We start from the raw sequence: 57,671 nt of genomic DNA on the forward strand, positions 1-57,671 counted from the left end.
ACGCCCAATCCTGGCTCCCCCCCCCGGGGATCCGCGGACGGGCGGCGCGCACCAGGCGTCGGCGCCGGCGCCGGCGCCGACGCCTGGAGCGGTGAGGCCGGCGGTCAGGAACGCGACCACGGTGGCGAACGCGGGGAACGGCGGCTCGGAGGTGGCGGCCGCGCCGGCGGCGAGCGGCCGGCCGTAGGTCTCCAGGAGCGTGGTGAAGGCCAGCCGCCAGCGGTCGCCGATCTCGCGGATGCCCAGGTCGGGCAGCGCCCGGCCCAGGACGACCTCGAACGGGGCGGTGCCCGCCCACGGCGCGCCGTTGAGCGGACGTTCGGCGGCGAGCATGGTCTGGGCCAGCAGCCGGCACAGCATCCGGCCCCGCTCGGTGCGCACCAGCGTGTCGAACGGTTCGGCGACGGCCGCGACGAGTTCCCGCACCTGCGCCGGCCCGGTGCCGTCGGGGTGGAGGACGGTCGCCTCCAGCCCGCCCCGCCAGAGGGGGAGCAGTTCGCGTTCGAGCAGCGCCGCGACCAGGCCCTCCCGGGAGCCGAAGTGGTAGTGCACCGCGCCCGGGTTCAGACCGGCCTCGGCGTTGACCGCCCGCACCGAGACCTGGTCCGTGCCGCGCTGGAGGAAGAGCCGCTCGGCGGCCGCGAGCAGGCGGTCCCGGGTCGTGGCGGGGTCCGGGGTCGGGTTCTGGGCTGGTCCATCCGGCATGCCGATATTGCACCACAGACCAGGGGGTTAGTATTCAATCAGTGATTGAAATTCGATTGGCGCCATATCCGGACGGGTCACGCGCCAGTCCGTGCGCCGTGCGCGCACCGTGATCGAGAAAGGCCTGCACCATGGGTGTTTACGCTGTCACCGGCTCCGCTTCGGGAATGGGCGCGGCCAGCGCCGCGGTCCTCCGGGAGGCCGGGCACACCGTCATCGGCGTGGACCTCCACGACGCCGACGTCACCGCCGACCTCGGCACCGCCGAGGGCCGCCGGGCCGCCGTCCAGGAGATCCTGGCCGCCGCCGGCGGCGTGCTGGACGGCGTGGCGGCGGTGGCCGGCGTCGGCCCGGCGATGAAGGACGCCGCCGCCGTGGCCTCCATCAACTACTTCGGCCCGGTCGTCCTGCTGGAGGGGCTGCGGCCGGCGCTCGCCCGCTCGGCGGCGGGGCGCGCCGTGGTGATCGGCTCCAACTCCGCCACCACCGTCCCGGTGATCGACGACACGCTGGTCGACCTGCTGCTCGCCGGCGAGGAGGAGGCGGCCCGCGACCGCGCCCGGGCGACCGCCGCGGCGCTCCCCGCCGAGCTGCGGGAGTCGTCGCCGGGCATCTCCGCCTACGCGAGCTCCAAGTTCGCCCTGGCCCGGTGGGTGCGCCGCACGGCGGTCACCCCGGCGTGGGCCCGCGAGGGCGTGCTGCTCAACGCCATCGCGCCCGGCGCGGTGATCACCCCGCTGATGCTCGGGTCCACCGGTGTGGCCGAGGACGCCGACACCGACGGCTTCCCGACGCCCATGCCGCTGGGCGTCTTCGGGCGCCCCGAGGACATCGCCTTCTGGGTGCACCAGTTCCTGCGCCCCGAGGCCCGCTTCACCACCGGGGCCACCCTGTTCGTCGACGGCGGCACCGACGCCGCGATGCGCCCGGACGCCCAGCCGACCGCGCTGACCCGCTGACCGGCGCTCGGCCGGGCACCGGAGGCGGTTCGCCCATGTCGGTCCGCACCGCTACAGTCCGGGCCATGGGTGGGGATCTCGAGAACGACGAACCGGGCGCGGCGGACCGCGAGGTGACGGACCCCCGGTTCCTGGTGACCGCCGATCCGCGCGAGGCGGCGCTGCGGCTGGCGACGGCGACGGGGGCCGCCGGGCGGCTGGCGGCGGCCGTGTACCGGGCGTCTGCGGAGCTGCACCGTGAGGCCGACGCGGCCACCCGCCGGCAGGTGCTGGCACTGGACGCGGCCCGCTTCGGTGACCGGGCGTTCGCCGAGCGGCTGGCCGCGGTGGCCGTGGCACAGGCGCCGGACGCGCGCTGGCGGGTGGACTGGGCCACCGGGTCGGGCGTCCATCCGGCCTTCCTCGGCGACGTCGACGGCGCCTCGCCGCCGCCGGTGGACCTCGACGGCCGGCCGGCCGTGCTCACCCGCGAGGACGGCGCGCTGCTGCTGGGCGACCCGGCCACCGGAGAGCCCCTGCTGCGGCTGCCCGCCGCCGGCTCCGTGCGGCGGGAGGAGTGCACCACACGGCTCGACGGCCGGGCGGTCACCGTCCGGTGCGACGGGCGCGGCGCGCCGCGGCTGCTCGACGCCGCCACGGGCGAGGCGCTGGGCACCCTGGCCGGGCCGGCGCCGTCCACCCTCGGCCCGGTCACGCTCGACGGCCGGCCCCACGTCCTGGGCGAGGACGGCGAGCGGTTCGCGCTCTGGGACCTGACGTCACGTCAACTAGTCCGGGAGATCAAGCCGTTCGAGCGGGCCGACGTCCAGGCCTGGGCGGTCGCGGAGCTGGACGGGCGCCCGCACGTCGTCGCCGGGAGCTTCGACGGCTCGGTCGGGATCTGGGACCTCACCTCCGGCGAGCGGACCGCCGAGGACCGTGCCGAGGACGGCGACCTGTGGCTGATGGCGCCGGTCGTGGTCGGCGGACGGCCGCGGCTGCTCACCGTCGGCAGCAACCCCTACGTGGGCGAGCCGCTGGAGGAGGCCGAGCTGTGGGCCCTCGACCCGCTGCGCCGGGTGGACCGGCTGCCGGTCGGCTGGGGCGAGCTGACGACGGCCGCCGCGAACGGCCGCTGCTGGCTGGTCACCGAGGGCGGCCGGGCCTGGGAACTGTCGGACGCCGCACCGGCCGGCCGCCGGACGCCGGGCCACCGGGCCCGGGTCAGGGCGGTCGCGAGCACGGTGCTCGACGGCCGGCCGGTGGCGGTGAGCGGCGGTGACGACGAGGTGCTGCGGCTGTGGGACCTCGCCACCGGCGAGCCCGTCGGACCGCCGCTGCCCACCGCGCCCCACGAGGACGAGTGGGAGGGGGTCACCGGCCTGCGGACGGCGCTCGTCGACGGCCGGCCGTACGCCGTCGCGACCCACGTCGACGCCTACGAGAACACGGCGGAGCGGGTCTGGGACCTCACGGCGGGTGCGGAGGCCGCGGCCGAGGCCGTGCGGCGGATCGGTGAAGGACCCGTGCCCGCCCCCGAGACGGCGGCCCCGGCCCCCGAGGGGCTGACGGCGGCCGCGACCGGAACCGTCGCCGGCCGCCCCGTCGCCCTGTTCGCCGTCCGCCACCGCGTTCAGGTGTGGGACCTGTCCGGCGATCCGGCGCTGACCGGCGAACTCGCCTTCCCGCAGCCCGTCGCCGCGCTGGCGGTCACCCAGGACGGCCGGGTCCTGGCGGGGTTCGGTGATGATCTCGCCGTTCTGCGGAACGTCTGATCTGCCGTCAAAGTTCCTGGTTTTCCTGCGAACTTGTGTGAAGTCCCTTTAAGCTCCCCTTAACAATGGCGGCTCTCCGCCCACACACGGACTCCCTTCCGGAGTCGGGGCGGCAGGCCCAACTGCATTATGAGAGCAGGGATGACTACGACACGTGATCAGGAAGCCGGTGCCGTGCGCGGCCCGGAGCGGCGGCCGCCGGGTGTGCTCGGCCGCCGCACCGTGGGGGGCGCCGCGGCGCTGCTCCTCGGAATCGGGGCGTGCTCGCTGCTGGCCGCCCCGGCCGCGTTCCCGCAGTCGGCCGACGGCACGGTGACGGTCCGCGTGGTGCGGGCCGTGGACACCGACGGCGTCTGGCAGGCCGCGCTGGAGCCCGGCATGGCCGGCGTCAAGGTGACGCTCACCGACGACGCGGGAGCGGTCGTCGAGGGCACCACGGCGGCCAACGGCACGGTGGCGTTGACGCCCGGCACCAAGCTCACCGGCGGCAAGTACCGCGTCCAGGTGGTGAACCCGAAGCCGGGCACGCTCTACCCGGCGTTCGCCTCCCGGCAGGGGCTGGCGGGCGCGCCCGACCGGCTCAGCAGCAACGAGGAGTTCGTCGACGTCTCCGGCGGCAAGGACGTGGAGCTGACCACCGGGCTCTGGAGCCCCGGTGACTACTGTCAGAAGAACGCCCCGCTGCTGACGACCTGCCAGCCGGCCACGCGCGAGGGCGGGGCGCAGCGCACGCTGGTCTCCTTCCCGTACAGCGCGCGCGGCCAGGAGGGCGAGGACGTCAAGGCGACCAACATCGCCACCAACGCCGACACCGGCACGCTCTACGGCATCGCGTGGAGCAAGGCCGACCGGCGGGCGTTCTCCTCGGCGGTCGCCAAGCGGGCCACGGACTACGGTCCCGGCGGCGCGGGCGGGATCTACGTGACCGACGTGGACGCCAAGAAGACCACGTTGTTCACCACCGTCCCGAACGCCGGTACCACCGGCCACGGCGCGGGCACCGACGACGGCTTCATCGGGGCGCCGGGCAAGGAGAGCCTGGGCGGCATCAAGGTCACCGACGACGGCCAGGACCTGTTCGTCGTCAATCTCAACGACCGCAAGCTCTACCGCTACAACGCCACCGTGGCCACGGCCTCCGCGCCGAAGGCCGTCTACCCGATCCCGGACCCGGGCTGCCCCGCGGCCGTGGACTGGCGCCCGTTCGGCCTCGGCCTCCAGGACGGCACCGGCTACCTCGGCGGCGTCTGCTCGGGCGAGTCGACCGGCAAGGCGTCCGACCTGCGCGCGGTGGTGCTGCCGTTCGACCTGGCCACCGGGGCGTTCGCGGCGCCGATCCTGAACCAGCCGCTGGACTACCCGCGCCAGACGACCGTCGGCGGCGGCCCCTGCGACGGGGCGGCCTGGTTCCCGTGGACCAACACCTGGCCGACCTCGCAGAACGGCAACCCGTGCGGTAACACCACCATCGCCCAGCCCGAACCCGAGCTGGGCGAGATCGCGTTCGAGACCGACGGCTCGATGCTGCTGGCCTTCCGCGACCGCTTCGCCGACCGCGCGCCGTCCGGTGTCCCCTACTCCTCCGTGATGTCGGGCGGTGACCTCAACAAGGCCTGCCCGGCGGGCGGAACCTATGTGATGGACACCAACAACGGCTGCGGACAGACCGTCCGGGGCACCCGCTTCTTCGACACCAGCTGGGGCGGTCACCGCAACACCGCGTTCGCGGGCATGGCGGACTCCAAGGTCGAGAACACCATCGCGACCTCCGCCTTCGACCCGAACCACACCGCCCTCGGCTACGGCACGTCGTTCCTCCAGCGGAACGGCCAGCAGGACCCGAAGTTCGGTTTCCGGCTCACCCCGAAGACCGAGGCCGCCCCGTTCGGCAAGGGCGCCTCGATGGGTGACCTGGAGGTGCTCTGCGACCAGGCCCCGCTCCAGATCGGCAACCGGGTCTGGTACGACCCCGAGCGCAGCGGCATCCAGCGCCCGGGCCAGAAGCCCGTGCCGGGTGCGACGGTCAACCTGTACGACGAGGCGGGGAAGCTCGTCGGCACCACCAGGACCACCGAGCGCGGTGAGTACTACTTCGACGACACCAACGTCAACGGCGGCCTCAAGCCGCGCACGAAGTACACCGTCCGGCTGGACAACCCCGCCGACTACGCCAAGGGCGGCCCCCTCCACCAGTGGGTGCCGACCGACGCGAACGTCGGTGACAACGCCTTCATCGACTCCAAGGGTGTCGTCCCGGCGGGCGGGCAGTACGCCGAACGCGCGCTGACCACCGGCGGACCGGGCGAGAACGACCACACCTACGACTTCGGCTTCCGCCAGCAGGAGGGCGCGCTGCGCCTGGTCAAGCACGACCAGGACGGCAAGCCGCTGGCGGGCGCGAAGTTCCAGCTCTGGAAGGAGACCAACGGCACCGCCGGGCTGCAGAGCACCGGTGACAAGCCCGACACGGCGGTCGGCGACCCCTGCACCACCGGGGCCGACGGCATCTGCAAGGGCAGTGGTGTGACGGGGACGTACTACTGGCAGGAGGTGAGCCCGCCGGAGGGCTACACCGCGCCGGAGCAGTCGGTGTTCGGCCCGCTGGTGCTGACCGCCGACAACCTGGCCGCCGGGGTCGAGGTGACGGCCGTGAACCGGCTGAAGCCGACCCCGACGCCCACTCCGACGGCCACCCCGACGCCGACGCCCACCGAGACGCCGACGCCGACCCCCACGCCCACCCCGACCCCCACCCCGACGCCGACCCAGGCTCCGACGCCGCCGTCCCCGGCCGCGACGCCGCCCGCGCCGGCTCCCGCCCCCGGGCACCTGGCCAACACCGGTGCCAATGAGGGCATCCCGGTGATGGCGGCCGGTGCGGGCACGCTGACCGTGCTCGGTGCGATGCTGGTGCTGCTGGCGCGCCGGCGCCGGGCGCAGCAGCAGTAGCACGAGCAGGAGCCCCACCCCGGTGGCCCCCTCCGGGGCGCCGGAACCAGGGCGGGCCCGGGGACCTCAGGTCCCCGGGCCCGCCCGTCTGTTGTGACCGATCGACGAGAGAAGGCAAGCGCATGGCCCGGAAGACCAAGGCCGAGACCCCCGAGGCGCCCCCCGGGTCGCGTCGCCGGGCCTACCGGCTCAGGAGCCTGGTCGCCCTCGCGGTGTGCGCCGCCGTCGCCGGCGGCCTGGTCGCCTACCGCGCCGTCTCCGACGAGCCGGCGGAGCGGCCGGTGACCGTCGACGAGGCCTCCCGGCTGGCCCTGTCCCGCCTCAACCTGTTCCAGGCCAGCCCGGTCGCGGTGACGCTCGACGCCGCCGAGGGCGGGGGCGTCGCCGTCCGGGTCGAGGGCGTCGTCGACTACCGCACCCGCCGGGGCGCCGGCCGCTACCAGGTCACCGGGGCGAACGGCGCGCTCGACCACGGCCTGGTCGTCTGGGACGCCGGCGGCCTCGGGCTCGCCCCCGAACCGGCCGGCACCGCCGGCCCGGCCTGGCAGCAGGCCGAGCGCGTCCCCCGGCAGGGCTGGTCCCCGCGCACCTACACCGCGGACCCGCTGGACGCCGGGCTCCAGCTGATCGTCCAGCTCGGCGCCGACCGGCCCGACAACCCGCTGCTGCTCGCCCAGTCCGGCGCCCGCTGGCTCGGCCGCGAGCGCCTGGACGGCCGCGACCACGACCGGTTCGCCGGCCCGCGCGCCCAGGGCGCCGCGCCCGACGGCGAGCGGTCGCCGCTGACCTACTGGGTCGACGACGACGGCACGCTGCGGCGGGCGACCATGCGGATGCCGGGCCTGGGCACCCCGAGCACGGTCGAGTTCGGCGGGCGTGACGACTCCGCCAAGCTCCCCGAGGCGCCCTGGCTCACCGGCTGACCGTCACCCCGCGGGCCGTGGCGGCACCGCGCCCGGGTCCGTCGGCAGCGGGTACGCCCCCGGGTCCACCGCGCCGGGCAGACCGGTCGCCGGACGGCCGGGCGCCGCCGGATCGGCCAGCGACGGCTGCGCGGCCGGGGCCGGCACCTGGCTGAAGGGCATGCCGGGCGGCGCCTGGACCGGCGCCGGCCGGCCGGTGGCCAGCGGCCCGCGCCCCGGTCCGCCGCACGCCGCCGCGGCCTCCAGGCCGTCCGGGCTCTGGGTGCCGGGCCGGTTGCCGCTGAAGCAGTTGGCGGGGTCGACCGAGGCGAGCACCAGATCGGCGCCGTTGCCGTCCACCTGGTTGCCCTCGACCCGGTTGCCGCTCGCCGGGTGGCCCGCCGGGTCGGTGACGATCACCCCGGCCGCGCGGTTGCCCCGCACCAGGTTGCGCTCCACCCGGTTCGCCGTGCCCCCGCCGATCCCGATGCCGATGCCGAAGCCGCCGTCCGCCTGCTGCGGCGAGTCGGCGGCATTGTTGTCGACCACCACGTTGCCCGCGATCACCGCGGCGTGCTGCGGGGCCAGCGCCTCCAGGTCGTTGGAGTTCACCGTGACGCCCACCCGGTTGCCCGCCGCGCGGTTGCCCAGGATCGACAGGTTGTCCGAGGCGTTGGTCAGCTCGATGCCGACCGCGTTGCGCTCCACCGTGTTGCCGCGCACCAGGGTGTCGCACGGCTTGCACTGGCCGACGTAGATGCCGGAGTCGGCGTGCCCGGAGGCGTAGGACTCCTCGATCACCCCGGCGCGCGCGTCGAAGGCGTAGATGCCGTACAGGCCGTTGTTGTACGCCGTCACCCTGGTCGCCCGGAACCCCTCCACCGGCGGGAAGCGCTGGGTGTCCAGCGGGTCGTACGCCGAGCCGCCCGCGCCGCGCTGCTGCAGCTTCTCGTCGGTGACGCCGGTGAACAGCACGCCGTTGGCCAGGTAGCCGTGCACGGTGAGGTTCTCCACCACCGTGCCGGGGCCGGTGGCGGTGATGCCGTTGGCCAGCTTCAGCCCGCCGTCGAACACCACGGTGGAGCGGTCCGTGCCGCGCAGCACGAGGTTGCGCTTGGCCACCCGGACGCTCTCGCGGTAGGTGCCGGGGCCGATCAGCACGGTGTCGCCCTCGCGCGCGACGTCCACCGCCTTCTGCACGGTGGGGAAGTCCTCCGGGACGCGGACCACGCTCCCGTCCGGGTGCTTGGCGTCCTCCGCGGCCGGACCGGAGGAGGAGCACCCGGCGGCCGCCAGGACGACCGCGACGGCCAGGGCGGTCGCGGCCGCCACGGCGGTCGGGCGGAGTGACTGACGATCAGGAAACGTGATTTGCATGGAACGTGTTCTATCGTCTCCAATAGGGCGCATGCCCACCGAACCGGAAAACGCGTCACCGTCGAACCCCTCCGCCGGGTCCGGTGTCGGTCGGCGAAGGGCGCTGCTGGCGGCCGGGGCGGCGCTCGCCGCCGGCGTCGGCGCGGCGGTCGGCGCGGCGGTCGGCGAACTGGCGGACCGCGACCGGACCCCGGGCCGCGCCGCCGCCCCCGGTGGCCCGCCGCCCGAGGCGCCGATCCCCTTCCACGGTGCCCGGCAGGCCGGACTGACCGCCCCTCAGCTCCCCGCGACCCGGCTGCTCGCCTTCGACCTCCCGGCGGCCTCCGCCGCCGCGGACCGCGAGGCCCTGCGCACCCTGCTCGCCGCCTGGACCCGCACCCTGGCCGCGGCCGCCGGACCGTCCCCCGACCCGCGCCTGCGCGCCGACGGCGCCGCGCCCCGGTTCACCTCCCTGGTCGGCCTCGGCCCGGCCCTCGCCGCCCGCCTCGCGCTCGCCGTCCCCGCCGGGTTCGCCGAGCTGCCGGCGTTCCCCGGCGACCGCCTCGACCCGGCCCGCGGCGGCGGCGACCTGCTGCTCCAGCTCTGCGCCGCCGACCACTGGACGCTCGCCGTCGTCGCCGAACTCGCCACCACGGCCGCCCTCGGCGCCGGCGCTACGGCCCGCTGGGCGCAGTCCGGCTTCCTGCCCCGGACCGCGCCCGGCGCCACGCCCCGCAACCTGTTCGGCTTCAAGGACGGCACCGCCAACCCCGACGAGGACGCCGCCCGCCAGTGGGTCTGGGGCCCGTCCGGGCCGCACGAGAACGCCACCGTCCTGGTCTACCGGCGGATCCGGATGGACACCGCCGCCTTCGCCGGCCTCCCCGTCGATCAGCAGGACCTCGCCATGGGCCGCCGCCTCGGCGACGGCGCCCCGCTGACCGGCGCCGCCGAACGCGACGAGCCGGACCTCTACGCCAAGCACCCCGACGGCGCCTACGTCATCCCCGCCACCGCCCATGTCCGCCTCACGGGCCCCCGCCTCGACGGCGGCGCCCGGATGCTGCGCCGCGGCTACAGCTACGACGACGCCCCGGGCGACCGCGGCCTGCTCTTCTGCGCCTTCATGCGTGACGCGGGCCAGTTCACCCGCGTCCAGAACCGCCTCGCCGAGCGGGACGCGCTCAACCCCTTCGTGGAGCACACCGCCTCCGCCGTCGCCTACGTCCTCCCCGGCGCCCCGGCGGGCACCGCCCTCGGCGACCACCTCTGGGCCTGACCCGCCTGGTCCGCCTGATCCTCCCTGACCCGCCCGCCCGCTCAGGGGGTGGCGGCTTCGCGCAGGCGCCTCTTGTCCGGCTTGCCGACGGGCGTCAGCGGGATCTCGTCGACGAGGTGGAGCACCTCGGGGGCGTAGATCCGGCCCTTGCGCGCGGTGACGAAGGCGCGCAGCTCCTCCAGCCGCGGCCGCTTCCCCGGGGCGGGGACGACGGCGACGTGGACGTGCTCCGCCTCCTGGTCGTCGCGGACCCCGAAGACCGCGCAGCGGGCGACCGCCGGGTGGGTGAGCAGGAGGTCCTCCACCTCGGACGGGTAGACGTGCCCGCCGACCACGATGATCAGGTCCTTGGCCCGGTCGGAGAGGTAGAGGTAGCCGTCCTCGTCGAAGTAGCCGACGTCGCCGGTGTTCAGCCAGCCGTCCCGCAGCACCTGGGCGGTGAGGTCGGGCCGCTTCCAGTAGCCGGCCATGACGGTGTCGGAGCGCAGGTGGATCTCGCCCTGCTCGCCGGTCGGCAGGTCGGTGCCGTCGAGCGAGCGGACCGCCACCTCGACGCCCGGGACGGGCCGGCCGACGGGGACCTGCCCGCCCTGGCCGATCCGTCCGTGCTCCGGCGGGGTGAACGCGGAGATCAGCTGCGCCTCCGACATCCCGTAGATGCCGACCAGGACCGGCCCGAACACCTTGAGCGCCTCGCGGATCCGGGTCGGCGAGGCGGCGCTGCCGCCGTAGAGGACCTGCCGCAGGCTGGACAGGTCGGTGCGGGCGACCGCCGGGTGGTCGAGCAGCCGGTGGAGCAGCGGCGGCAGCACCCAGAAGTCCGTGACGCGTTCGCGCTCGATGGCCGCCAGGACCGCGCCGGGGTCGAAGGAGCGCTGGAGCACCACCGTGCCGCCGCGCCGGAGCGTCAGGTCGGCGAGGACCCCGGCGAGGTGGGCCAGCGGGGTGGCGGCGAGCAGGCGGGGCGGGCCGTCGGCGCCGGTGCTGCCGATCGGGGCGTCGAAGACGTGGAGGTAGGGCCCGTGCAGGCTGAGGATGCCCTTCGGGATGCCGGTGGTGCCGCCGGTGTGGCGGATGCCGAGGTCGTCCTCGGGGTTGATCCGGACGTCCGGCGGTCCGGCGGGGCGGCCGGCGGAGGCGGCGACGACGTTCTCGCCGATGGCCGGGCCGGCGCCGGCGTCGCTGTTCGGTCCCGGGCCCAGGGTGAGGACGGTGGGCACGTCGATCAGCGGGAGCAGCTCGGCGGCCGAGGCGTGGCGTTCGGCGTCCACCAGCAGGAGGGTCGTGTCCACGCTCGCCGTGATCTCGGCCAGGACCGGCGCGCTCATGCCGTCGTACAGGATCACCACGCGGGCCCCCGCGAGGCCGGCCGCGTACCGGGCGCCGATGGCCTCCGGGGTGTTGCCGGTCAGCAGGGTCACGGTGGTGCCGCGGGCGGCGCCCCGGGCGATCAGCTCGTGGGCGAGGCGGTAGGTGGCGGCGGCGAAGTCGCCGGCGGTGATCCGGGCGCCGTCGGCGGTGACCACGGCCTCCCGGTCGGGGTCGGACGTGAGGGAGCGCAGGATCAGCGCGGGGCCGCTGACGAACTCCGGGTCGCCCATGGCTACTTCTTCCTTGCGGTTTGCCACCATGGGCCCAGGCTAACCCCGCGCTCGCCGCCGCACCGGGGATGTCCGGTGGATGCGTGGCGTGAACGTCCGGACACCGGCGCGCATGTGAGGGTGTGTTGGCCACCGCGCGCCGCTCACGCCGGCGCGAGACGAGGAGTGACCCGTGACGACGTACGTTCTGATCCATGGCGCGGCCACCGACGCCTGGTGCTGGGGGCCGCTGGCGGCCGGGCTGCGTGGCCGGGGCCACCGGGTGGTCGCGCCGGACCTGCCCTGCGACGACGACGCCGCCGGGCTCGCCCAGTACGCGGACACGGTGGTGGCCGCCGTGGCGGGCGCGGCGGGCGGCGACCGGGAGGGCGGACTCGTGGTCGTCGCCCACTCCTTCGGCGGCTTCACCGGCCCCCTGGTGTGCGCGCGGCTGCCGGTGGACCTGCTGGTCATGCTCCAGGCCCAGGTGCCGGCCCCCGGGGAGACACCGGACGCGTGGTGGGAGAACACCGGCTACGGACCGGCCCGCCGTGAGGCCGACCGCGCCAGGGGCGTGCCGGAGGGTGCGGAGGAGGACGAGCGCGCCCTGTTCCTGCACGACACCCCGGCCGCCCTCGCCGGGGAACTCCTCGCGGACCACCAGCGGCGGCAGTCCGCGACCCCGCTCGGGGCACCGTGGCCGCTGAAGGCCTGGCCGGAAGTGCCGACCAGGTTCCTGCTGGCCACCGGCGACCGCTTCTTCCCGCCCGCGTTCCTGCGGCGGCACGTCGAGGACCGGCTCGGCCTCCGGCCCGACGAGATGCCGGGCGACCACCTCCCCATGCTCGGCCACCCCCAGGACCTGGCCGAACGGCTGGAGGCCTACCGGACCGCGCGGTAGCCCGGGTGCGTCCCCGGCGTCGTGCCGACGACCGCTCGGACGCCGAGATGGTGACGATGGTGCTCCCGACACCATCACCGCCCGCCAGGACCTCGCGGACGTCCAGGAGCCCCCGGTGCAGGCCGGGAACGGCGGTGCCGGGTCCGGGCGTTGGGTCGGCATGGTGATGATGTCGGGTCTGCTCCTCATGGCCGTACTGGTGATCGTGCCCTTCACCCTGGCGGCGGTCCGGCACGTCGTGGTGAGAGCCGGCCGGCCGGGGTGGCTGGCCCGCCGGCTGGCCGCGCGGACGCCGGGCGGCGGGGTCGGCCTCGGCGCCACCGCGACCGAGGAGTTGCACGCCTTCCTCAACGCCAACAAGCGCGTGCAGATCGAGCAGCGCCGGACCCAGCTGGTCCTGCGGGACGACGACCACTCCGGCGCCCCGCCGCGGACCCGGCTCGACCTGGACCTCGGCATCGCCGTCATGGAGGAGCAGCGGTAGGGGCGGCCTCCTTCGCCCCCGTGGGTTACAGCGAGGCCCGCAGGGCGGCTCCGGCGGAGGCGACGTCCAGGTCGACGACGACCTCCTCGCCCTCCCGGCGGCCGGACTGCGAGATCTCCAGGCCGATCAGGGCCAGTTCGGCGGCCTGGTCGCGCAGCGCGTACTGCTCGGGGGTCTCCTGCGCGAGTTCGCCCGACTCGTCACGTTCCCAGGCGTTCACGGCGGCCTCGGCCACGGCCTTCGGCAGCCGCACCGTGACGCGGCCGGCCTGGGCGGCGACGTGCCCGCCGATCGCCGCCAGTACCGTGGCGTCGTCCCGGTACCGGTCGTACTGCTCCAGATCCACCACGCGCCGAACCTACCCGGCGTGCCCCAGCGGTCTCCACCGCATTCGGCGCGGCGAGGTCAGGCGGCCAGCACCTCGACCGTGTGGACGGCGTTGCGGGCGCCGGAGGGCGGCTGGACCCGGCCGCGGGCGTCGGTGGCCCGGCAGCGGATGCGGTGCGGGCCGGGGGTGAGCCGGCAGGGGAGGGCGAAGCGCTGCCAGACGGGCTGGGGGCCGCGCGGTTGCAGGAGGGCGGGACGCCAGCCGTCGTCGTCGACGGCGACCTCCACCGCCACGACCGGTTCGTGGCTCCACGCCCGGCCCGTCACCCGGTACGCCCCGGCGGGGACGCGGCCGCCGTCGTGCGGGGCGAGCAGCTTGCTGTTGACGTCGACCTCCCGGACCGGGTGCGGCGCGCCGCCGCCCGGTGGGACGCGGGTGTAGAGGCGGGTGGTGAACAGGTGCTCGGGGCGGTGGTCGGCCAGCACCACGCGGGTCAGCCACTTCACCGAGTTGGTGGCGAACAGCCGCGGCGCCACCGCCCGCAGCGGGAAGCCGTGCCGCCGCGGCAGCGGTTCGCCGTTGACGGTGTCGGCCAGCAGCACCTCGTCGCGGGCCTGCTCCAGCGGAAGGTCCTTGAGGTACGTCAGCCCGCTCTCGCCGGCGAACGCGCCCCGGTCGGCGCCTTCGAACCAGACGTGCCGGGCCTGCGGGCGCGGGGTGGCGAGGGCCAGGACGTCGGCCAGCGCGACGCCGGACCACTCCAGGTTGGCGACCGCGCGGGTCGGGACGTCGGGGCGGGTCGGGCTGCCGTAGCACTCGTGGAAGGCGGTCAGGCCCGTCCGGGGCAGCCCGCGCAGTGCCGCCAGGTCCAGCCAGAGCGGCCGCTCCACCAGGCCCTCGACGGTCAACGTCCAGGAGGAGGCGTCGAGTCCGGGCGGCGGCCCGAGGTGGTTGCGGACGAAGAGGTGCTCGACGGGGGTGAGGAAGGCGTCGGGGGTGCTCGGATCGGCGGGCGTTTCCTGCACGCGGGCTCCGTACGTCGTCGGGCGGCCCAGGAGGGCCGGGGCGGACCGGGGCGGACCGGGGCGGACCGGGGTGGACCGGGGTGGACCGGGGTCGAGCACAGGAAGGATTCCGGACCCGAACGATCCGTGTCCACCCACCCGCCCCGGTGACCTTGCGAACGCCGACGGGGCGCCGACGGGACGCCGACCGCGCGGCGGGTGTGCGGGGAAGTGGTGGATCGTGCGCGACCAACAGGACCGGCGGGCCGAGGAGTTGTCGCTCCACGAGGTGGACTGCCGGGCCGGCGGGCCGTGGCGGATCGCCGAGACCGCGCTGCTGCGGATGCTCCTCGCCGCCCGGGTGGAGATCGACCGGCACGGCATGGTCAGGGTGGTCCGGCCGCCGGCGTGGAGGCCGTGCACCGGCCCCGCCTCACCGCCGCCGTCCGGGGCGGCCATGCAAGGTTCCCGAACGCTTCATCCAGCAAGGGTAGTTGAGTTCCCATCGCACGCCACACTGGAGGGGGTCGCCAGTCGGGGTGAGGAGGGCACGGTGCCGGTCGGTCCGGAAGGCGGAGCGGCGTCCGGCGCGGGCGGTCCCGCACCGGACCCGGGGCACCCGGTCACCACGGCGACCGGCTGGTACCAGCGGCCCGTCGTCCAGTACGCGGTCTTCCCGCTGACCGCGCTCGCCCTGGCCGCGCTGGGCATCGGCATCTCGCTGCTCCAGCACGGCGACGCGGGGCGCGCGGCGCCGCCCGCGTCCCCGACCGCCGCACCCCCGGTCACCTCCCGCTCCTCGCCCGCGACGAGCCGGACCGCCGCCGGCTCGCCGACCCTGGACCCCACGGTCCACGACTTCGACCGCTACCTGAGCGGGATCACGGACATCACCGTGGGCGACGACAACTTCCTGGACCTCGACACCATGGCCGTGGTCCCGGGCGGGACGCGGGGCGCGGACGTCCGGCTCGACTCCGGCCGGCTCTTCCACGGGGTGCGGGAGAGGACCGACGACCAGGGCATGGGCATCATCAACAACGCGGACTCCCGAACTGCTCGACGAGGACCCAGCTCGTCGACACCAAGCTCGACTTCGACGTGCTGCTGCGCGACCAGAGCATCTGCGTGAAGACCAGTCAGGGCCGGTGGGCGCTGCTCCGGATCGCCGCCCGGATGCCCAAGGCCGCGTACACGTTCCACGTCGGCTTCACCGGCGAGACGCCGTAGCGGCGCCGCAGCGGGGCCGGGGCCTGCCGCAGCGGCGCCGCACCGTCGGGCCTCAGGACGGGACGACGCCGAGCTGGCGCAGCTGGGTGAGCAGGTCGACGACGCCCCAGGTCTCGGCGATGAGGCCGTCGGCGAAGCGGAAGACGAAGATCTCGTCGTACCTGACCGCGCGGCCCGTCGGCGGACGGCCCAGGTACTCGCCGAGGTTGGTGCCGGTGACGGAGTTGCGGCTGACCACCTTGTCCTCCTCCGCGATCACGTCCTCGACCGTGACGCGGAGGTCGGGGAAGGCCCGCTGGAGCGTGGTGAACACCTGCTTCAGGGCCTCCACTCCGGTGGTGTCGAGCGGCAGCGGTGTGCGGATCAGCAGGTCCGGTGCGGTGACCTCGTCGATCGTCGCCACGAGCAGCTCCGGGTCGCCGGAGTTGACGGCGTCGTGCAGGCGGCGCAGCGTCGCCACATGCGCCAGGGTGGGGGACGTGGACACGGGTTCCTCCTCTGTTCGGAATGCCATGGAGGAGACGGTTGCGAGCCGCGATCTGTGACACGGCGCGCGATCTGTGACGCGGAGCCCCGGGCGGCCGCCGCGAACCGGCGGACTACGGCGGCCCGCCACCCGCCACCAGGGCGCCGAGCGCCGTCCGCCGATGGGTGACCGAGCGGCCGGTGCGGGTGGTCGTCGCCAGGCCCGCCCGCCGGAGCGCCGCCGCCTGGGACGACGCCGTCGCGTTGCTGACCCGCAGGGCGCGGGCCAGCGAGGTCGTGGTCCGGGGCTCGGCGAGCAGGCGCAGGGTGAGCAGCCGGGTGCGGCCCAGGACGGCGGCCAGGGCCTCACCGGGCTCGGCCGGGCCCGCCGCGGTGGGCGGCAGCCCGGGGCCGGCCGGATAGGTCAGGACCGGGGCACGGCCCGGGACGTCCTGGAGCAGCGGGCCCGCCGGGTGGTGGAAGGTCGGCAGCAGGAGCAGGCCGCGCCCGTCCGGGCGGACGTCCCGGTCCGGCGCCGTGCCGGGCCACTCCCACACCCCGCCGTGCAGCCGGCTGCCCGGGACCAGGCCGGCCAGCGCGGCCGCCACGCCGTGCTCGGCGGCCGCCAGGGCGTAGCGGGCGAACTCCTCCCGGTGCAGGTCCTGGACGACGGGCCAGACCGGCGCGAGGACCGTTTCGTACGCGGCCTGCTGGGCGCGGCGCAGGGTGCGCCAGGCCGTCTCGTCGCCCTCGTGCAGGCCGCGGATCCAGCCCGGAGCGGGTACCGCCCCGTACACCCGCTCCAGCTCGGAGCGGACGACGCCGGGTCCGGTGGCGCGGATCCGCGCGAAGCCGTCGGCCAGGGTGTCGCCGAGGACGTCGAGGAAGGCCGGCGGGCGGCCGGCCGGGACCAGGTCGGCGAGCGGGTCGGCGGCGGCCGGGAGGGAGCGCAGGACCCGGCCGCGCCACCGGGCGAACAGCGGTGGTCCGCCCCGTGGGGCCACGGCGGTCGCCAGGGCGGCGTGCAGCTCCTGGAGCGGCGCCGGGCGGGGTGCGAAGCGGATCAGGGCGAGGTCCGCCGAGGTGAAGTGGAGACGCAGCACTCCCACGGCGCACAAACCCCCGTCCTCGGCCCGCCTTTCGGCCAGGGCCTGAACCTTCGCGCCGCGCCGGCCCCGTCCGGAGGATGGCCGCATGACGTCTCGACGCACTCTTCTCAAGGGCACCCTATGCGGGAGCGCCGCCGCCCTGCTCCCCACGGCCGCTTCGGCCGCCGGCGGCGCCGGCCCGCTGCTGCGGCTGCCCCGGCCCTCCGGCCCGCACCCCGTGGGCCTGCGGACGGTCCATCTGACGGACCCCGCCCGGAGCGACCCGTGGGTGGGCGGTGCGCGGGAGGTGATGCTGACCGTCCTGTACCCGGCCCGGTCGGTGCACGGCTGCTCCCGGGCCCCGCAGCTCACCCCGGCCGAGGCCCGGGAGTTCGCCGACAGCGCGCGGTTCGTCCACCCGGGGCTGCCGGAGCCGGGAGCGGTCGACTGGGGAGCGGTTCTCACCCACGGGTACGCGGGCGCGCCGCCGCTGCCCGGGCGGTGGCCGGTGCTGGTGTACTCACCGGGCGGCGGTGACTCCCGCACGCTCGGCACGAGCCTCGCCGAGGACCTGGCGAGCCACGGCCGGGTGGTCGTCCTCGTGGACCACCCCGGCGACGCCTCCCAGGTGGAGCTGCCGACCGGGATGCGGACGACCGTCCTGACCGGACCGCCGGACCCGGCGACCTTCCGCACCATGCTCGACACCCGGATCGCGGACCTCCGCCTGGTCCTGGACCGGCTCGGCGGCCTGCCGCCCGCCCCGGTCATGGACCTCCGCCGGATCGGGCTGTACGGGCACTCCGCGGGCGGCACGGCGGTGGTGTACGCGGCCCGCGGGGACCACCGGGTCGGCGCGGTGGCCGACCTGGAGGGCTATCTCGACCTGGAGCCGCCACCGGCCGGCCCCGACCGGCCGCCGCTGCTGCTGCTGCGCACCGACGGATTCGAGGGCGCCGCCCGCATCGAGTCCTCCTGGGCGGGCCTCCCCGGCCCCCGCCTGCTGCTCCCCGACGCGAACCACTGGGCGTTCACCGACCTCGGCACCCTGGTCCCGCGGCTCCAGGGGGCCGGTCTCGTCACCGCGACGGCCCGCGCCGCCCTCGTCGGCACCGGCGACCCGGCGGCGACGCTCGCCCGGGTGCGGCGCGGGGTGGGGGCCTTCTTCACCCGCCACCTGGCGTAGCCGGGAGGCGGCCAGGCGGCCCGGCGGTTACCGCGCCCCGGAACCGGATCCGGAACCTGGGTTGTCCGCCGCGAGCCGGGCCCGGACGACCGCCGCCTCCCGTACCGGCGTCCCGCCGGGCCTCCAGTTCGGCGCGCAGCCCGGGGCTGCGGTGGTGGACGACCGAGGAGGTCCCGGCGCGGACGGCTCCCCGGGGCGGGCATCCGGAAGGCTGCCCGGAAGCGGGAGTCCCGGGTGGCCGCCCCGACGGCGGCGGATCCTGCCGAACGAAGCGAGTTCGGGATGGCCGATCCCGTGGGCGGGGCTCACCCGGCCGGGGGCCCTGTGACGGATGCGTTGCGGTGCCGCTCGGTGGCGCCGGCCGCGACCACGGTGTGTACCGGGAGCGGGCCGGGGTAGGCGCGCGAGGTGGAGGCGCCCGGATTCGACGAGGAGGAGGCCGTGACCGCGCTGTTCACCAACCGCAGGGACGCCGGGCAGCGGCTGGCCCGGCGGACCAGTGACTGTCTGCGCGCCCGTCCCGGGTCCGAGCCCGTGGTCGTCGGCCTGGCCCCGGGCGGCGTCGCGGTCGCGGCCGAGGTCGCGCGCGAGCTTGCGGCGCCGCTGGACGTGGTGGTCGCCCGCCCGCTCACCGCGCCCGGCAACGGCACCCCGCTCGGCGCGCTGGCCGACGAGGCCCCGCCGGTGCTGAACCGGCGGGCGATGCGCGGGCTCGGGCTGGGGGAGCGGGACCTGGAGGCCGAGGTGACCCACCAGCGGGTGGAGCTGCACCGGCTGGAGAAGCTGTACCGGGACCGCCGGCCGCCGCTCCCGGTGGACGGCCGCACGGTGGTGCTGGTGACCGACGGCGTGGTGTACGGACCGGTCACCCCGGCCGCCGTGCAGGCGCTGCGCGGCAGGGGGCCGGGCCTGCTGGTGCTGGCCGCGCCGGTGTGCGACGCGCGGTCGGCGGCGGTGCTGCGCCGGGTCGTCGACGTCCTGCTCTGCCTGCGCGAGACCACCTATCTGCACGCGGTGGGTCCCTGGTACGACGACTTCCGGGACGTCACCGACCGTGAGGTGGCCGTCCTGCTGCGACAGCAGCCGGCCCGCCGCCCGGTCTGAGCTGCCCGGTCTGAGCTGCCCGGGCGGGGTCAGATCCCGGTGGCCGGGAGCAGCAGCAGGCGGTCGGGGTCGAACGGCATCCAGGCCGGGGCCTCGCCGCGGCCCATGGTCCGGACGCGGCACCAGGCCTGGGCGCCGGCCGGGCGCCACCAGGCGTTGATCCGCCCCACCGCCCAGCTGCCGTCCGCCCGGGTGATCTGGACCGGGTGGTAGGCCGGTTCGATCTCGTGCTCCGGCGGCTGCCACCCGGATGCGCCGGTCGGCCGGGCCGCGGCGGTGTGCCGGCGCGGATCGTCTGCCATGGGTCCCCTCCTGTGCGGGCCGTCTGGGCTGCCGGGGCAACTCTACAGTCGTGTAGTAGTTCGTGGGGAGTCCGATGGGTGAAATTCGGTCGAGCGGGTGGGGGCCGGGCGCGTACGGTCCGGTGTCGCGTGGACGTCCGGCGGGGGGAGTGCCGTGGATGCGGGGTGGGGTGCCGCGCTGCCGCTCGGCCTGGTGGTCCTGGTGGGCTCGTCGGTGCAGCGGCTGGCGGGCGTCGGCTTCGCGCTGGTCGCGGGACCGGCGCTGGTCCTGCTGCTGGGGCCGGGCGACGGGGTGACGCTGTCCAACTGCGCCGCCGGCGCGATCAGCGCCGTCGGGCTGGCCGACAGCTGGCGGCGGGTGCGGTTGGCCCGGATGCTGCCGCTGATCGGCGCGGCCGCGTGCACCGTCCCGCTGGGCGCCTGGGTCGCCGGCCGGGTGCCGGCGGCCGCCCTGCTGATCGCCATCGGGCTGCTGGTCGGCGCGGCGGCGCTGCTGGTGATCCGGGGGGTGCGGGCCGCCGGGCTGCGCGGCGTGCGGGGCGCCCTGGCGGCGGGCGCGGCCAGCGGGTTCATGAACTCCGCCGCCGGCGTCGGCGGCCCCGCCGTCTCCCTCTACGCGGTGAACACGGGTTGGAGCGCCCGGGAGTTCCTGCCCAACGCGCAGCTCTACGGGGTGGTGGTGAACCTCTTCTCGCTGGCGGCCAAGGGGGTTCCGCAGCTGGCGGCGCCCGCGTGGTGGGCGACGGTGGCCGGGATCGTGCTCGGCGCGGCCGTCGGCAAGGCGCTGGCGGAGCGGGTGGCCGAGCGCCGGGCCCGGACGGTGGTGCTCGCCCTGGCGCTGGCCGGCGGCCTGGTCACCCTCGGCAAGGGGCTGTGGGAACTCTGACCACACTGCGTGTTCCGGGGCCACCGCTCGTGGCAGGCTGTTCCCGTGCAGTTCCGCATCGAAGCCGTCGGCCCTCCGGGCCGCCACTGCCCGGCCGCTCCGGGCTTTCCCGGCTACCGCGACATCCACGTCGCCGTCCAGCGGCGCGAGCGCCCCGGCGAACTCCTCGACCCGTGGCCCGGTGACGCGCCCTCGGCTGTCTGGACCCCGGAGTGCGTGGCGGCTCCCGCCGCCGGCGGCATCGACCTCAAGGGCCCGTACGTCCAGGGCCGGCCCGGGCAGCGCTTCGTCCACCTGGTGTGGGGCACGGTCGACGAGGCCGGCGGCTTCACCATGTTCCGGCGGGCCGAGCTCATGCTCGACGCCGTCGACCGGCAGCCGGCCGCCGACGCGGTGGCAACCGGTCGGCTGGTCGCCCGCCCCGGGCTGACGGACGCCCGGGGGCACCCGCTCTGCGCGGCCGTCCGGCCCCCGCTGGTGGTGTGGACGGCCGAAGCGGGAACGGGGAGTTGAGGCCGGGCCCTGACAGGTTCCACATACCGGGCCCGGGTACAGTGGCCGCCATGTGTCCGGCCGCCGCCCCCGTCTCCCGCGACCCGCGTCGCCGTGGGGCCGCAGCGGCGCTCGTCCTCCTCCTGCTGACCGCCCTCGGGCTGATCGGCCATCACACCCTGCCGGCCGGTGTCACCCCGGCCCCGCACGCCGCCATGGCGATGGCGGCCACCCAGCAGCACGACGCAGGCCACCGGGCCGCGACCGCCGCCCGGCACCCGGTCGCCCAGCATCCCGTCCAGGCCTGCGCCGAGCACCGGGTCTGCTCCTCGACGGCGCCCGCGCGCGGCGTCCTGCTCGACGGCCCGCCGTCGGCCGGCCTCGCCGGCGCGGGCGCCGCCGACCCGGCGCCGCGCCGTCCGGCGACCGCGCCCGGCATCCCGTGGCCGGGCGTACCGCCGCCCGACCTCGACGTCCTCTCGGTCTCGCGCAGATAGGCGCCCCACGGCGGCGGGGAGTGACCCCTCCCGCCGCCGGCCGGCCCTGTCCACCGGCACGGCCGACCAGGCCGGTGCCGACGCGTACTCACCCGAGAGACCTCGATGCCCGAATTCACCGTCACCCGCCGTTCCCTGCTGCTCGCCGGCCTGGGCGCCGCCGGCGCCGGCCTGCTCGCCGCCTGCTCGGACGCGGCGGGCACCCCGCCGCTCGTCGACCCGTCCGGCAGCCCCGTCGCCGCGGCGGAGGCCCGGCGGCGCGGCACCGGCCGGGAGCGCCCGGTGACCGTCACCGCGGCGGCCGAGACCGTCGACCTGGGCGGCGGGACCACCGCCCCGACCTGGACCTTCGGCGGCCTGCCGGGCCCCGCGGTCCGCACCACCGCCGGCGACACCCTGGTCGCCACGCTGAACAACCGCCTGCCCGTGCCGACCTCCCTGCACTGGCACGGCCTGGCGCTGCGCAACGACATGGACGGCGTGCCGCCGGTCACCATGCGTCCGGTCCCGGCCGGCGGCGACTTCACCTACCGCTTCGTCACCGACCGGCCGGGCACCTACTGGTTCCACCCGCACGTCGGCGTCCAGCTCGACCGCGGCCTCCACGCCCCGCTGATCGTCGAGGACCCGGCCGAGCCGCTGGGGTACGACGAGGAGTGGGTGGTCGTCCTGGACGACTGGCTGGACGGGGTCGGCGGCGGCACCCCCGACCAGGCGCTCGCCGAACTCCGCAAGGGCATGGGCGGCGGCAGCGGCGGCCACGACATGAGCGGGATGAGCGGCCACGACATGTCCGGCCACGCCAGGGGGAACACGGGCGCGCCCACCGGCGGGCAGCCGTCGTTCATGCTCATGGGCGCCTCCAGCGACCTGCTCGGCGGCGACGCCGGCGACGTCCGCTACCCGCACCACCTGGTGAACGGCCGGATCGCCGCCGACCCCGAGGTGTACGCCTCCAAGCCCGGCCGGCGGGTGCGGCTGCGGATCCTCAACGCGGGCGGCGACACCGCCTACCGGCTCGCCCTGGGCGGCCACCGGCTGACCGTCACCCACACCGACGGCTACCCGGTGCGCCACGAGGAGGTGGACGCCCTGCTGGTGGGCATGGGCGAGCGCTACGACGTCCTGGTCACCCTCCAGGACGGCGTCTTCCCGCTGACCGCGCTCGCCGAGGGCAAGGACGCCGCCGGCCGGGCGCTGGTGCGCACCGGCGCGGGCGAGGCGCCGGCGGCCACCGTCCGCCCCGCCGAGCTGGACGGCCGGATCCTCGCCGCCTCCGAGCTGCGGGCGGCGGAGGAGGTCCGGCTGCCGGCGCGCACGCCCGACCGCACCCACCGGATCGAGCTCACCGGAGGCATGGACCGCTATGACTGGGCGCTCAACGGACGCCCCTACGACATGGCGAAGCCGACCGCCCACCCGTTCCTGGTCGGCGCGGGGGAGCGGGTCCGCCTGGAGTTCGTCAACCGGACCGCGATGTGGCACCCGATGCACCTGCACGGCCACACCTTCCAGGTCGGTGACCAGGGGCCCCGCAAGGACACCGTGATCGTGCTCCCCGGCCGGACGGTGACCTGCGACTTCGACGCCGACAACCCCGGGCAGTGGATGACGCACTGCCACAACGCCTACCACGGCGAGGTCGGCATGATGGGCCTGGTCGCCTACCGGGCCTGAGCCGTCCGGCCCCCGGGCGGCGGGCCGGTGCGCCCGCCGCCCCGGGCCGGGCCCGGCGGGTTCAGCCCTCCCGCACCACGATCGTGCAGAGCCGCTTGGTGGCCCGGGTGAGCGCGACATAGAGGTCGCGCTCACCGCCGGGGCGGGCGGCGGTGATGCCGTCGGGGTCGACGACGAGGGCCGCGTCGAACTCCAGGCCCCGGGCCTCGGAGGCCGGCACCAGCCGGGCCTGCTCCGCCACCCCGGCGTCCGTCAGCGCGCCGACGGACGCGTCCGGGCAGACCACGCCGATCAGCTCGCCGGGGTGGGCGGCCGCCTGCTCGCGCAGCTCCGCGCGCAGGACGCCGACCAGCGCGGCCGGCGAGGCGTCCAGGGTGCGCGGCGGCTCGCCGTGCCGCACCGAGCGGACCGGCGGCTGGTCCGGGGCGATCGAGGCCAGCAGCTCGCGGGTGGTGGCCAGGATCTCCTCGGTGGTGCGGTAGCTGACGGTCAGCGTGCGCAGGTCGAAGCGGCCGGCCAGATGCGGCGACAGCGCCTCGTGCCAAGTGCGCGCGGTGGTCGCCGGACCGGCCTGGGCGAAGTCGCCGACCAGCGTCATCGACCGGCCGGGGCAGCGCCGCAGGACCATCCGCCACTGCAGCGCGGTGAACTCCTGTGCCTCGTCCACCACCACATGGCCGAAGGCCCGCCGCGGCGGTCCGTCCAGCAGGGCCGCCGCCTCGTCGAGCAGCGGAAGGTCGGCGTCGGTCCACGGCGCGCCCGGGTCGCGCCGCAGCAGCGCGCGCTCCCCGTCGGTGAACTCCGGCAGGCGCGCGGCCAGTTCGCCGGTGTCGCCCAGCAAGGCGTCCACCACCGCGTCGGGCGTCAGATGCGGCCACAGCTGTTCGACGGCGCGCTCGACATGGGCGTCGTCGAGCAGTTCGGCGCGCATCGCGTCGACGTCGAACCCGGGGCCTTCGTCGGCCGGCCCGGGCTCCAGGCCCAGGTGCCGCAGGTCCGCCGCCGCGACCCGGTCCAGGTCGACCCCGGTCAGCTCGGCGACCTCGGCGTCGATCCGCGCCAGCGTCTCGGCGGCGCCCCGGGCCAGTGCGGCGGTCACCGAGTCCACCAGCAGCTCCTTGAACAGCCGGCGGGCCCGGTGATGGGCGAGGCCGCCGGCGCGGGCGGCGTCCCGGACCCGGGCGACCTCCGCCGCGTCCAGCCGGACGTCCTCCTGGCCGACCCGCACCGCCAGGCCCCCGTCCGGCGCCTGCCGCCCGCGCACCACGGCGGCCAGCGCCCCGGCGAGCGCGGCGTCGCCCTTGAGCCGGGCCACCCGCGGCCGGTCGACGGCCGACACGCCCTCGAAAGCGGCGCCGGCCAGTTCGGCACAGGTCGCCAGGACGACGTCGTTCTCGCCGAGCGAGGGCAGCACCTGCGAGATGTAGTCCAGGAACCGGGCGTTCGGCCCCAGCACCAGGACGCCCTGCTCGGCGGCCTTCGGGAAGGCGTAGAGCACATAGGCGGCGCGGTGCAGCGCGACCACGGTCTTGCCGGTGCCGGGACCGCCCTGCACCACGGTGACCCCCCGGTGCGGCGAGCGGACGATCGCGTCCTGCTCGGTCTGCAGCGTGGCCACCGCGGTGCCCATCCGCCCGGTGCGCCGCTCCTGCAGCGCGGCGGCGAGCGGGCCGTCGCCGACCACGTCCTCGGCGGTGGGCTCGGAGCCGTCGAGCAGCTCGTCGCTGACCCCGACGACGTCGCGCCGCGCCAGCCGCAGGTGCCGGCGCCGGCGCAGGCCCATCGGGTGCACCGGCGTCGCCTCGTAGAACGCGCGCGCCGCGTCCGCCCGCCAGTCGACCAGGGCCGGCAGCTCCTCCTCCTCGCGCTGCAGGCCCAGCCGGCCGATCCGCAGCGCCGTCCCGTCCGCCAGGTCGATCCGCCCGAACACCAGGCCGCCCTCGGCGCCTTCGAGCCGCCGCACCTCCCGGGCCAGCCGTTCGGCCGCCGACTGCCGCTCGTACGCCTCGCGGGCGCCGTCCGCCCGGGTCGCGAGCGTCACGGCGAGCTGCGCCCGGGTGTCGGCGAGCCGGTCGTCGAACAGGGCGACGACGGCGGCCACCTCCGCCCGCTCCAACTCGACCTGGCGTACCACGTTCTCCTCGGCCTGCGGCACAGGTAGCGCTCCCCTCTCGGTTACGGCCTGCCACTATGCGAGGTCGCGCGGGGAAAGTAAATGTTGACTTGTAGACCGGAGTTGTGTCCCGGCCGGTGTCCGCACCGGGTCGGCGCCCGGGTCGGCGCCCGGGTCGGCGCCCGGTGTCCTCGCCCGGTGTCCTCGCCCGGAACACGGCCGACCGGACGCCCGGCCGCGCGGCGGCGGCCCGGTGTCCGGTCGGCGGGAGGTGGTACGGGGGTGGTCAGGACTCCTTGACCACCACGGTCCTGGCGGGCTTGTCGTGCAGCGCCTGCTGGAACGGCTTGTCCCAGAGCGGCCACAGGACGTTCAGCAGGACGAACAGCGAGCCCACGCAGTAGACCGCGTTGGGCAGCGTGTACAGCGCCGCGCGGGTCAGCAGCGCGTTCTCGGCGGGCTTGCCGCCGCTCCCGAGGTCGACGACCCGCAGCTTCATGGCCTTCTTGCCGATCGTCTGCCCGCCCTGGGTGAGCAGCATCGCGGCCTCGTAGCCGAAGGAGAGCAGGGACGCCACGACGTAGTACAGGATCGAGGCGCCGAAGACGGCGAAGAGCAGCAGGGAGGGCACCAGCAGCACGGCGCCGTCGATCAGCCGGGCGACCAGGCGCTCGCCGACCGGGGCGAGCGGCCGCCCGCCGGGCACCGGGGAGCCGCCGTGGGCGCCGGGCTGGGGGTGCCCGTGCGGCCAGGAGCCCTCGGGCTGGACGTAGGGCTGCTGCGGGGGAGTGCCGTAGCCGGGCTGCCCGTACGGCTGCTGCTCTCCGTAGGGCTGCCCGTACGGGGCGGCCCCCTGCTGGTACGGCTGCTGCTCCCCGCCGTAGGGGTTCTGGTGCTGCTGACCGTAGGGGTTGGACCCGTCGTACGGGTTCTGGCCGTGCCCCGTGGGACCGTTGGTGCTCATCGTGGCTGGTTCCCTGCCTCGGCGATGATGGTACGGCTGTTCTATCGAGCCCCCCGTCGGCTGGGGAAGACGGATCGGCAAGTCGTTACCGATCAGGGGCACCGTTGTCGCCGAGCCGGGAGACCGGGAGTCCGTTATGTTCGAAAATGCCGGAACAAGCCCGCGCCGCCCGCCGCGGCGGCCCGACCAGGGAGACGGCCATGACCGGTGCACCCGAACCCATCAGCGACGCCGGCCGGTCCGCGCTGGAGCGGGAACTCGCCGACCTGCGCACGGAGCGTGACGCAGTCGCCGCCACCTTGCGCGGCGGCGAGGACGTCGGCGACCGGGCCGATCAGGCCGACGAGTTGCAACGGGCCGACCAGCTCGACAAGTTGGACGACCGGATCACCGAGGTCGAGGGGCGGCTGCGGGAGGCGGCCGCCGCCGGGGCGCCGAGCACCGAGAGTGTCGGCGTCGGCAGCACGGTGACCCTGCGCTTCGCGGACGCCGACGAGATGACCGTGCGGATCGGCGAACTCGCCGAGGAGCTGGACCCGGAGCTGGTCACCGCCGACAGCCCGCTCGGCAAGGTGCTGCTCGGGCGCCGGGCCGGCGAGACCGTCGAGTACGAGGCGCCCGGCGGCCGGACGACCGCGCTCGTCCTGTCGATCGGCACCGGCGGCGGGACGCCCTAGGGGTTCAGGCGGCGAGCTGGTCGGGCCGGCCCGGCACCCAGAGCGGCACCGGGGCGGTGGGCGCCATGTGGCGGGCCGCGTAAGCGTCCAGGACGGCCAGGGCCCGGCCCCGGTCGCCGTCGGTGAGCTCCGCCAGCGCGGCGGCGGCGGAGCGCGCGCAGGCCAGGACCAGGGCCAGCAGGTCCTGACGGCGGCAGCGCTCCCGGACGTGGGCCGCGGACCGTTCCGCGACCTGCGCCGTGTGGGCCGCGCGCTCGGCCTCGGCGGCGGGGCCGTCCCCGGCGGTGGCCGCGCGGACCCCGTGCCAGAGCAGGACCAGCGCGGCGGGCTCGGCCGGGTGGGACACCTCGGCGAGCCGCGCCCAGTCGCGGGCCTCGGCCGACTCCCGGCCCAGCCGCTCCAGGGCGGCCGGGCCGTCCCCGTGGTGGCGGCCCAGCACCAGCTCCGCCGCCCGCCGCACCACGGCCCGCAGCACGGTCTCGGCCGGCACCCGCAGACCGGGCGCCGCCGGATCGGCGAAGGCCAGCCACGCGTCGGCGAACGAGGCCGCCCGCAGCTGTCCCAGCCACGGCGCGGCCGCCGGTGCCAGCCGCTCCTCCACGGCGAGGCGGATCAGCCCGACGCCGATGAGGTCCGGCGCGCCCGCGTCGGGCCCCAGCCCGATCAGTTTGGTCCTCACTGCGTACCCCCCGGTCAGCGGTCGTCACTCGTGGAGGGTCATCCCATCACAGTGCGACGCGGACGAACGGGATCGTGGCGCCGATGAGACGTACGACACGCGGGGGTCCGCCGCTGGTCAGCCCCGGTCGGCGCCCTCGCCGGCCTGCTCGGGCGCGGCGGGCGCCGGCTCGCGGAGCTCGAAGGGCGAGGGCGCCGGGAAGTAGGTCCGCAGGAAGTCCGTGACGGCGCGCTCCTGCTCCTCGGGCGACAGCAGGTCCCGGGTGCCGTCCGCGAGGCAGAAGTAGTCCGCCCAGCGCTCCTCGTGGAGCTGCGCGAGCCGGCCGAGGTCCTCGGTGCTGTCGGTGACGAAGTAGCCGTCGTACAGGTGGCCCTCGACGGTGCGGGCGGTGGCGTGGCCGTAGTGGATGGCCAGGGTGACCGGCGCGAGGTCGCCGGCCGACCGGAACGGCGAGCGCACGGTGTCGTGCAGCTCGGCCGCGAACCGCTCCGCGCTCTCGGCGAGCACGCTGCGCCGCAGCGGGTGCGGGGAGTGCTTGAGGGTGCGCGGGTAGGTCTTGCCGACGGCGGCGGCCAGGGCGCTGCGGGTGTTCTTCTGGGCCGCGACGTACACCGAGTCGCCGGGCTCGTTCCCGCCCGGCGGGATGATCCGGTCGTCGGGGAAGTAGCGGGGCATGCCGTTGCCGAGGAAGAAGTCCTCCGGGACCAGCGGGCGGCCGAGGAAGACGTCGTCGTTGAGGTAGAGGAAGTGCTCGGCGAGGTCCGGGACGAGGTGCAGCCGGGTTTCGATGGCGTGCGAGTTGAACACCGGGCCCGCGCCGGTGCCGGCGAACAGCTCGCGGTGCGGGACGACGGTCAGGCCCGGGTGGGCGGTGTCCAGCCAGTGCGGCGTCTGGTCGTCGGTGACCAGGTGGATCCGGCGGATCCACGGCGCGTGCGCGGCGAGGGCGCGCAGGCAGTAGCGCAGCTCGTCGCGGTTGCGGAAGCGCTGGTCGGCGTCGCCCGCGATGCCGCTCTCGGCGACGCCGTCCTCCTCCGCGATCGGGGCGGCGGTGTGCGCGAGCCGGGCGCGGGCGGCGGCCCGGCGCTCCTGCCAGGCGGGGTCGGCGTCGTCGACCCAGGTGATCACGGCGTCGACCGGGAAGTCGACCTGCTCGGGCAGCGAGGCGGCGAAGATGTCCAGCAGCGGGTAGGAGCGGCCGCCGACGGTCGTGGTGGCGGTGGCCTCCAGCGAGGGCACCCACCAGCCGAACGGCGTCTCGTCGATCGAGGCGATGGCACCCTCCGAGGGTGCGGCGGAGTCCCAGAACTCCACGTCGCAGCCGGTCTCGGGGCCGTACAGCAGGGTGCCGAGCACCGCCGGGCGGTAGATCCGCACGCCCTTGACCCGGTCCGCCGGCCAGATCGGTCCGGCCTGCTCCTGGTCCGCGCCGTCGCCGTCCCGGTCCTGCGCGGGCCCGGCCGCCGCCTCCAGCAGGCCGACTGCGCCGGGCAGTTGCTCGGCGAGCACGGTGGTGAGGGTCCGCCCGTGCTCCAGGAGGTCGGCGTAGACGGCCTGGCCGGTGAACGCCCCGGCCAGCGCCGCCAGCACCGCGGGCCGGTCGCCGGGGCGGATCGCCAGCCGGTGCCGGGGGTGCCGGTCGGGCACGATGCCGTGCGCGAGGCCGGCCTCCCGCAGCGCCTCGCTCACCTCGGCCAGGTTGCCGTCCCGGCGGTCGGCGGGCAGCAGGGTGCGGCGTTCCTCGGCCAGGTGCTCGCGGTGGCGCACCACGCCCGGGAGCGCGGCGAGCAGCTCCTCCTCCCGCGCGGACCGGTCCCCGCCGAGCCGCTCGTACGGCGACACCGGCTCCTCGTGGACGGCTTCCTCGGGCTCCTGGTGCTCCTCAGGTGCCTGGTGCTCCTCGGGTGCCTCGTGCTCCTCGGGCCCGGCCTGGGGCACGACCTCCTCCGGCGCGGCCGCGGAGGGCCCGCCGGGCGTGCCGTCGCCGTCGGAGGGCCGGTTGCGGCGGGCCAGGGCGGTCAGCGGGCGCATTTTGGCCGCGAGGTTGGCCGGGCGGATGGGCAAAGGAAACTCCAGGGGCTCTTGGTTCGGGTGTCGGGCGTTCCACGTGCCCCGGAGAGCGGCCGGGCGCTGCTCCGCTTCTCCGGTTCTTCCTCGCAAGTGGTTCACGGCACCCAACGACGGCGCAGGCATGGGGGCAGGGCTTCCGGTTCGCACGAGATCGTATGCGACCAAGAGAATTTTGTATTGAGTCATGATAACAATCGCGTGTCCTTTTGGCGCCGCGAGGCAATGGCCCCGGGTATTCGCCCGTGGTGAATGGTGTGCGTTCCGACTGAGGGGACGTCATGAATTCACCGATTCACCGGATTTGTCGCAAGCTCAGTTCCCCCGGGGATTCGCGGCCTTGACCTTGCCATGGCCCGGTCATTGCCTGGAGGGCTCCTCGACCGTCCGGCCGGCCGACCGCCCGTCCGACCGCCCGGCCCCGCCCGTGCTCCCGTTCGCCTGCATATGCAGACCATCGACATATGACGAGAGTTGGCCTATGGTGATCGCGAGGCGGGCGGCCGGCTCCGGAGATCGGACGAGCCGTGGGGGTGTGGGCGCCCGCCGCACACGTGTGGTCCGGCGTACGGCCGGACCCTCCGATTGACGTGGGAGGACCGCAGTGCACCACCGTTCCCGTTCACCCAAGCCGCTCGGCGTCGCCATCGCCGCCGTCCTGAGCCTCGGCCTGGGCGTGCCGCCGGCCGTCGCCGCGCCGGCCGCCGACACCGACCCCGTCCCGGGGCTGGTCGCCGGCTCGGACACCGCCGCCCCGCAGCTGGTCACCGGGCTGGCGGAGCGGGCCGCCGGCGCCACGCCCGCCGACGCGGCGCGCGCCCACCTGGCCGCCCACCGGGACCGCTACCGGGTCGACCCCGCGCAGCTCGTCGAGGCCGGCACCGAGCGGGCCGCCGACGGCCGTCACACCGTCAGGTTCGCGCAGCGGCACGGGGGCATCCCGGTCTACGGGGCCGTCTACCTGGTCCACCTGGTCGGCGAGGGCGACGGGCAGCGCGTCGAGTCGGTGGGCGGCAAGTACTTCACCGGGCTCACCGCCCCGACCGCGCAGAGCGTGCCGGACGAGGTGCTGCGCCGCCTCGCGCTCGGCGCGGTCGAGCAGCAGGGCGCGGGGGAGGGGGCCACGGCCGAGGACCACGGCCTGGTGGTGCTGCCCGGCGGCCCCGGCCGGCTCGCCCGGCACTTCACGGTGCGCGGCACCGACGCGGCCGCCTGGGCGACGAAGGCGCGCGAGGTGTTCGTGGACGCGACCACCGGTCAGGTCGCCCTCGCCCACGACGCGCGCGCCCCGTTCCGCGCCGAGGGGGCTGCTGCCGACGGCGCTCCGCAACCCGCCACGGGTACCGCGCCGGACGTCTTCGGCAACCCCGTGCCGGTGAACCTCGGCCGCCTCCCGGACGGCACCTACCAGCTCACCGACCTCACCCGTCCCGCCGTCATCACCACCTACGACGCGGCGGGGCGTGACTACTTCGAGGTCCGCGGAAGGATGCCCGACGGCATCCTTCCGGCGGCCTCGGCGACGCCCGACTTCCCCGCCTCGGCCGCCGCCACCGGCGCCGCCAACGCGCACGTCAACGCCGGCATCGTGGACGACTTCTACCGCGACCGGCTCGGGCGCCAGGGCATCGACGGCAAGAACGGCCCGATCATCGCGATGGTCGACGTCACCATGGACGGCAAGTCGATGCGCAACGCCGCCTGGGACGGCCAGAAGATGATCTACGGCAGCGGGGGTGGCAAGGAGTACCCGTTCGCCGTGGCGCTCGACGTGGCCGGCCACGAGATGACCCACGGCGTGGTCGGGGCGACGGCCAAGCTCGTCCTGGCGGGGCAGTCCGGCGCCCTCGACGAGGCCGTCTCCGACTACTTCGGCAACGCGATCGAGGTGACGACCCGCGGTCTGTCCATGAACGACCCCCGCGCCGCCCTGCTGGGCGAGAGCCTCTGCCGCACCGGCACTCCCGAGGCCTGCGCCGGTCGCCGGCTGGACGACCGCCGCACCACGGTCGACGACTACGTCGGCGTGGCGGCGAACATCGACAGCAGCGGTGCGCACATGAACTCCACCATCATGGGCGGGGCGCTGTGGGACATCCGCCGCGCCCTCGACCCGCTCACCGCCGACCGGTTGGTCTACCGGGCGCTCAGCGAGTACCTCACACCGCTCGACGACTTCGTCGACGCCCGCAACGCGGTGCTCGCCGCCGGCCGGGCGATGGGTCTCAGCCGGGCCCAACTGCGGACCGTGGCCGGCGCGTTCGACGCGCACGGGATCAAGCAGGGCTGGCAGCGGCGGATCGGCGTGGACAGCCGCGTCCTGCTGGGCGACATCCCCAGCGGGCTCGTCGCCCCGGACGTCGCCGGCGGCCGGTGGGTGGCGGGCACCACGGGTCACGGCTTCGGTGGCAGCCTCGGCGTGCTCACCGGCACCGTCGGCGGCTCGGCCGAACCCGTCGCGCTCAGCCCGGTGGACGGCCGCTCGCACGGCTGGCCCGCCACCGACGGCACGACCGCCGCCTGGGTGGCCATGGGAGCGGACGCGAGCGGCGCCTGGGGCTGGGAGGTGCTGGCCCGCCCGCTCGACGGCGGCCCGCTCCGGAGCCTTCGGCGCGCCCCGAACCAGATCCTCTCGGACGTGCGGGCCTCCGGCGGGAACGTCGCCTTCCGGGTGTACGACTTCGCCACCCAGCGCACCCGGCCCGCGCTGTCGCGGAACGGCGCTCCGGCGGAGGAGATCCCCCTGCTCGACGGTCACGACGTGTCCGACCTGACCTTCCGGGGCGATCTGCTCGGCTGGACCGAGACCTGGACCGTCGGCGAGCGGACCGTGTTCGCGCCGACCGTCTACTCGATCGCCGCGGGCAGGGTCGTCACCCAGTACGTGCTGGACGGGGCCGTCGCCACCACGGCCGGCCAGACCCGGCTGGCCGGGGACCGGCTGCTCTGGGTGGAGACGCCCGAGAACGGCGGCACGGGCAGCTCGATCCGCTCCGGCGCCGTGGACGGGTCCGGAGTGACCGACCTCCTGACCGGCACCGCCGCCGACCTGCGCGACATCACCGGCCTCACCGTCTCGGACCGGGCGGTGACCTTCAGTCACCGGTTCGACTGGGAGGGCGGTGCCGTCGAGAACGCCGAGCTGCCGAAGCTCTGGCAGCTCCCGCTCACCGGCGGCGCCCCCCAGCGCCTCTCCTGCAACCGCGGCGGCCAGTACGCGCCGGCGGCCGACCGGGGCACCCGGGTGCTCTGGCTCGACGCCACCGCGGGCCGCACCGACCTGGTCGTGCGCGAACGCGCGGCCGGCACCTGCTGACCGGAGGACGGCTGCCCCGGGGTCCACACCAAGGGCGCCCGACCCCGCGCCCGGACCCCGTCCGCCCCCCGGTCCCCCGCCCGGCCGCTGCCACCCCGCAGCGCCCGGGCGGGCCTTCGCCCTGCCGTCAGACCCGCACCACGCGCCAGGCGGCGACGAGATCGTGGAAGCGCGGGAAACGGGCGCCCGGAACAGTCTCGCCACTGACCTTCTCGCCATGGAGCCAGCAGATGTCGAAGACGTCGGTCTCGGCGTCGAGCAGGCAGCACACGCCCGGCGAGTCCGGCCAGCCGGGTCAGTGCTCTCGCGACGTTGCGAGGGGGCATGACGATCTCGTAGCTGTAGGCCAGTCCCATGCCGCCCGACCTCCCCTGTTTCGAACCGGCATCCTGTCACGGTGGGGGACGGCCGCCCAGCTGATTTCGGCCCGGCGACTCCGTCATGCCGGCTTGCTCGCCAGGGTGCTGCAGGCCAGGGCGATCTCGGCGTGCTCCGTCTTCATGGCGAAGGCGAGGAGCTGGCCCTCGGCGTCCTCGGTGAGGAAGAAGTCGGCTTCGGTCACGGCGGGGGCCATCCCGCGCAGCTCCTCCGGGAGTTCGTCGGGGGAGATGGCGAAGCAGCGGAGCAGGTCGGCGAGCTGGATCGGCTCCGCGGCGGCCAGCGACGCCTTCAGCTCCCAGCCGTCCGCCGTGGTCCTGGTGAAGCCGCCGGTGAGCAGGAGGGGAGTGGCGTCGGGGTCCTTCCGGTCCCGCACGGCGAGCTGGACCCCCACCGCGACCTTGCGGCCCGTCGCCCACTCCAGGGACACGACCGCGTCCGCCGTCGCGCCGGTGACGTCCATCGCCACGCCCAGGCCGACCTTCCACGAGGCCCACTGGTCGCTCACGACCTTCTCCAGGGACGCGTCGCGCAGCTCCAGATCCCGCACCCAGTCCGGGACGTCGACCGTGACCTTCCAGAGGCCGGCCGCCCAGCTCAGGATGTCGGCCATCTTGACCCCGTGGACGCTCGCGCGGTAGCGCGTGCAATCGGAGCCGCCGTCGTTCCACGTGCCGTCGACGACCAGGGTCACCGGGACCGTGCCGATGTTGATGTCCGAGGGTTGGTCGGAGGGGGTTCTGAGTTCCGGGACGGTGGTCTTGTCGACCGGGATCACCGAACGCACCGGGCAGTTCCTGCTGCGGCTCCGCGCCTGCCTCAGGGTGTTCCCGGTCTTGTTCCGGCCGTAGTCGCTCCTGGTGGGGGATCCGTTCCTGCCGATGCTTTTCGTCACGTAGTACCAGTCGGCCGGAATCCTGTCCCAAGCGCTGTCGGAAACCCGCTGCGGATAGCTGACGGCGGCGGATCCGTAGCCGAAGAGCAGGCGGTAGCTCTTGTAGAACTGCTTCAACGCCCACAATTTCTCGGGTCTGAGCGTGTGGGTCTCAGCGTCCTCGCCCGTTGCGAGATGCTCGCGACAGGCCAGGAGCTGCTTGACCGCCGGAGGTCCGGCCTCGTCGGCCAGGAAGGTCTCGGGGCCGTCGTGCGGGTCGTCCACCCGGCCGGGCAGGTTCCCCGCCGCCGATGTCGGCCCGATGATGAGATTGCCGGGGCACCAGGTGAAGATCTGGCGGAACTCCTCCTTCTGCTCCATGTACGCGCCCTGCGCTCCGTCGTGGTGGAGGCTCTTCTCCTTCAGCGCGCCGAGGAATTCCTTCAGCAGGCCCTTGTTGGTGATCGCCGCCAGCGGGGCCGACTCGATGTATTTGATCAGGGCCGAGAGGAATTGCTGAAGCTCTGCGGGAACTTTGGTCTGGTCGTCCTGGTAGTAGTGGTCGACCGTGTAGTTCCAGTAGGTGACGAGATCCTTGTAGGGCAGGAGATGGTGCCTGGCGAGTGTCACCACGGTGCCGTCGTTCTTCGCCTTGTTCAGGTTCAGCTGGTCGCGGTTGGCCATGACTCCGGGATCCGCGGCCTGGACCAGGTACGGATAGGCGGCCCGGTTGCCCGTCGTGGCGAACTTGAGGTCCATGGGCGGCACCCTATGGTCGGCGCCTGTGCCCCGCCGCCGAGGCGCGCGGCCCGCCGTCCGGCCGCTCTCCTGTGTTCGGGTGGTCCTCGCCGCCATTGGGTCGTACACGGCCTTGTGCGGGTGTGGGCGGGCTCGGGCGGTGGATACGGACCAGCGTGGTCCGCACGGACCACCACCGCGGGTCGCAGCGGCGCGGTGTCCTTCACCGGGAGGCCGGGCCGTGGACGAGCAGGACGAGCAGGACGAGCAGGACGAGCGGGCGACCGCGGGGGAGGGCGGGCCGGCGGGCGGCGGCGGTTCGACCCGGGTGTGGGCGGTGCTGGTCCGGGCGGGCCTGGACGCCGGGCTGAGGGCCGTTCCGGTGGTGGGGGAACTCGTCCCCGCGGACGCGGACCTGCGCCTGGAGGCGCTGTCGGCCGTGGCGCTGAGCAAGGCTCCGGTCCCGGACGAGGTCCGCCGCCTGAACGTGGGGCTCGCCCAGGTCGCCGGCGGGGACCTGCTGCTGCGCGAGGACCTGAAGTCGAGCCTGGCCGTGGGGGTGACGGCGTCGTTCGCGGGCAAGCGCGAGGACATCTGGGCGATGCAGGGCGCCTCCGCGAAGAGCGGCACGGTCACCGGCGGCAGGTTCCCCGACGACAAAGGCGCCGGCACGACGGGTGTGATCGGTTGGGTCCCGGTGGGGCGGGGCCTGGGGCCGGTGCGCCTGGAGCGGCTGGGCGTGCAGTACAAGGCGCCGCCGGCCACCGTGTCGGTGCTGGCGGACGCTTCGGTGGAACTCGCCGGACTCACCTTCGCCGCCGACGGCATGGGCCTCGGGATCGACGTCAAGGACCCCTCGAAGGTGACGGCACACCTGGCCGGGCTCGGACTCGCCTGGGACCGGCCGCCGGTGAAGGTGTCGGGCGCGTTCCTGCTGCGCGACGACTCCGGATACAGCGTCCTGATCGAGGGCGCCGCCGCCGTGGAGACCCCGGCGCTGGCGCTGGTGGCGGTGGGCGGCTACGCGCAGAAGAGCGGGCACGGCCCGTCGGTGTTCGTCTTCGGCCGCCTCGCGCTCAAGGACGGCGAAGGGGTGGGGCCGCCGCCGTTCCGCATCACGGGGGCCGCGGCCGGGTTCGGCTTCAACAGCACGGCGCGCATCCCCGAGGTCGAGGAGCTGGGCGACTTCCCGCTGATGCCCCAGGGGGCCGGCGACCTGCTGACCAGCCCGCTGGTGTACCTGGACAAGCTCACCGGCGGCACCGCGCCGTGGATCAGCCCGGCGCCGGGACGGGCCTGGCTGGCCGCCGGCCTCGACTTCGACTCCTTCAAGTTCCTCAAGGGCAGCGCCATGGCGCTGGTCGACTTCGGCACGGGCGCCGACCAGGACTTCACCCTCGCCCTGCTCGGGCACCTGGCCGCGGAGTTCCCCGACAGCGCGAACCCGTTCGCCAAGGTCGGCCTCGACCTGTCCGCCTCCTACTCCTCGCGTACCGACACCCTGGGCGCCTACGCGAGGATCTCGCCCGGCTCGTACGTCGTGCACCCCTCCTGCCAACTGTCCGGCGGGGCCGCGCTGTGCCTCTGGTTCGGCGCCAGCGCCCACCCCGGCGACTTCGTGGCCACCGTCGGCGGCTACCATCCCCGGTTCGCGGGGACCAAACCCGCGCACTACCCCGATGTGGAGCGCCTCCAGCTGTCCTGGTCGGTGTCGGACAACGTGTCGATGCGCGGGGACTGCTACGCCGCCCTGACCCCGTCGGCGTTCATGGTCGGCGCCGACGTGTCGGTCAGCTTCCACGCCGGGCCGGTCAAGGCCGGCTGCGATGTCGGCATGGACGCCCTGGTGCAGTGGGACCCCTTCCACTTCGAGGTCACCGCGCACGCCGACATCTGGGTCGAACTGGACGTGCTGATCCCGCTGCGCGGCACCTTCGGCGTCGGCGTCGAGTTCTGGGGACCGCCGACCGGCGGCACCGCGACCGTCCACGCCCTGGGCCGCAGCTTCGACATCCGCTTCGGCGAGGACCGGCCCACCGGGCCCCGGCTCATCGGCTGGCCCGAGTTCCGCGACAGCCGCCTGCACCGGCCCGTCGTCGAACTCCACCCCGCCGAAGGGCTGCTCCCGGTCACCGGCTCCGACAAGGACGCCGTCTGGCAGATGTCCCGAAACGCGTTCACCCTCACCACCTGCAGCGCCGTGCCCATCACCCGCGTCCGGCTGCGCACCGACCCCAAGAACACGGACCCGGCCAAGGACCGTACGCCGACCGGGTGGAAGGACCGCGACGACGTCCCGGTGCGGCCGGTGGGACTGGGGAAGCTGACCTCCACCCACACCGTCCAGGTCACCCACGACGGGAACGGCTTCGACACCGAGGGCCACAAGTGGACGGTCGAGCCGGTCACCGGGAAGGTACCGCTGGGTCTGTGGGGCGCGCCCCTGGGCAGCGAGGACGCCCCGGCCCTGCCGAGCGGCGACGCGACGACCGACGCCGTCACCGGTCTGCGCCTGGTCGTGCCGCCCGCCGGGAAGGACGACCCCGGCCTGGCGACCACCGAGAGGATCCTCGACTTCGAGGAGATCGAGGGTCCCGCCGAACCGCTGCCCGTCCAGCCGAGCCCGCTGCCCGCCGCCCGGGCGGCGTCCGATGTGCGCGTGACCATCGCCGAGACCGTCACCGGCTCCGGGGCCGACGGACGCGACGCGCTCGCGGACCAGCTCGCCGGCTGGAACCTCGCCCCCGCCGGCCGAGGAGCCTGCTGCACGCCGGACGACCTGCGGCACTACCGCGACCACCTGTGGCGGTACCTGCGCAGCGAGCCGCTGCTGTGCAAGGACACGGAAGGCACCGCATGACCGACACCGCCCCCGCCCCCGAGGGCGACTTCGACCGGCGACTCCTCCTCCAGGACGAGCTGCGTCCGTCGGTGCAGACCGGCACCTACGAGGTCACCGTCACCGCCGCCGTCTCCGGAGACGGCGTCTCCGACAACCTGCCGCCGGCGGTGCACAAGCTGACCGTCGCCGGGCCGCGGTTCGCCCTGGACACCACCGCCGTCGACCGGGTCCACCCGCCGCCCGGCGGGTACGGCGACCACCGCCGGACCCTGGCACACCTCTCGCTGACCGACCCGACGCTGCCGTGGCAGCGCCATGCGAAGGCCCACGACGAGCAGGACCGAACCCCGTGGCTGGCGCTGCTCGTCGTGACCGACCACGAGGCACCGGTCCATCAGGACACCGGTAGGGCCACGGTCCGCCGGACGGTCACCGACTTCCTCGCGCAGTGCAGGAACCCGCCGGCCAAGACCCTGCTGCCGGACCTCGGAGAAGAGGAGATCCCCGCCGGCCTGACCCACTGCCAGACCCTCGACGTGGCCGCGGACGTGTTCACCGACCTCGCACCCCGCCTGGAGGAGGCGGGCGACCTCGTGTTCGTACGACGCGTGTTCGAGAACACGGACCGTACCTGGGCCGACGGCACCAGGACCCCCGCCGAGACCGCCGAGCAGGCCCGCGCCGTCGTCCTGTCCGCCCGCCTCCCGGCCACCCCGGGCCCCTACAGCGCCCACCTGGTGTCCCTGGAAGGGCTCGGCGACCACCTGCACGGCAGCTGGCCGCTCCGACGCGACGGGCAGGAAGTCGACACGGTGCGGCTGCTGTCCTTGTACTCGTGGTCCTTCCAGCACGCCCCGGACGCCAAGGGCTCCTTCCAGGACGCCCTGACCGATCTCGTCGCCGGCAGCGGAAAGGACCTGTTGCTGCGCCTGCCGGTGCCGGGCGGCGCCGCGCCGCAGACCGCGGACACGCCCGTCGGCGCCGCCGCCCGACGGCGGCTCGGGGCGGGGTACGTGCCCGTCACGCACCGGCTGCCGACGGGGGAGCGGACCTTCGCCTGGTACCGGGGCCCGTTCACGCCGGTCGCCCCGGCGCCGCCGGCCAGGAAGCCCGAGGAGCTGACCGGCGAGACGGACGCCCTGGCCTACGACCAGGACCACGGCGTGTTCGACGTCAGCCACGCCAGCGCGTTCGCCCTCGGACGCTTCCTCACGCTCTCCGACCCGGCCCTCAACCAGGCCCTGTCCGTGCTGCGCAAGGACGCCCAGAACACCCTGCACACCGCGCTCAGCCAGGGCGCCGCGTACGAGGTGCTGGCGCGGGCCCGCACCGCGGCACCCGCCGCCGGGCCGGGCGGTCCGGTGCGGGTCGCCGGTCACCTGCGGGCCACCGGCGGCGCCCGCCACGCCTTCGAAGCGCTCCTGGCCGCCCCCCGCACCGCGCCGGCGGGCGCGGACGGCGTCCGGACCGCGCCGGACACCAGGGGCGCGCTGCGGGACGCGGCCGGAACCCCGGAGGCGACCACCCTCGCCGAACTGGTGGCCCAGGTGGTGGACCTGCACACCACCACCCTCGACGACCACCTGAGCGCGCGCCGGCTGCTGGCCGCGCTGCCGCTGGACCACCTGGTGCCCGACCGGCGCATGCTGCCGCCCGAGAGCGTGCGCTTCTTCGCGGTGGACGCCGACTGGCTGGCCGTCATGCTCGCCGGGGCGGTGCGGATGGGCCAGGCCACCTCCCTGGACCGGAGCGTCACCACACAGCTGCTGACGAGCCTCCTCGCGAACGCGGTCCTCCCGTCCTGCGGGATGCTGGTGCGCTCGCGCGTGGTGCGCGACTGGCCGTCGCTGTTCGTCGAAGCCGTCGCCGGCACCCCGGCCACGTCCGTCCTCCACAGCCCGCCCCGGCGCCCGGCCCCAGACCTGCTGCTCGCCTGCTTCACCGGCACGCCCGGTCAGGTCGTCCTGCGCCGTCCCGCCGAGCAACCGCACTACGGCCTCGACGGCGCCGACACCATCGACCTGCGCGACCTCGCCAACGCCGGCACCCTCGGCAAGGCCGGGGGCGGCACCCTGACGGGCGTCGGCGCCCTGCGGCGCACGGGCTGCACGTCCGAGCAGCCCACCGAGGTGCTGACCGTCCTGACCACCGGCACGAACCCCGGGCCGTGCCTCAACCGGTCCCTGCGCGACGCCCTGGCGGACAACGGGATGTGGTACACCGACGCCCCCGGCAAGGACCGCGCCGAGCTGACGTCGGCGGAGCTGGGCCTGCAACTGCTGGACACCGCCCCGCGCCTGCTGTTCACCCGCCCCGGCTTCACGGACAAGCCCACCCCCGCCGCCGAGGAGGCCGCGTCGTGACAGGCGACACCACGCTGATCGTGCCCGTGACGGTCAACGCCCTGGCCGTCAACGACCAGGTGCGCGGTGAGCCGTTCCACCGCGTCCCACCCGACTTCAGTGCCCTCGCCGCGCATCCGCCGCGGCTGCGCCAGGATCCGCTGCACAACCTGCCGAACTACGACACCGGCTGGTCCGACGACCCGCGCGGCAACGGCGTCTACGTGCAGTGGGACCTGCCGCACGCCCTCAGCCGCGCCCGCGCCGAACCGGGCACGGGGTTCACCCACCCCCTGGTGCCCGACCGGTGGCTGGTGGTGCGCTGCCACCGGCCCCGGACGACGACCGGCACACCGGTGCCGACGGTCGCCGGGTGGCTGGTGGAGAGCGACCACGTCCACGACAAGCCGACCGGCAACCCCCCGCAGGGCTCGCCGTTCGTGCTGGACGGCAAGCCGGTGCGGATCGGCGCCGCCCGCCCCCTGGGCACCGCGGGCTGGCTCCCGGCGGACACCGGACGGCCGCGCTTCCTGACGGCCGACGGCTGCGGCATCCCCGACTTCCACCTCTTCCAGAGCTTCAACCAGGACGTCCTCTCCCTGCACGACCCGCTCACGGACGCCACCGGGGCGGCCACGCTCGCCGACGGGTACGTCAGCTACCTCGTCGCCGGCTGGTACTCCCACGCCGAGGACGACCCCCTCACCGCCACCGGACAGGGCACCGGCCCCCTCGACGCCCTGCTCGCCTTCCACGGCTACCGCGGGGCGGGCCTCGCCGCGAAGGACAAGGCGCGGATCGGCCTGGACCTGCTGGGCTGGCAGGCCTCCGCGGACCACACCCCCGAGCGCAGCCTCTACACCGGCACCGTGCTCGGGCTCGACTGGCACACCACCGGCGGCGCCTGGCCCTCCGGCAAACCCGTCAACGCCGCCGGCACGGTCCGGGTCGCACTGGGGACCAACACCGCCGACGCCCGCGACGCCCTGCGCGAGCACGACGGCCTGCCCCACGACGAACGGCTGCTGCGGCGGGCGTTCGACGGTGGCCGCCTCACCGTCCTGGACCACGTCCTCGATGACCAGGCCCGCGCCCTGAACGAGGCCGAACGCGACACCTGCTTCACCGCCGTGCCGGCCGGCTGCCACTGGGCCGTCACCGCCACCCCCGTGCCCGACGGCAAAGGCGGCGTCACCCCGCCTCCCGCCCTCACCGCCGACCAGGCCACCGCCCTCGACCGGCTCAACACCGACCAGCGCGACCACGACCAGACGGCCCGCGAACTCGCCGACGTGCAGAGGCGGCTGTACGAGCTGTGGTGGCTGGCCGGGCTGCCCTCCGGCAAGAACGCCGACGCGCGGGCCTGCCCGTCCGACCGGCGCAAGGATCTCGACCACCAGCTGGACCGGACCGCCGCCGACAGCCTGGCCGCGAAGGCCGCCGCCCTGCTCGACCGGCTCGCCACCCTGCGCGCCAAGCTCCCCACCGGCGCCACCACCGCGCAGCTGACGGCCGCCGTGAAGCAGACCGCCACCGCGCTGAAACTCGCCGACGGGCAGCGCCTGGGACGCGTCGTCCACCCGCCCTACCACCGTGCCCAGGACCCCGTCGTCCTGATCGAGGGCGCGGGCAGCGGCCCGGACCTGGCCCCGCGCGCCAAGGTCCCATGCCGCCGGCAGGAGCAGCTGATCGACCGCATCACCGCACAGGAGGGCTCCCTGCCGGCCGCACCGCCCGGCCTGGCCGCGCAGGCCTGGCAGCCCGTCATCGCCGCCGTGCCCTGGGCGCCGCTGACGCAGGTGCTGCGCGAGTTCAACGCCCTCGACCAGGCCGCCGACGAAGCCCGCCGCGCACCGGCGAAGCCGCCCGAGCCGGACGTGCGCAGCTGGGCCGAGGCCCACCACCACCAGGCCCACGCGGCGGGCACCGGCGCACCGTCCTGGCCGGACACCACCCTGTGGACCCAGCCCTGGCAGCCGCTGTTCCTCCTGTGGGACGCCGCCGTGCACACCCTGCCCGTCGGGCCCGACAACGCCGAGGGCTGGCACTTCGACGGCCACCACTGGCACGTCGACGGCCGCGGCAAGCCCGAGGACCACGACCTCGGCGGAACCACCCTGCACAACCTGCCCGGCCGGGCCCTGCTCGTCGCGCTGCCGGGCTTCCTGGTCCGCGGACGCATCCACGACCACCTCCGCCGCCACCCCGACGCCGAGGCGGACGACCTGCACACCCTCGACGACAAGACCACCGCCTCCCAGATCTGCCAGAGCCTGGACGGCCTGGGCGCCTACCTCGCCCAGCGCCGGACCGTGTCGACCTACGACCCGACCGACGCACTCGTCGACCTCACCGCCCCCGTCCGTGCCGTCCCCGGCCCCGCCCCGCAGCCCTGGGGCCAGGGCGCGGCCGGCGCCCAGTTCCGGCTCGCGAGCCTGGTGGTCGTCGACCGCTTCGGACGCGCCTACGACCACATCGACCACGAGCAGGACGCCGCCGCGGCCGACCTGGCCCGCTCCACCGACCTGACCCCCAACACCGCCCACCCCGCCGGCCACCTGCCCCGGCCCGGCGACCACACCGGCACCACCCTGCTCTACGAGGACGGCGACCCCGCGACCTTCGCCCAGCTCCAGCCCCGCATCCACCAGGCAGCCCGGGCCCTGATCGAACTCGTCAGCCCCGCCGACGACCACCTCGTCCTGTCCACCGAAGCCGCCTCCACGCCCAAGGGCACCCCCGACCACGGTCCCGTCTGCGGCTGGATCGTCCCCGACCACCACCGCGACATCCTCACCGTCTACGCCGCCGACGGCACCGGTCTGGGCGAACTCCTCGTCACCGGCCCCGACGACGACCGCCGGCTGGACTGGTGTCCGCTGCCCGGCTCATCCGTCCTGGAGACCGCCGACCTGCTCACCGACGCCTTCACGGCGCAGCACCCGCACCTCGGCGACCTCCTGCGCGGCCTCGCCGACCGCGACCGCGAAGGCGCGGTGGCCGCCTACACCGCACTGCGCCAGGTCATCGACGACGGCCTGAAAGCCATCGCCACCCCCGACGACAGCCACACCACCCCCTGGGCCCTGGTCAGCGGGCGCCCCCTGGCCGTCGTCCGCGCCCGCCTGCGCGTCGAACTGGCCGACGCCCCCCACCCCCGGCCCACCTGGGACCGCCTCCTCGCCGGGCCCGACCCCGCCGACGGCAACCCCCTGCGGACCACCGTCTGGCCGTTCCGGCTGGGCGACGCCTCCCGTCCCTCCGACGGCCTGATCGGCTACTGCACCGCCCCGCCCGGCACACCCACGGGGTACATCCACCTCTACAGCCCGTACGCCGACCAGACCCCGTCGAAGAAGGGCGACCGAGACCGGGACACCCCCTACACCCGCCCGGTCACCCCCTCCGCGTTCCCCGTGGCCGGTGCCGACAACACGCCCTACGGGGACAGACCGGCATCCGGCGCGGCCGCCTGGGTGACCATGCTGGTCGACCCGTTCACCCGCCTCCACGCGGCCACCGGCGTCCTGCCCACCGCCGCGACCCGGGTGCCCGAGAGCGCCCTTCGCGGCCCCCTGGCCCGGATCGCCCTGTGCGTACCCACCGGCCCCGTGCTGGCCACCCTCGCCCGCACGGGGGCCGGCAGCGGAACCGACACCGGGCAGCCCGTCGGGGCGCCGGCGCTGGCCCTGCCGTCACCGGGAAGCTGGCACGGCACCTGGACCTGGTGGGAACGCGCCGAACCCGGGGGTGGCGCGCAACCCTGGAAACACCTGGAGATCGGACACACCGACACCCTCGTCCACCCGCCCGACACCGTCCCCGACGCCCGCACCGGCTACCTCACCCTCACCCGACCCACCGCCGCCCAGGACGACCGATGACCACCATCGGCGACACCGACGGCACCAAGGGGCGGCTCGCCTACGACGTCGTCACCGTCCCCGCTCCCCTGAACTGCTCCGTCAAAGGCACCAAGCGCTACGGCACCGTCTCCGTCAAGGTCTTCCGCGCCGCCGGCGAGGCCCTCACCTGCGACAGCCTCGCCTTCACCTTTCCCGAGGGGGACGCCGAGACCGACCTGCTCCCCGAGGTCCACCACGGCGACATCGGCACCGGCTGCCCCTACGGGACCTGGAACCTGGAGCAGATCAACGACAGCGGACGGTTCGTCGCCACACCCCAGCCCGGCTACGGCACCGTCGAGGCCGGTGCGGCGTCCCTGGAGTTCACCTTCTCCGAACTGGAGATCAACTCCGCCCCCGGGACCGCTTCCCTCACCATCGAGGAGACCACCGGCCCGGTGGGCGCCGCCACCACCGGCACGACCTGGCCGGCCCCCCTGCCCAAGGGCCCGGCGGGGTTCGTCTTCGCCGACTTCCGCCCCGTGCGGAGCGTCGTGCGCGCCGGCACCTGCCCCACCCTGTCCTGGCGCGCCGCCCTTCCGGCCGGCTGCAAGGCCTTCCTGCTCTGGGACGACCGGCAGGTGGAGGTCACCACGGTGACCTCCTACAGCCGGGCCGCGATCACCCAGGACACCGTCTTCCAGCTCCGGGCCTGCACCACCGGGGACATCGACAAGCCGCTGATGGTCCTGGACACCACCGTGACCGTGTCCAACCCGCAGCTCCACGTCAGGACCCTGGAGGCCACCGGCCCCGTCCACCTCCTGCGCCCGTCCCCCAGCGCCGGGCCGCTGGAGCCCCTGCAGACCGAGATGTACGCGGACCAGCCGGTGCGGCGGTTCTACCGGGCCGAGACCGACGGGCTGCTCACCGGCACCATCCGCACCCTCAGCGACGGTGCGACGGCCGAGCTCGGCGTCCACGTCGTACCGAAGGGCGGCACCGACCAGAGCGGGCACTTCAGCAGGATCAGCTGCCAAGGCCCCGGCGAGCCCGACCGGCGCAGGCCCGCCGAGACACTCGACGTCCTCGTTCCCGCCGACAGCAAGGTCACCGTCAGCTGGAACCTGGTCGACGGCAAGCGCCGGAAAGGCGCCGACGGCAGCATGCCCGACACGATCACCGTCACCCTGCGCTGGCAGCCCTGGGGCAGAGCCGCCCTCAACAGCGAAGAGAGCTCTCCGACATGACCACTGCCGCACCCTTGGCCTGCACCCTCGGGCCCCACGGCACCGCCGACGCCCTGCGCCTCACCCTGACCAACCCCACCGCCGAGCCGGTCATCTGCACCAGCGTCACCCTCACCAGCCGGCCCGCCGCCGCCGTCGGCGTTCCCTCGGTGGCGGCCGACGACGGCGCGTGGGTCCTGAGCCCCGACGGCCCCGCGCGCCACGACCTGCGCCCCGGCCGCCCGGTGACCCTCGCCCCCGGCGAACGGCTCGACCTCGTCCTCACCGGCCTGCGCCCCGACCACGGCACCACCCGGATCGAGATCACCCCCCACACCCCGCGACCCGCCTCGCGGGCCGCCCTCCACACCGTGACCGGTCGCACCGAGACCATCACGAGCTTCTGGGCGGATCCCCCCGACGTCGACAAGGCCGGACAGCCCTTCACCCTCCACTGGCACGCCACCGCGCCCACGACCGGTCTGACGTACACCCTCTGCTACGGCGACGCGAGCCCGGTCCCCGTCGACTCGTTCACGACCGCCGCCGGTGACGGGACCTGGACCTGCGAGGCGGGCATCACCGCCACCACGGCCTTCGCCCTCATTGCCACCGGCACCGAGGCCGACAAGACCGTCACCAGCGGACGGACCCTGACCGTCGGCGTCCGCGTCCCCGACCTCGTCGCGGGCGGCCTCACCGCCGACGGCACCGTCTCGCTGCTCACCGAGCCCGTCGCCCTGCTGCCGCAGACGTCGCGGACGGAGCCGTTCGCCCTGCAGGGCCGTGCCACCACGGACGGACTGGTCGCCGCCTTCATCCAGGCGGGCACCGGCGGAAAGAACGCCCACGCGCTGATCGTGGTGACGGCCGCCAACCATGTCACCCATCGTGCGGAGGCGACCGCCCCGGCCGGCAGCGGGCCGCGCAACCTGCTCACACCCGTTCCCCGGGGCGCCACCGTCGCCGTCCAGACCGGGTCCGACGCGGGCCACTACACCGCCCAGATCACCTGGTACCCCATGGGCCGCGGCCCGCTGCAGACCACTTGAGAGGAGAGCCCATGGCCGAGAAGGACTGGGCCAAGATCCCCACCCCGTACGCGAAGGGCCTCACCGGTGCGGTCATCCTCGCCGGGAAGAAGCCCGAGGACGATGTGCTCTGGACCTTCCGCGGTACCTGGTTCGCCGAGTTCCGTCGCGCCGCGAAGGGCTCCTGGGCGGCGTCGACCGATTGCCTGCAACACCTCACCGTCCGGTGGCCCGAACTGCGCTTCACCGCCGGGCGCCACCCCTACCGGGCCGCCTTCGTTGCAGGCGACCAGCTCTGGATGTTCCGTGGTGACCGCTATCTGAAGCTCGATCTGGAGAAGGGCGGGATCGTCACTCCGGACGACGCCGACCCCGCCAAGTTCTTCTCCCTCGACCAGGGGTTCGCGCACGGCATCACTGCGGCCACCGCCATCGGCGACAGCGAGGCCTACCTGTTCAATGGCAACGACTACTACGTCTGCAACCTCGAAACAGGCCTGCCCAGCTCCTCCCGGATGACACTTGAGGTCGGTGCCCACCTGGAGGACCGCATTCCCCGGCGGACGGACGCCGTCTGCTTCGACCCGCGGAGCACCTCCTCGCAGTCCCTGCATCTTCTCCACTTCGTCTGGGATCGCTTCGGCGATATGGAGACCAAGAGCACCGCGGACCCCCTGAAGATCACCGGCCACGGAGCGACCTACCCCGCACACCTGGAGGAGTCGTACCTCGAAGGCCCCTACGACCGCCTCTACCTCCCCGACCTCTCGGTCGACGAGTCGAACACGGTTCAGTCGTACGCCTTCACGACGGACAGCGTCCTGGCGGCCGACACTCCCAACACCGTGGACTTCGACCACCAGCACGGAAAGGCGATGGACGACATCGACGCCCTGGCCTTCCCTGGGGACCGCCGACGGCTCTACGCCTGTCTCAAGAGCACTGTCAGGTCGCTGCGCCCGAGCGAGCTCGAATGGTGGACCGAGGAGAACGGCGTCAGCACGACGCTGGCGAACGGCGAGTTGCGCATCCACCGGGCGCACGTGGTCGCCGGCGGCTCCCGGCTGCTGGTCTGCGGCACCCGGAATGGCAAGGCGGCCATCGCGGTCCCCAGGACGGCCGCGCTCGACGCCGGCTCCGGTCTCGAAGAGAAGGACACCTACCTCGCGGCCGCCCCCGGAACGGACGTCTACACGGCCGTCCCCGCGCTCTCGGACACCTTCTGCGTGGTCACCCAGAGCAAGCTCTCGAACGGCACCCTGCTCTGGTTCGAGGCCCCCAAGGACGCGGCCGTCACCGAGAAGTACCGCGTGACCTGGCCCGCCCTCATCGGCTTCGCGGCTTCCTTCGACGGAACGTACCTGTACCACGTCAGCGCCGACGGGAAGAGCCTGTGCCGGGCCGAGACGGGCCACTGGGGCACTCCGACCGCCCTGGTGACCTACCCCCATCCGCTCCTCTCGGCCTGCGACCCCGTCGCTCCCCCCGACGACCGGCTGCTCGCGGTCGGACGCACCGACGGGAAGGTCGACCTCCACTACCGCGACACCACCACGCACACCGTCGCCCTGACCGACGACGGGGTCGTGACCGGACTCGCCGTGGACCCCAACGGGAACCGCGTCTTCGCCCTGCTGCGCACCTCCCACGCGTACCCGCGTCTGTACGTCATCGACATCGAGGCGCCGGTACCGGGCGTGATCACCGCGGAGGAGAAGCTCAGCGTGAAGGTCACCGACCGTCCGCGGATGGTTCTGTGCTGGTCGAACCCGGCCATCTGGTGAGGGCCACGACGCGGGCGTGATCTTCTCGCACACGTACACGGAGGTGGAGGTGGAGGTGGGCCCCGACCTGCGGATGGTCCTGTGCCGGTCCGGCACGGACGCCTGGTAGCCCCCGGGCACGCCGGGCGGATTGCCGTGCGGCCGCGGGGGCACCCGCGTGGGTGTCCGGGGGGCCGCAGGGCGCTGGTGCGGAGGTGGCGGCCATGGACGGGCCGGGGCTGTCGAGCCGGGAGCGGCGCATCCTGGCGGAGATCGAGGGTGACCTTCGAGCGGACCGGCGGCTGGATCAGCGGCTGCGGACGATGCGGTTCGTGCTGCCCGGCCGGGTGGGTGGGGCGATGGAGGCGGCCGCCCGGGCGTCGGGGTCGGTCCTGGCGCTGCTGACGGCGCTCTCGCTCGGCCTGCTGCTGGTCAGCGCGACGCTGCACACGGCCGTCGCGCTGGCGCTGTTCTCCGTCGTCTGGCTGGCGACCGGCGTCCTGCTGGTCGCCCGCCGGGTGAGGACGGGGCCGCAACGCGTCCATCCGCGTCGCGGACGGTAAAACGGGACGAACAGGCATCAATCGCCCCGTGCTGGGTACCAACACCAACGGAGCGGCCGGAGAGCACACCGCCGGCCGCTCCCGCGCCCGCCGGGCGCCACCTGGACCGTCGCTTGAAGAAGCCGGGCAGAGGTCTTCGGGAAGAGGAGCCGCGGTGCGTACGGGCCATACCGCCCGGCGTTCCCCGTGCCCCGAGGCGTTCCCGCCCCCTGGAGAACCGCCGTGTCCACTCCGACACTCCGAACCGGCCATCGCACCGATCCCCCGCCCGCACCGCCGGACGGGCTGCCGCCGGACCTGCCCCCGCGCCCCACCACGGCGCAGCTGCGGGTCATGGGCAAGGCCGAGGCCCGCGAACTCAGCGACGCGCTGTTCGAGCGCCTCGCCGGGCTGCCCCGCGAGACGCACGCCTACAGCTACGTGCGCGGGACCATCATCGAACTCAACATGCCGCTGGTGCGGTTCATCGCCGGCCGCTTCCGCCACCGCCCGGAGGACATGGACGACATCCTCCAGGTCGGCACGGTCGGCCTGATCAAGGCGGTCGACGGGTACGACCCGGCCCGCGGCGTCGAGTTCGTGACCTACGCCATCCCCACCATCGCCGGTGAGATCAAGCGGTTCTTCCGCGACACCTCCTGGCCGGTCCGCGTCCCGCGCCGGATGCAGGAGTTCTACCTGACCGTCGCCCGCGGCTCGGACCGGCTGGAGCAGCGGCTCGGCCGTCTCCCGCACCCCGAGGAGATCGCCGAGGAGCTGCACCTCACCGTCGACGACGTCGTCGAGGGGCTGGTCGCCGGCCGGGTCTACCGGCCCAACTCGCTGGACGCGCTGCGCGACCAGGACACCGACGAGTCCGGCAGCGCGCTGCTGGACCGGCTCGGCTCCTGCGACCCCGGCATCGAGCTGGCGGAGTTCCGCACCGCCGTCCGCCCCCTGCTCGGACAGCTGCCGCAGCGCGAGCAGGTGGTGCTCAAGCTGCGCTTCTGGGAGGACCGGACGCAGTCCGAGATCGCCGAGCGGATCGGCGTCTCGCAGATGCACGTCTCGCGCCTGCTGGCCGCCACCCTCGCGCACCTGCGCGAGCAACTGGAGGACCGGGAGGCGGGCGGCTGGTCGGACGGTCCCCCCGAACCCGGCTGACAACCCGCGCCCCTCCGGGTGTTTCCGGCCCCCCGCAGCGGTTAGCCGCGCTGCGGGGGGCCGTCGGCACGAAGGAGGAGAATCGCCGTGTCACCGAAGGTTTCCGACCACATCCTGGAACGACTGCGCAGCTGGGACGTCGAGTACGTCTTCGGCTATCCGGGCGACGGCATCAACGGCCTGCTCGCGGCCTGGGGCCGGGCCGACAACCGCCCCGCCTTCGTCCAGGCGCGGCACGAGGAGATGGCGGCCTTCGAGGCCGTCGGCTATGCCAAGTTCTCCGGGCGCACCGCGGTGTGCGCCGCCACCTCGGGGCCCGGCGCGATCCACCTGCTCAACGGTCTCTACGACGCCAAGCTCGACCACGTCCCGGTGGTCGCCCTGGTCGGCCAGACCGACCGCAGCGCGATGGGCGGCTCCTATCAGCAGGAGGTGGACCTGCTCGCGCTCTTCAAGGACGTCGCCGCCGAGTACTGCCAGATGGTGACCGTCCCCGAGCAGCTGCCCAATGTGCTGGACCGGGCGATGCGCACCGCCGCCGCCCGGCGCACCGTCACCGCGGTGATCGTCCCGGCCGACGTCCAGGAGCTCGACTACCACGAGCCGCAGCACGCCTTCAAGATGGTGCCCTCCAGCCTCGGCAGCCCGCGCTGGTCCGTCGTCCCCGAGGAGGACGAGCTGCACCGCGCCGCCGAGGTGCTGAACGCCGGGCGCAAGGTGGCGATGCTGGTCGGCCAGGGCGCCCGCGGGGCCCGCGCGCAGGTCGAACAGGTCGCCGAACTGCTCGGCGCCGGCGTCGCCAAGGCGCTGCTGGGCAAGGACGCGCTGCCCGACACCCTGCCCTATGTCACGGGGTCGATCGGCCTGCTCGGCACCCGTCCCTCCTACGAGCTGATGCGCGACTGCGACACCCTGCTCACCGTCGGCTCCAGCTTCCCGTACACCCAGTTCCTGCCCGAGTTCGGCAAGGCCCGGGGCGTGCAGATCGACCTCGACCCGTTCATGGTCGGCCTGCGCTACCCGTACGAGGTCAACCTGGTCGGCGACGCGGCCCGCACCCTCGACGCGCTGCTGCCGCTGCTCGTCCGCAAGGAGGACCGCGGCTGGCAGCGCACCGTCTGCGACAACACCGAGCGCTGGTGGGAGGTGATGGAGCGGCGGGCCGGCGTGGCGGCGGACCCGATCAACCCCGAGTACGCCGTGCACGCCCTCGACGCGCTGCTGCCCGAGGACGCCATGGTGACCGCCGACTCCGGCTCCGCCGCCAACTGGTACGCCCGCCACCTGCGCTTCCACAGCCGGATGCGCGGCACGCTCTCCGGCACCCTGGCCACCATGGGCCCGGGCGTGCCCTATGCGATCGGCGCCAAGTTCGCCCACCCGGACCGGCCGGCGATCGCGGTGGTCGGCGACGGCGCCATGCAGATGAACGGCATGGCCGAGCTGATCACCGTCGCCAAGTACTGCCGGCAGTGGCAGGACCCGCGCCTGGTGGTCGCCGTCCTCAACAACCGCGACCTCAACCAGGTCACCTGGGAGATGCGGGCGATGCAGGGCGCGCCGAGCTTCCTGCCCTCGCAGCAGCTGCCCGACGTCGACTACGCCGCGTTCGCCCGCACCCTCGGCCTCGGCGCCCAGCGCGTCATGGAACCGGGCGAGGTGGAGGGCGGCTGGCAGGCCGCGCTCGCCGCCGACCGCCCGTACGTGCTGGACCTGCGCACCGACCCGGCCGTGCCGCCGATCCCGCCGCACGCCACCTGGGACCAGATCCAGGCCGCCGCCGAGTCGGTGCTGCACGGTGACGCCGACCGGGTGGCGGTGGTCCGCCAGGGCTTGCGGGCCAAGCTGCAGGAGCTCCTGCCGTCCTTCGGAGGCCGCCATGGGCACCGGTGACCTCGCCGGACTCGCGCTGCGCAACATCCGCACCGGCCGCTTCCAGCGCTCGCTGGCGCTCGCCACCGCCGGCGGCTCGGTGATCACCGCCGCCGAGATCTACCTGGAGCACGACCGGGCCGGCTTCGGCAACCGGGTGATGTGGTGGCCGGTCTGGCTCGGACCGGTCGGCGCGGTGGCCGGCGTCGCCGGCGCGGCCAGCCCGCGCGCCGCCCGCACCCTGCTGCCGCTCGCCTCCGCGAGCATCGTGCTCAACGGCCTCCAGGGCACCTGGCTGCACGTGCGCGGGATCGCCGAGAAGCCGGGCGGCTGGGCGATGGCCCGCTACAACGTGGAGATGGGCCCGCCGCTGTTCGCACCGCTGCTGATGAGCCTGGTCGGCGGGATGGGGCTGCTGGCCGCCCTGCTGAGGAGGGAGTCCCGGGATGCCTGAAGGCCCCGCGCCCGCCCGGGGGAGCCGCTTCCCCGGCTACGACGTGCTCGGCCAGGCCCGCCACTGGGACGGCGTGACGGCCGCGGTCGTACTCGCCCGCACCGGCGGCCCGCAGCCGCCGCTGCGCTTCCACACCCCCGCGGAGGAGGCCACCGCCCGGGCGCTGCTCGACCAGCTGCTCGACCACCCGGCCGTCCCCGTGCTGCCGATGATCGACGCCCGGCTCGCCGAACAGCAGACCGACGGCTGGCACTACGCCGACATGCCGCCCGACGACGAGGCCTGGCGCCGCTCCCTGCACAACCTGGACGCCGACGCCGAAGGGCCGTTCGCCGCGCTCACCGACGTCCGGCAACGGGCCCTGGTCGGCCGGATCCAGGAGATGCGCGGTGAACGGTGGCACGGCCTGCCGGCCGAGCACGTCTGGAGCCTGTGGACCCGCTACGCCTGCACCGCCTACTACTCCCACCCCGCCGCCTGGAACGAGATCGGCTTCGGCGGCCCCGCCCACCCGCGCGGCTACCTGCGCCTGGGCGTCGGACGGCGCGAGCCCTGGGAGGTCGCCGACGCCGACCCGCGCCCGCCCCGGCCGCCCGACCACGCGCCGCCCGCACCCGTCCCGCCCGCCACCGACCCCGGCCGGCACTCCCGGCTGCGGGCCGCCGCCGAGACCCTGCGGGCCAACGCCCGCGCCGAACGGGAGACCCGGGCGATCAACGAGTCGCCCTGGCTGCTGCCCCCCGACGGCCACGGCTTCGACCACGCCCTGGTCCGGGACATGCGGCGCTTCCCGGACTCCGAGGAGGTCGACCTGGTGATCGTCGGCTGCGGCGCGGGCGGCGCCACCCTCGCCCAGCGGATGGCCCGGCACGGCTGGTCGGTCGTCGTCCTGGAGGCCGGCCCGTTCTGGGACCCGCTCGCCGACTGGGTCAGCGACGAGGCCGGCTCCCACCACCTGTACTGGACCGAGCCCCGGCTGATCTCCGGCACCGACCCCGTCCCGCTCGGCTCCAACAACTCCGGGCGCGGCGTGGGCGGTTCGATGATCCACTTCGCCGGCTACACGCCGCGCTTCCACCCGTCCGACTTCCGCACCCGCACCCTGGACGGCGTCGGCGCCGACTGGCCGATCGACTACGCCGACCTGCGCGCCTCCTACCGGCGCCTGGAGTACGAGCTCCCGGTCGCCGGCCAGTACTGGCCCTGGGGCGAGCCGCACCCCTATCCGCACCCCCCGCACCAGCTCGGCGGCAACGGCGAGATCTTCCTGCGCGGCGCCGCGGCCCTCGGCATCGAGGCCCGGATCGGCCCGGTCGCCATCACCAACGGCCGCTTCGGGCGCCGCCCGCACTGCGTCTACCGCGGCTTCTGCCTCCAGGGCTGCAAGGTCAACGCCAAGGCCTCGCCGCTGATCACCCACGTCCCCGACGCCCTCGCCCACGGCGCCGAGATCCGCGCCGACGCGATGGCCTCCGGCATCGACCTCGGCCCCGACGGGCTCGCCCGCGGCGTGCGCTACTTCCACCACGGCCGCGAACACCTCCAGCGGGCCCGTACCGTCGCCGTGGCCGGCTACGCCATCGAGACCCCGCGCCTGCTGCTCAACTCCGCCTGCCGGCGCTTCCCCGAGGGCCTGTGCAACGACCACGACCAGGTCGGCCGCTACGTGATGGTCCAGGGCGCGCCGCAGACCTCCGGCCGCTTCGAGGAGGAGGTCCGCGCCTACAAGGCCCCGCCGCCCGAGGTCTCCACCGAGCAGTACTACGAGACCGACCCCGCCAAGCCCTACCGGCGCGGCTTCACCATCCAGAACATCTCGCCGCTGCCCGTCACCTGGGCCGAGCACGTCGTCGCCCAGGGCCACTGGGGCGCCGACCTGCGGGACTACCTCGCCGACTCGGTGCACTGGGCCACCCTCGGCGCGATGGCCGAACTCCTGCCCCGGCCGGACAACCGCGTCACCCTCGCCGCCGAGACCGACCGGCGCGGCCTGCCCGTCGCCGAGTTCGCCTTCTCCCAGGGCGAGAACGACCGGCTGCTGATCCGCGCCGCCCGCGAGGTGATGGAGTCGGTCCTGCGCGCCGCCGGGGCGAGCGAGGTCATCACCATCGACCGCTACGCCCACCTGGTCGGCGGCTGCCGGATGGCGGGCGACCCGCGCGAGGGCGTCGTCGACCACCGGCTGCGCTCCTTCGCCGTGCCCAACCTGCTGATCACCGACGGCAGCGTGCTGCCCACCCAGGGCAGCGCCAACCCCGCGCTCACCATCATGGCGCTGGTCGACCGCGCCGCCGGGCTGCTCGCCGCCGGCGCCCGATCCGGACTGCGGGCCCCGTCATGAGCACCGTCGAGCGGATCGGCGTCCGCGTCTACACCGTCCCCACCGACGCCCCGGAGGCCGACGGCACCCTCGCCTGGGACCGCACCACCCTGGTCCTGGTCGAGGCGGTCAGCGGCCGGCACACCGGCACCGGCTGGACCTACGGCGCCCCGGCCGCCGGCGCCGTCGTCCGCGAGGAACTCGCCGACCTGGTCACCGGCCGGGACGCCCACGACACCGCCGGCGCCCACGAGGCGATGAACCGCGCCGTGCGCAACACCGGCCGCCCCGGCCTGGTCGCCGGCGCCGTCTCCGCCGTCGACCTCGCCCTGTGGGACCTGCGCGGCCATCTGCTCGACCTGCCGCTCGCCCGGCTGCTCGGCGGCGCCGCCCGGCCCGTCCCGGTGTACGGCAGCGGCGGCTTCACCACCTACTCCGACAAGCGGATGACCCGCCAACTGCGCGGCTGGACCGAGGACCAGGGCATCCCCCGCGTCAAGATCAAGATCGGCGAGTCCCGGGGCACCCGCGAACGCCGCGACCTCGCCCGGGTGCGCGCCGCCCGTGCCGCCGTCGGCGACCGCACCGAGCTGTACACCGACGCCAACGGCGGCTACCGGCGCAAACAGGCCGTCCGGATCGGCGACGCCCTCGCCGACCAGGGCGTCACCTGGTTCGAGGAACCCGTCTCCTCCGACGACCTCACCGGCCTGCGGCTGGTCCGCGACGCGGTGCGGCCCGACGTCACGGCGGGGGAGTACGGGTACGACCCCGCCTACTTCGCCCGGATGGTCCCCGCCGTCGACTGCCTCCAGGCCGACGCCACCCGCTGCGGCGGCCTCACCGGCTGGCTGCGCGCCGCCGCCCTCGCCGAGGCGCACGGCCTGGACGTGTCCGCCCACTGCGCCCCGCACCTGCACGCCCACGTGGCCGCCGCCGTCCCCAACTGCCGCCACCTGGAATGGTTCCACGACCACGTCGCCGTCGAACGGCTGCTCTTCGACGGCGCCCTCGACCCCGCCGGCGGCACCGTCACCCCCGGCGCCGACGGCGCGCCCGGGCACGGGCTGCGCCTCGCCCCCGCCCGCGCGGCCCCCTACCGGACCGCGTGAGCCCAGGTGCCGCCACCCGGCACCGCGCACCCAGGAGGAGCACCCGCCATGACCCGCCGTCAGCCCCGAACCGCCGACACCACCGCGACCGCGCCGGAACCACCCCTCGGTCTGACCGTGCGCGCCCGGCCGTGGGCCCACGGCACCGTGCTCGCCCTGCACGGGGAACTCGACCTGGACTCCGTCGCCGTGCTGCGCCAGGCCCTCGACCGCGCGCTCGCCCTCCCCGGCACGGTCGTCGTGATCGACTGCGGCGACCTGGCGTTCTGCGACTCCACCGGCGTCAGCGCGCTGCTGGAGGCCGCCGGCCGCGCGGCCGGCTTCGGCAGCCGGATCGAACTCGCCCGCCCCCGGCCGCTGGTCCGCCGCGTGCTCGAACTCACCGGCGTCACCGACGCGTTCCCCGTCCACGAGAACGCGCCGCCGTGACGCCCGGTGACCGACGCGCGGGCACGGCCGACGGCCCCTACGCTGAAACCGGTTCACCGGTGTCCCACGGGAGGCGATCCGGCCGCGGCACACGTGTGCCCGAGCCGGCGACGGCTTCCAGTCATCCCCGAACGATTCGAACGAACAGTCCGCGAGCGAACCCATGAACCAGACGGCCAAGAAGGCGGCGGCGCTCTTCGACGTCGACGGAACGCTGCTCGACACCACCTACCTGCACACCCTCGCCTGGTGGGAGGCGCTGCGACAGTACGACCGCGCCGTCCCCGCCGCCCGGGTGCACCGCGCCGTCGGCATGGGCGCCGACCGGCTGCTCGACCACCTGCTCGGGGAGGACCGCGACCGTGCCGACGACCAGGCCGTCACGGCCGCCCACGACGCCCTCTACGCCCGGTACTGGCCCGTGGTGCGGCCGCTGCCGGACGCCGCCGAACTGCTGCGCTCCTGCGCCCGCCGGGGCTGGCGGGTGGTGCTCGCCAGTTCCGCCTCCGCGCGCGAACTGACCGCGCTGCGCGCCGCGCTGGACGCCGACGAGGTGATCGCCGCGGTCACCACCGCCGACGACGTCGCCGCCACCAAACCCGAGCCGGACCTCGTCCGGGCCGCCCTCGACCGGGTCGAGGGCACCCCCGAGCTGGCGGTGTTCGTCGGCGACACCCTCTGGGACGTCACCGCGGCGGGCCGGGCCGGGGTGCCCTGCGTGGCCGTCGAGAGTGGCGGGCACTCCGCCCAGGACCTCCTCGGCGCCGGCGCCGCCGAGGTCCACGCCGACACCGCCGAGCTGCTGGCCGGCCTGGACACCAGCCTGCTCGCCCGGCCGCCGGTGCCGACGGTCTGAGCCGCCGGGGACCCGGTCCTCCCGCCGTCCCCGGTCCGCCGGATCCGGCGTGAACGCCGCCCGATCGGGTAGCCGCCGGGGCGTCCGACCGCACCGGCCGGCCCGGCCGACGAGGACGGGGTGCCGGGCGATGCCGAGTGCTACGCCGTCCTCGGTGAGGACTGAGGCGAACCGGCCGTCCACCGGCGCGCGGCAGGCGGCCGGTCCAGCACCGGACCGGCCGCCGCCGGCCGGGCGCCGGCCGTGGCGCCCGGGCGGGCCCGCTACCCGGTCCGGGCCCTCGGCCGCGCCGTCTGACCGGTGGCCGTTCGCTCGACCGGGCGGGGCCGGACAGCGATACTGGAGGCACGGACGGGGCCGCCCGTCCGGCGGTCGCGCGTGCCTGCCGGGTGTCCGGCCGAGGGCACGGGGTAGGCGCGCGGTGGAACCCGCCCAACCGGGGAGACCGTCATGCAGCTCGCCTTCCTCGCACCGCTCCTCGACCCGCCCGGCCCCTGGGCGTCCGTCTACCTCGACACCTCGCGGAGCACCGAGGACGCCGCCCAGCGCCGCGCCCTCGCCGACCGCGCCGCCGTCCGCCGGCTGGCCGGACTCGGTGCCGACGAACCCACCCGCGCCGCCGTCCGCGACCACCTGGCCGCTGAGCCGGCCTCCGGCGCGCCGCCCGGCCGGGCCGTCTTCGCGGCCGGCGGCACGGTCGCGCTGGACGTCCCGCTCGCCGCCGCGCCGACCGGCGTCGACGCCGCCTGGGCGCCCCTGCCGCACACCGCGCCGCTGCTCGGCCTGCTCGGCGACACCGCGGCCGCCTGCCTGATCGTCACCGTCGACCGCACCGGTGCCGACCTCGACCTGCGCGAACTCGGCCGCACCGCGCCGGTCGGCACCGTCGACACCCCCCAGTGGCAGGGCCGCGGCCACCGCGCCCCGCCCGCCGAC

Annotated in this window: 45 protein-coding genes (1 of these 45 running past the window's edge); 31 read left to right on the forward strand and 14 right to left on the reverse strand. The window is 75.1% G+C overall.

Annotation, left to right across the window (positions count from 1 at the left end; all coding sequences use genetic code 11):
• A partial coding sequence (locus tag ABTX81_RS22630) for a TetR/AcrR family transcriptional regulator (RefSeq protein ID WP_350548496.1) occupies positions 1-705 on the reverse strand: 705 nt, incomplete at its 3' end.
• Between the two features lie 131 nt (positions 706-836).
• Here ABTX81_RS22630 and ABTX81_RS22635 point away from each other — a divergent pair.
• From ABTX81_RS22635 to ABTX81_RS22650, 4 genes are all read left to right on the forward strand, one after another.
• Positions 837-1,664, forward strand: a complete 828-nt coding sequence (locus ABTX81_RS22635; protein WP_350548498.1) for an SDR family oxidoreductase — start codon at positions 837-839, stop codon at positions 1,662-1,664.
• A gap of 65 nt (positions 1,665-1,729) precedes the next feature.
• On the forward strand, positions 1,730-3,418 hold the full coding sequence (locus ABTX81_RS22640) for a WD40 repeat domain-containing protein (protein ID WP_350548500.1): 1,689 nt from the start codon (positions 1,730-1,732) through the stop codon (positions 3,416-3,418).
• Positions 3,419-3,559: 141 nt separating this feature from the next.
• On the forward strand, positions 3,560-6,367 hold the full coding sequence (locus tag ABTX81_RS22645) for an SdrD B-like domain-containing protein (RefSeq protein WP_350548502.1): 2,808 nt from the start codon (positions 3,560-3,562) through the stop codon (positions 6,365-6,367).
• A 122-nt stretch (positions 6,368-6,489) separates the two neighbouring features.
• The gene (locus ABTX81_RS22650; protein ID WP_350548504.1) at positions 6,490-7,290 is read left to right on the forward strand and encodes a hypothetical protein; all 801 of its coding nucleotides are present in this window, start codon (positions 6,490-6,492) and stop codon (positions 7,288-7,290) included.
• Between the two features lie 3 nt (positions 7,291-7,293).
• Here the strand turns inward: ABTX81_RS22650 and ABTX81_RS22655 are convergent, their stop codons facing one another.
• The gene (locus ABTX81_RS22655; RefSeq protein WP_350548506.1) at positions 7,294-8,646 is read right to left on the reverse strand and encodes a right-handed parallel beta-helix repeat-containing protein; all 1,353 of its coding nucleotides are present in this window, start codon (positions 8,644-8,646) and stop codon (positions 7,294-7,296) included.
• A 31-nt stretch (positions 8,647-8,677) separates the two neighbouring features.
• Here ABTX81_RS22655 and ABTX81_RS22660 point away from each other — a divergent pair, with 31 nt between their 5' ends.
• Positions 8,678-9,904 (forward strand): Dyp-type peroxidase, encoded by a 1,227-nt coding sequence (locus ABTX81_RS22660; protein WP_350548508.1) that lies wholly within the window; start codon positions 8,678-8,680, stop codon positions 9,902-9,904.
• A 41-nt stretch (positions 9,905-9,945) separates the two neighbouring features.
• Here the strand turns inward: ABTX81_RS22660 and ABTX81_RS22665 are convergent, their stop codons facing one another.
• Complete coding sequence (locus ABTX81_RS22665) at positions 9,946-11,535, reverse strand: AMP-binding protein (RefSeq protein ID WP_350548510.1); 1,590 nt, start codon at positions 11,533-11,535, stop codon at positions 9,946-9,948.
• A 142-nt stretch (positions 11,536-11,677) separates the two neighbouring features.
• Between ABTX81_RS22665 and ABTX81_RS22670 the strand changes: the two genes are divergently transcribed.
• Together ABTX81_RS22670 and ABTX81_RS22675 are read left to right on the forward strand one after the other, a co-directional pair.
• The gene (locus ABTX81_RS22670) at positions 11,678-12,385 is read left to right on the forward strand and encodes an alpha/beta fold hydrolase (RefSeq protein ID WP_350548511.1); all 708 of its coding nucleotides are present in this window, start codon (positions 11,678-11,680) and stop codon (positions 12,383-12,385) included.
• 115 nt (positions 12,386-12,500) lie between these two features.
• Complete coding sequence (locus ABTX81_RS22675; protein ID WP_350548513.1) at positions 12,501-12,869, forward strand: DUF6191 domain-containing protein; 369 nt, start codon at positions 12,501-12,503, stop codon at positions 12,867-12,869.
• A 25-nt stretch (positions 12,870-12,894) separates the two neighbouring features.
• Here the strand turns inward: ABTX81_RS22675 and ABTX81_RS22680 are convergent, their stop codons facing one another.
• Both ABTX81_RS22680 and ABTX81_RS22685 read right to left on the reverse strand, forming a co-directional pair.
• Positions 12,895-13,218 carry a hypothetical protein gene (locus ABTX81_RS22680; protein ID WP_350548515.1) on the reverse strand — a complete coding sequence of 108 codons (324 nt, stop codon included), beginning with the start codon at positions 13,216-13,218 and terminating at the stop codon, positions 12,895-12,897.
• 56 nt (positions 13,219-13,274) lie between these two features.
• On the reverse strand, positions 13,275-14,222 hold the full coding sequence (locus tag ABTX81_RS22685) for a molybdopterin-dependent oxidoreductase (protein WP_350548517.1): 948 nt from the start codon (positions 14,220-14,222) through the stop codon (positions 13,275-13,277).
• Positions 14,223-14,754: 532 nt separating this feature from the next.
• Between ABTX81_RS22685 and ABTX81_RS22690 the strand changes: the two genes are divergently transcribed.
• Positions 14,755-15,333 carry a hypothetical protein gene (locus ABTX81_RS22690; RefSeq protein ID WP_350548519.1) on the forward strand — a complete coding sequence of 193 codons (579 nt, stop codon included), beginning with the start codon at positions 14,755-14,757 and terminating at the stop codon, positions 15,331-15,333.
• A 150-nt stretch (positions 15,334-15,483) separates the two neighbouring features.
• Here the strand turns inward: ABTX81_RS22690 and ABTX81_RS22695 are convergent, their stop codons facing one another.
• Together ABTX81_RS22695 and ABTX81_RS22700 are read right to left on the reverse strand one after the other, a co-directional pair.
• Positions 15,484-15,918: an ester cyclase gene (locus ABTX81_RS22695; protein ID WP_350548521.1), complete on the reverse strand. Its 435-nt coding sequence runs from the start codon at positions 15,916-15,918 to the stop codon at positions 15,484-15,486.
• Positions 15,919-16,030: 112 nt separating this feature from the next.
• Positions 16,031-16,999, reverse strand: coding sequence for an ArsR family transcriptional regulator (locus ABTX81_RS22700; protein ID WP_350548780.1), 969 nt, complete (start codon positions 16,997-16,999; stop codon positions 16,031-16,033).
• A 91-nt stretch (positions 17,000-17,090) separates the two neighbouring features.
• On the opposite strand from ABTX81_RS22700, the gene ABTX81_RS22705 reads away from it, so the two are divergent.
• Both ABTX81_RS22705 and ABTX81_RS22710 read left to right on the forward strand, forming a co-directional pair.
• Complete coding sequence (locus ABTX81_RS22705) at positions 17,091-18,170, forward strand: alpha/beta hydrolase family protein (protein ID WP_350548523.1); 1,080 nt, start codon at positions 17,091-17,093, stop codon at positions 18,168-18,170.
• 408 nt (positions 18,171-18,578) lie between these two features.
• Positions 18,579-19,274, forward strand: coding sequence for a phosphoribosyltransferase (locus tag ABTX81_RS22710; protein WP_350548525.1), 696 nt, complete (start codon positions 18,579-18,581; stop codon positions 19,272-19,274).
• A 29-nt stretch (positions 19,275-19,303) separates the two neighbouring features.
• On the opposite strand, the gene ABTX81_RS22715 is transcribed toward ABTX81_RS22710, so the two are convergent.
• Positions 19,304-19,576, reverse strand: coding sequence for a hypothetical protein (locus tag ABTX81_RS22715; protein ID WP_350548527.1), 273 nt, complete (start codon positions 19,574-19,576; stop codon positions 19,304-19,306).
• A gap of 154 nt (positions 19,577-19,730) precedes the next feature.
• On the opposite strand from ABTX81_RS22715, the gene ABTX81_RS22720 reads away from it, so the two are divergent.
• The 4 genes from ABTX81_RS22720 (at position 19,731) to ABTX81_RS22735 (ending at position 23,128) form a co-directional block, all read left to right on the forward strand.
• Positions 19,731-20,462 carry a TSUP family transporter gene (locus tag ABTX81_RS22720; protein WP_350548529.1) on the forward strand — a complete coding sequence of 244 codons (732 nt, stop codon included), beginning with the start codon at positions 19,731-19,733 and terminating at the stop codon, positions 20,460-20,462.
• Between the two features lie 45 nt (positions 20,463-20,507).
• Complete coding sequence (locus ABTX81_RS22725; protein ID WP_350548531.1) at positions 20,508-20,975, forward strand: DUF5990 family protein; 468 nt, start codon at positions 20,508-20,510, stop codon at positions 20,973-20,975.
• A gap of 50 nt (positions 20,976-21,025) precedes the next feature.
• Positions 21,026-21,451, forward strand: coding sequence for a hypothetical protein (locus ABTX81_RS22730; protein WP_350548533.1), 426 nt, complete (start codon positions 21,026-21,028; stop codon positions 21,449-21,451).
• A 105-nt stretch (positions 21,452-21,556) separates the two neighbouring features.
• Positions 21,557-23,128: a multicopper oxidase family protein gene (locus ABTX81_RS22735; protein WP_350548535.1), complete on the forward strand. Its 1,572-nt coding sequence runs from the start codon at positions 21,557-21,559 to the stop codon at positions 23,126-23,128.
• Between the two features lie 61 nt (positions 23,129-23,189).
• Here ABTX81_RS22735 and ABTX81_RS22740 read toward each other — a convergent pair whose 3' ends face one another.
• Together ABTX81_RS22740 and ABTX81_RS22745 are read right to left on the reverse strand one after the other, a co-directional pair.
• Complete coding sequence (locus ABTX81_RS22740; RefSeq protein WP_350548537.1) at positions 23,190-25,283, reverse strand: HelD family protein; 2,094 nt, start codon at positions 25,281-25,283, stop codon at positions 23,190-23,192.
• 244 nt (positions 25,284-25,527) lie between these two features.
• Positions 25,528-26,205, reverse strand: a complete 678-nt coding sequence (locus tag ABTX81_RS22745) for an RDD family protein (RefSeq protein WP_350548539.1) — start codon at positions 26,203-26,205, stop codon at positions 25,528-25,530.
• Between the two features lie 200 nt (positions 26,206-26,405).
• Between ABTX81_RS22745 and ABTX81_RS22750 the strand changes: the two genes are divergently transcribed.
• Positions 26,406-26,882: a GreA/GreB family elongation factor gene (locus ABTX81_RS22750; RefSeq protein WP_350548541.1), complete on the forward strand. Its 477-nt coding sequence runs from the start codon at positions 26,406-26,408 to the stop codon at positions 26,880-26,882.
• A 4-nt stretch (positions 26,883-26,886) separates the two neighbouring features.
• On the opposite strand, the gene ABTX81_RS22755 is transcribed toward ABTX81_RS22750, so the two are convergent.
• Positions 26,887-27,561: a hypothetical protein gene (locus tag ABTX81_RS22755; RefSeq protein ID WP_350548543.1), complete on the reverse strand. Its 675-nt coding sequence runs from the start codon at positions 27,559-27,561 to the stop codon at positions 26,887-26,889.
• Positions 27,562-27,678: 117 nt separating this feature from the next.
• Positions 27,679-29,625: a stealth family protein gene (locus tag ABTX81_RS22760; RefSeq protein WP_350548545.1), complete on the reverse strand. Its 1,947-nt coding sequence runs from the start codon at positions 29,623-29,625 to the stop codon at positions 27,679-27,681.
• A gap of 607 nt (positions 29,626-30,232) precedes the next feature.
• Between ABTX81_RS22760 and ABTX81_RS22765 the strand changes: the two genes are divergently transcribed.
• Positions 30,233-32,944, forward strand: a complete 2,712-nt coding sequence (locus ABTX81_RS22765; protein ID WP_350548547.1) for a M4 family metallopeptidase — start codon at positions 30,233-30,235, stop codon at positions 32,942-32,944.
• 127 nt (positions 32,945-33,071) lie between these two features.
• On the opposite strand, the gene ABTX81_RS22770 is transcribed toward ABTX81_RS22765, so the two are convergent.
• Both ABTX81_RS22770 and ABTX81_RS22775 read right to left on the reverse strand, forming a co-directional pair.
• Positions 33,072-33,215, reverse strand: a complete 144-nt coding sequence (locus ABTX81_RS22770; protein WP_350548549.1) for a hypothetical protein — start codon at positions 33,213-33,215, stop codon at positions 33,072-33,074.
• A 168-nt stretch (positions 33,216-33,383) separates the two neighbouring features.
• Positions 33,384-34,955 carry a hypothetical protein gene (locus ABTX81_RS22775; RefSeq protein WP_350548551.1) on the reverse strand — a complete coding sequence of 524 codons (1,572 nt, stop codon included), beginning with the start codon at positions 34,953-34,955 and terminating at the stop codon, positions 33,384-33,386.
• 220 nt (positions 34,956-35,175) lie between these two features.
• Between ABTX81_RS22775 and ABTX81_RS22780 the strand changes: the two genes are divergently transcribed.
• The 15 genes from ABTX81_RS22780 to ABTX81_RS22850 form a co-directional block, all read left to right on the forward strand.
• A complete protein-coding gene (locus tag ABTX81_RS22780; protein ID WP_350548553.1) occupies positions 35,176-37,794 on the forward strand; it encodes a DUF6603 domain-containing protein in 2,619 nt (872 codons plus the stop codon).
• Entirely contained in the window at positions 37,791-40,139 is a 2,349-nt protein-coding gene (locus ABTX81_RS22785; protein WP_350548555.1) for a hypothetical protein, read from the forward strand. Before ABTX81_RS22780 ends, ABTX81_RS22785 begins: the two co-directional genes overlap by 4 nt.
• Positions 40,136-44,002 carry a hypothetical protein gene (locus ABTX81_RS22790; protein WP_350548557.1) on the forward strand — a complete coding sequence of 1,289 codons (3,867 nt, stop codon included), beginning with the start codon at positions 40,136-40,138 and terminating at the stop codon, positions 44,000-44,002. Before ABTX81_RS22785 ends, ABTX81_RS22790 begins: the two co-directional genes overlap by 4 nt.
• A complete protein-coding gene (locus tag ABTX81_RS22795; RefSeq protein WP_350548559.1) occupies positions 43,999-45,213 on the forward strand; it encodes a hypothetical protein in 1,215 nt (404 codons plus the stop codon). The genes ABTX81_RS22790 and ABTX81_RS22795 overlap by 4 nt, the downstream gene beginning before the upstream one ends.
• Positions 45,210-46,244, forward strand: a complete 1,035-nt coding sequence (locus tag ABTX81_RS22800; protein ID WP_350548561.1) for a hypothetical protein — start codon at positions 45,210-45,212, stop codon at positions 46,242-46,244. Before ABTX81_RS22795 ends, ABTX81_RS22800 begins: the two co-directional genes overlap by 4 nt.
• An 11-nt stretch (positions 46,245-46,255) precedes the next feature.
• Entirely contained in the window at positions 46,256-48,007 is a 1,752-nt protein-coding gene (locus ABTX81_RS22805; protein ID WP_350548563.1) for a hypothetical protein, read from the forward strand.
• Between the two features lie 203 nt (positions 48,008-48,210).
• A complete protein-coding gene (locus tag ABTX81_RS22810; RefSeq protein WP_350548565.1) occupies positions 48,211-48,549 on the forward strand; it encodes a hypothetical protein in 339 nt (112 codons plus the stop codon).
• Positions 48,550-48,771: 222 nt separating this feature from the next.
• A complete protein-coding gene (locus tag ABTX81_RS22815; RefSeq protein WP_350548567.1) occupies positions 48,772-49,692 on the forward strand; it encodes a SigB/SigF/SigG family RNA polymerase sigma factor in 921 nt (306 codons plus the stop codon).
• 87 nt (positions 49,693-49,779) lie between these two features.
• On the forward strand, positions 49,780-51,585 hold the full coding sequence (locus tag ABTX81_RS22820) for a thiamine pyrophosphate-requiring protein (RefSeq protein ID WP_350548569.1): 1,806 nt from the start codon (positions 49,780-49,782) through the stop codon (positions 51,583-51,585).
• On the forward strand, positions 51,572-52,018 hold the full coding sequence (locus ABTX81_RS22825; protein WP_350548571.1) for a hypothetical protein: 447 nt from the start codon (positions 51,572-51,574) through the stop codon (positions 52,016-52,018). Before ABTX81_RS22820 ends, ABTX81_RS22825 begins: the two co-directional genes overlap by 14 nt.
• Positions 52,011-54,359, forward strand: a complete 2,349-nt coding sequence (locus tag ABTX81_RS22830) for a GMC family oxidoreductase (protein ID WP_350548573.1) — start codon at positions 52,011-52,013, stop codon at positions 54,357-54,359. Before ABTX81_RS22825 ends, ABTX81_RS22830 begins: the two co-directional genes overlap by 8 nt.
• Complete coding sequence (locus ABTX81_RS22835; RefSeq protein ID WP_350548575.1) at positions 54,356-55,450, forward strand: enolase C-terminal domain-like protein; 1,095 nt, start codon at positions 54,356-54,358, stop codon at positions 55,448-55,450. The genes ABTX81_RS22830 and ABTX81_RS22835 overlap by 4 nt, the downstream gene beginning before the upstream one ends.
• A gap of 48 nt (positions 55,451-55,498) precedes the next feature.
• Positions 55,499-55,879 carry an STAS domain-containing protein gene (locus ABTX81_RS22840; RefSeq protein ID WP_350548576.1) on the forward strand — a complete coding sequence of 127 codons (381 nt, stop codon included), beginning with the start codon at positions 55,499-55,501 and terminating at the stop codon, positions 55,877-55,879.
• A gap of 163 nt (positions 55,880-56,042) precedes the next feature.
• Positions 56,043-56,735, forward strand: a complete 693-nt coding sequence (locus ABTX81_RS22845; protein WP_350548578.1) for an HAD family hydrolase — start codon at positions 56,043-56,045, stop codon at positions 56,733-56,735.
• Between the two features lie 450 nt (positions 56,736-57,185).
• Positions 57,186-57,671, forward strand: partial view of a baeRF2 domain-containing protein gene (locus ABTX81_RS22850; RefSeq protein WP_350548580.1) — the start only. It continues 672 nt past the right edge of the window; the window shows 486 of its 1,158 coding nt (coding positions 1-486); it begins with the start codon at positions 57,186-57,188; its stop codon lies off the right edge, out of view.

This window comes from Kitasatospora sp. NPDC097605 (genome assembly GCF_040302725.1).
GTDB lineage: Bacteria > Actinomycetota > Actinomycetes > Streptomycetales > Streptomycetaceae > Kitasatospora.

What these genes read in the sequence shown, in the direction of transcription:
- ABTX81_RS22635 (WP_350548498.1), top strand. Translation starts at nt 837, where the DNA reads ATGGGTGTTTACGCTGTCACCGGCTCCGCTTCGGGAATGGGCGCGGCC.
- ABTX81_RS22640 (WP_350548500.1), top strand. Translation starts at nt 1,730, where the DNA reads ATGGGTGGGGATCTCGAGAACGACGAACCGGGCGCGGCGGACCGCGAG.
- ABTX81_RS22645 (WP_350548502.1), top strand. Translation starts at nt 3,560, where the DNA reads ATGACTACGACACGTGATCAGGAAGCCGGTGCCGTGCGCGGCCCGGAG.
- ABTX81_RS22650 (WP_350548504.1), top strand. Translation starts at nt 6,490, where the DNA reads ATGGCCCGGAAGACCAAGGCCGAGACCCCCGAGGCGCCCCCCGGGTCG.
- ABTX81_RS22655 (WP_350548506.1), bottom strand. Translation starts at nt 8,646, where the DNA reads ATGCAAATCACGTTTCCTGATCGTCAGTCACTCCGCCCGACCGCCGTG.
- ABTX81_RS22660 (WP_350548508.1), top strand. Translation starts at nt 8,678, where the DNA reads ATGCCCACCGAACCGGAAAACGCGTCACCGTCGAACCCCTCCGCCGGG.
- ABTX81_RS22665 (WP_350548510.1), bottom strand. Translation starts at nt 11,535, where the DNA reads ATGGTGGCAAACCGCAAGGAAGAAGTAGCCATGGGCGACCCGGAGTTC.
- ABTX81_RS22705 (WP_350548523.1), top strand. Translation starts at nt 17,091, where the DNA reads ATGACGTCTCGACGCACTCTTCTCAAGGGCACCCTATGCGGGAGCGCC.
- ABTX81_RS22715 (WP_350548527.1), bottom strand. Translation starts at nt 19,576, where the DNA reads ATGGCAGACGATCCGCGCCGGCACACCGCCGCGGCCCGGCCGACCGGC.
- ABTX81_RS22730 (WP_350548533.1), top strand. Translation starts at nt 21,026, where the DNA reads ATGTGTCCGGCCGCCGCCCCCGTCTCCCGCGACCCGCGTCGCCGTGGG.
- ABTX81_RS22735 (WP_350548535.1), top strand. Translation starts at nt 21,557, where the DNA reads ATGCCCGAATTCACCGTCACCCGCCGTTCCCTGCTGCTCGCCGGCCTG.
- ABTX81_RS22745 (WP_350548539.1), bottom strand. Translation starts at nt 26,205, where the DNA reads ATGAGCACCAACGGTCCCACGGGGCACGGCCAGAACCCGTACGACGGG.
- ABTX81_RS22750 (WP_350548541.1), top strand. Translation starts at nt 26,406, where the DNA reads ATGACCGGTGCACCCGAACCCATCAGCGACGCCGGCCGGTCCGCGCTG.
- ABTX81_RS22775 (WP_350548551.1), bottom strand. Translation starts at nt 34,955, where the DNA reads ATGGACCTCAAGTTCGCCACGACGGGCAACCGGGCCGCCTATCCGTAC.
- ABTX81_RS22785 (WP_350548555.1), top strand. Translation starts at nt 37,791, where the DNA reads ATGACCGACACCGCCCCCGCCCCCGAGGGCGACTTCGACCGGCGACTC.
- ABTX81_RS22795 (WP_350548559.1), top strand. Translation starts at nt 43,999, where the DNA reads ATGACCACCATCGGCGACACCGACGGCACCAAGGGGCGGCTCGCCTAC.
- ABTX81_RS22800 (WP_350548561.1), top strand. Translation starts at nt 45,210, where the DNA reads ATGACCACTGCCGCACCCTTGGCCTGCACCCTCGGGCCCCACGGCACC.
- ABTX81_RS22805 (WP_350548563.1), top strand. Translation starts at nt 46,256, where the DNA reads ATGGCCGAGAAGGACTGGGCCAAGATCCCCACCCCGTACGCGAAGGGC.
- ABTX81_RS22810 (WP_350548565.1), top strand. Translation starts at nt 48,211, where the DNA reads ATGGACGGGCCGGGGCTGTCGAGCCGGGAGCGGCGCATCCTGGCGGAG.
- ABTX81_RS22825 (WP_350548571.1), top strand. Translation starts at nt 51,572, where the DNA reads ATGGGCACCGGTGACCTCGCCGGACTCGCGCTGCGCAACATCCGCACC.
- ABTX81_RS22830 (WP_350548573.1), top strand. Translation starts at nt 52,011, where the DNA reads ATGCCTGAAGGCCCCGCGCCCGCCCGGGGGAGCCGCTTCCCCGGCTAC.
- ABTX81_RS22835 (WP_350548575.1), top strand. Translation starts at nt 54,356, where the DNA reads ATGAGCACCGTCGAGCGGATCGGCGTCCGCGTCTACACCGTCCCCACC.
- ABTX81_RS22840 (WP_350548576.1), top strand. Translation starts at nt 55,499, where the DNA reads ATGACCCGCCGTCAGCCCCGAACCGCCGACACCACCGCGACCGCGCCG.
- ABTX81_RS22845 (WP_350548578.1), top strand. Translation starts at nt 56,043, where the DNA reads ATGAACCAGACGGCCAAGAAGGCGGCGGCGCTCTTCGACGTCGACGGA.